This window comes from Nakamurella sp., from assembly GCF_044224575.1.
In the GTDB taxonomy this organism is placed as follows: domain Bacteria; phylum Actinomycetota; class Actinomycetes; order Mycobacteriales; family Nakamurellaceae; genus Nakamurella.
The window spans coordinates 1-44,155 of the sequence record NZ_JBGAKE010000034.1; the positions used below are offsets into that span (position 1 = coordinate 1).

Annotated in this window: 40 protein-coding genes, 1 tRNA gene, 1 other RNA gene and 1 pseudogene; 18 read left to right on the forward strand and 25 right to left on the reverse strand. The window is 71.2% G+C overall.

Annotation, left to right across the window (positions count from 1 at the left end; translation table 11 throughout):
• Positions 1–337: 337 nt before the first annotated feature.
• The 3 genes from ACILSK_RS24035 to ACILSK_RS24045 all read left to right on the forward strand — a co-directional run bounded on the left by ACILSK_RS24035 (position 338) and on the right by ACILSK_RS24045 (position 2,517).
• Positions 338–580, forward strand: a complete 243-nt coding sequence (locus ACILSK_RS24035) for a hypothetical protein (RefSeq protein ID WP_395729719.1) — start codon at positions 338–340, stop codon at positions 578–580.
• Positions 581–1,041: 461 nt separating this feature from the next.
• Positions 1,042–1,179, forward strand: coding sequence for a response regulator transcription factor (locus ACILSK_RS24040; RefSeq protein WP_395729720.1), 138 nt, complete (start codon positions 1,042–1,044; stop codon positions 1,177–1,179).
• A 126-nt stretch (positions 1,180–1,305) separates the two neighbouring features.
• Positions 1,306–2,517, forward strand: coding sequence for an MFS transporter (locus ACILSK_RS24045; RefSeq protein ID WP_395729721.1), 1,212 nt, complete (start codon positions 1,306–1,308; stop codon positions 2,515–2,517).
• 198 nt (positions 2,518–2,715) lie between these two features.
• Here the strand turns inward: ACILSK_RS24045 and ACILSK_RS24050 are convergent, their stop codons facing one another.
• The gene (locus ACILSK_RS24050) at positions 2,716–3,969 is read right to left on the reverse strand and encodes an MFS transporter (protein WP_395729722.1); all 1,254 of its coding nucleotides are present in this window, start codon (positions 3,967–3,969) and stop codon (positions 2,716–2,718) included.
• A gap of 140 nt (positions 3,970–4,109) precedes the next feature.
• On the opposite strand from ACILSK_RS24050, the gene ACILSK_RS24055 reads away from it, so the two are divergent.
• A complete protein-coding gene (locus tag ACILSK_RS24055; protein WP_395729723.1) occupies positions 4,110–4,337 on the forward strand; it encodes a hypothetical protein in 228 nt (75 codons plus the stop codon).
• Positions 4,338–4,378: 41 nt separating this feature from the next.
• Here ACILSK_RS24055 and ACILSK_RS24060 read toward each other — a convergent pair whose 3' ends face one another.
• The 4 genes from ACILSK_RS24060 to ACILSK_RS24075 all read right to left on the reverse strand — a co-directional run bounded on the left by ACILSK_RS24060 (position 4,379) and on the right by ACILSK_RS24075 (position 7,044).
• Positions 4,379–5,071, reverse strand: a complete 693-nt coding sequence (locus ACILSK_RS24060) for an NUDIX hydrolase N-terminal domain-containing protein (RefSeq protein WP_395729724.1) — start codon at positions 5,069–5,071, stop codon at positions 4,379–4,381.
• A gap of 8 nt (positions 5,072–5,079) precedes the next feature.
• Positions 5,080–5,502: a hypothetical protein gene (locus ACILSK_RS24065; protein ID WP_395729725.1), complete on the reverse strand. Its 423-nt coding sequence runs from the start codon at positions 5,500–5,502 to the stop codon at positions 5,080–5,082.
• A 101-nt stretch (positions 5,503–5,603) separates the two neighbouring features.
• Complete coding sequence (locus tag ACILSK_RS24070; protein WP_395729726.1) at positions 5,604–6,374, reverse strand: SGNH/GDSL hydrolase family protein; 771 nt, start codon at positions 6,372–6,374, stop codon at positions 5,604–5,606.
• A 10-nt stretch (positions 6,375–6,384) separates the two neighbouring features.
• Complete coding sequence (locus ACILSK_RS24075) at positions 6,385–7,044, reverse strand: TetR family transcriptional regulator C-terminal domain-containing protein (protein WP_395729727.1); 660 nt, start codon at positions 7,042–7,044, stop codon at positions 6,385–6,387.
• A gap of 93 nt (positions 7,045–7,137) precedes the next feature.
• Between ACILSK_RS24075 and ACILSK_RS24080 the strand changes: the two are divergent.
• Positions 7,138–8,268 (forward strand): annotated as a pseudogene (locus ACILSK_RS24080) (purine-cytosine permease family protein); the annotation flags it as partial.
• Positions 8,269–8,510: 242 nt separating this feature from the next.
• Here the strand turns inward: ACILSK_RS24080 and ACILSK_RS24085 are convergent.
• The gene (locus ACILSK_RS24085) at positions 8,511–9,437 is read right to left on the reverse strand and encodes an ROK family protein (protein ID WP_395729728.1); all 927 of its coding nucleotides are present in this window, start codon (positions 9,435–9,437) and stop codon (positions 8,511–8,513) included.
• 378 nt (positions 9,438–9,815) lie between these two features.
• Between ACILSK_RS24085 and ACILSK_RS24090 the strand changes: the two genes are divergently transcribed.
• Positions 9,816–10,484, forward strand: a complete 669-nt coding sequence (locus ACILSK_RS24090; RefSeq protein ID WP_395729729.1) for an ANTAR domain-containing response regulator — start codon at positions 9,816–9,818, stop codon at positions 10,482–10,484.
• A gap of 39 nt (positions 10,485–10,523) precedes the next feature.
• Here ACILSK_RS24090 and ACILSK_RS24095 read toward each other — a convergent pair whose 3' ends face one another.
• From ACILSK_RS24095 to ACILSK_RS24105, 3 genes are read right to left on the reverse strand one after another with little or no spacing between them, the layout of a single operon-like run.
• Positions 10,524–11,906: a threonine/serine exporter ThrE family protein gene (locus ACILSK_RS24095; protein WP_395729730.1), complete on the reverse strand. Its 1,383-nt coding sequence runs from the start codon at positions 11,904–11,906 to the stop codon at positions 10,524–10,526.
• Positions 11,899–12,501: a recombination mediator RecR gene (recR, locus tag ACILSK_RS24100; protein ID WP_395729757.1), complete on the reverse strand. Its 603-nt coding sequence runs from the start codon at positions 12,499–12,501 to the stop codon at positions 11,899–11,901. The genes ACILSK_RS24095 and recR overlap by 8 nt, the downstream gene beginning before the upstream one ends.
• 6 nt (positions 12,502–12,507) lie before the next feature.
• On the reverse strand, positions 12,508–13,032 hold the full coding sequence (locus ACILSK_RS24105) for a YbaB/EbfC family nucleoid-associated protein (protein WP_395729731.1): 525 nt from the start codon (positions 13,030–13,032) through the stop codon (positions 12,508–12,510).
• Between the two features lie 218 nt (positions 13,033–13,250).
• On the opposite strand from ACILSK_RS24105, the gene ACILSK_RS24110 reads away from it, so the two are divergent.
• Positions 13,251–14,285 carry an N-acetylmuramoyl-L-alanine amidase gene (locus ACILSK_RS24110; RefSeq protein ID WP_395729732.1) on the forward strand — a complete coding sequence of 345 codons (1,035 nt, stop codon included), beginning with the start codon at positions 13,251–13,253 and terminating at the stop codon, positions 14,283–14,285.
• Between the two features lie 211 nt (positions 14,286–14,496).
• On the opposite strand, the gene ACILSK_RS24115 is transcribed toward ACILSK_RS24110, so the two are convergent.
• The 5 genes from ACILSK_RS24115 to ACILSK_RS24135 form a co-directional block, all read right to left on the reverse strand.
• A complete protein-coding gene (locus ACILSK_RS24115; protein ID WP_395729733.1) occupies positions 14,497–16,071 on the reverse strand; it encodes a carboxylesterase/lipase family protein in 1,575 nt (524 codons plus the stop codon).
• A 205-nt stretch (positions 16,072–16,276) separates the two neighbouring features.
• Positions 16,277–17,110: an alpha/beta hydrolase gene (locus tag ACILSK_RS24120; protein WP_395729734.1), complete on the reverse strand. Its 834-nt coding sequence runs from the start codon at positions 17,108–17,110 to the stop codon at positions 16,277–16,279.
• 34 nt (positions 17,111–17,144) lie between these two features.
• On the reverse strand, positions 17,145–17,969 hold the full coding sequence (locus tag ACILSK_RS24125) for an alpha/beta fold hydrolase (protein ID WP_395729735.1): 825 nt from the start codon (positions 17,967–17,969) through the stop codon (positions 17,145–17,147).
• 141 nt (positions 17,970–18,110) lie between these two features.
• Positions 18,111–20,867, reverse strand: coding sequence for an AAA family ATPase (locus ACILSK_RS24130; RefSeq protein WP_395729736.1), 2,757 nt, complete (start codon positions 20,865–20,867; stop codon positions 18,111–18,113).
• A 115-nt stretch (positions 20,868–20,982) separates the two neighbouring features.
• Entirely contained in the window at positions 20,983–21,303 is a 321-nt protein-coding gene (locus ACILSK_RS24135; RefSeq protein WP_395729737.1) for a putative quinol monooxygenase, read from the reverse strand.
• 351 nt (positions 21,304–21,654) lie between these two features.
• Between ACILSK_RS24135 and ACILSK_RS24140 the strand changes: the two genes are divergently transcribed.
• Entirely contained in the window at positions 21,655–22,125 is a 471-nt protein-coding gene (locus ACILSK_RS24140) for a hypothetical protein (RefSeq protein ID WP_395729738.1), read from the forward strand.
• Between the two features lie 8 nt (positions 22,126–22,133).
• Positions 22,134–23,738, forward strand: coding sequence for a GMC family oxidoreductase (locus ACILSK_RS24145; RefSeq protein ID WP_395729739.1), 1,605 nt, complete (start codon positions 22,134–22,136; stop codon positions 23,736–23,738).
• A gap of 250 nt (positions 23,739–23,988) precedes the next feature.
• Here ACILSK_RS24145 and ACILSK_RS24150 read toward each other — a convergent pair whose 3' ends face one another.
• From ACILSK_RS24150 to ACILSK_RS24180, 7 genes are all read right to left on the reverse strand, one after another.
• Complete coding sequence (locus tag ACILSK_RS24150; protein ID WP_395729740.1) at positions 23,989–24,642, reverse strand: cysteine hydrolase; 654 nt, start codon at positions 24,640–24,642, stop codon at positions 23,989–23,991.
• A gap of 386 nt (positions 24,643–25,028) precedes the next feature.
• Entirely contained in the window at positions 25,029–25,862 is an 834-nt protein-coding gene (locus ACILSK_RS24155) for an IclR family transcriptional regulator (RefSeq protein WP_395729741.1), read from the reverse strand.
• A 75-nt stretch (positions 25,863–25,937) separates the two neighbouring features.
• Positions 25,938–27,035: an ABC transporter ATP-binding protein gene (locus tag ACILSK_RS24160; protein ID WP_395729758.1), complete on the reverse strand. Its 1,098-nt coding sequence runs from the start codon at positions 27,033–27,035 to the stop codon at positions 25,938–25,940.
• A gap of 86 nt (positions 27,036–27,121) precedes the next feature.
• On the reverse strand, positions 27,122–28,168 hold the full coding sequence (locus ACILSK_RS24165) for an ABC transporter ATP-binding protein (protein ID WP_395729742.1): 1,047 nt from the start codon (positions 28,166–28,168) through the stop codon (positions 27,122–27,124).
• Between the two features lie 6 nt (positions 28,169–28,174).
• Positions 28,175–29,110, reverse strand: coding sequence for an ABC transporter permease (locus ACILSK_RS24170; RefSeq protein WP_395729743.1), 936 nt, complete (start codon positions 29,108–29,110; stop codon positions 28,175–28,177).
• Positions 29,110–30,120, reverse strand: a complete 1,011-nt coding sequence (locus ACILSK_RS24175) for an ABC transporter permease (RefSeq protein ID WP_395729744.1) — start codon at positions 30,118–30,120, stop codon at positions 29,110–29,112. The genes ACILSK_RS24170 and ACILSK_RS24175 overlap by 1 nt, the downstream gene beginning before the upstream one ends.
• Before the next feature lie 173 nt (positions 30,121–30,293).
• A complete protein-coding gene (locus tag ACILSK_RS24180) occupies positions 30,294–32,030 on the reverse strand; it encodes an ABC transporter substrate-binding protein (protein ID WP_395729745.1) in 1,737 nt (578 codons plus the stop codon).
• A gap of 486 nt (positions 32,031–32,516) precedes the next feature.
• Between ACILSK_RS24180 and ACILSK_RS24185 the strand changes: the two genes are divergently transcribed.
• From ACILSK_RS24185 to ACILSK_RS24205, 5 genes are all read left to right on the forward strand, one after another.
• Positions 32,517–33,605 carry an LCP family protein gene (locus ACILSK_RS24185; protein WP_395729746.1) on the forward strand — a complete coding sequence of 363 codons (1,089 nt, stop codon included), beginning with the start codon at positions 32,517–32,519 and terminating at the stop codon, positions 33,603–33,605.
• Between the two features lie 126 nt (positions 33,606–33,731).
• On the forward strand, positions 33,732–35,093 hold the full coding sequence (gene glyA, locus ACILSK_RS24190) for a serine hydroxymethyltransferase (RefSeq protein ID WP_395729747.1): 1,362 nt from the start codon (positions 33,732–33,734) through the stop codon (positions 35,091–35,093).
• A gap of 37 nt (positions 35,094–35,130) precedes the next feature.
• Complete coding sequence (locus tag ACILSK_RS24195; RefSeq protein WP_395729748.1) at positions 35,131–35,763, forward strand: MBL fold metallo-hydrolase; 633 nt, start codon at positions 35,131–35,133, stop codon at positions 35,761–35,763.
• A 56-nt stretch (positions 35,764–35,819) separates the two neighbouring features.
• Positions 35,820–36,017: a hypothetical protein gene (locus ACILSK_RS24200; protein ID WP_395729749.1), complete on the forward strand. Its 198-nt coding sequence runs from the start codon at positions 35,820–35,822 to the stop codon at positions 36,015–36,017.
• Between the two features lie 177 nt (positions 36,018–36,194).
• Positions 36,195–37,055 (forward strand): TerD family protein, encoded by an 861-nt coding sequence (locus ACILSK_RS24205; protein ID WP_395729750.1) that lies wholly within the window; start codon positions 36,195–36,197, stop codon positions 37,053–37,055.
• 7 nt (positions 37,056–37,062) lie between these two features.
• Here the strand turns inward: ACILSK_RS24205 and ACILSK_RS24210 are convergent, their stop codons facing one another.
• The 3 genes from ACILSK_RS24210 to ACILSK_RS24220 form a co-directional block, all read right to left on the reverse strand.
• On the reverse strand, positions 37,063–37,341 hold the full coding sequence (locus tag ACILSK_RS24210; protein ID WP_395729751.1) for a hypothetical protein: 279 nt from the start codon (positions 37,339–37,341) through the stop codon (positions 37,063–37,065).
• A 424-nt stretch (positions 37,342–37,765) separates the two neighbouring features.
• Entirely contained in the window at positions 37,766–40,480 is a 2,715-nt protein-coding gene (locus ACILSK_RS24215; protein ID WP_395729752.1) for a DNA polymerase III subunit gamma and tau, read from the reverse strand.
• 121 nt (positions 40,481–40,601) lie between these two features.
• Positions 40,602–41,978 carry a PLP-dependent aminotransferase family protein gene (locus ACILSK_RS24220; RefSeq protein WP_395729753.1) on the reverse strand — a complete coding sequence of 459 codons (1,377 nt, stop codon included), beginning with the start codon at positions 41,976–41,978 and terminating at the stop codon, positions 40,602–40,604.
• Between the two features lie 68 nt (positions 41,979–42,046).
• On the opposite strand from ACILSK_RS24220, the gene ACILSK_RS24225 reads away from it, so the two are divergent.
• Positions 42,047–42,805, forward strand: a complete 759-nt coding sequence (locus ACILSK_RS24225; RefSeq protein ID WP_395729754.1) for a pyridoxamine 5'-phosphate oxidase family protein — start codon at positions 42,047–42,049, stop codon at positions 42,803–42,805.
• Between the two features lie 25 nt (positions 42,806–42,830).
• Here ACILSK_RS24225 and ffs read toward each other — a convergent pair.
• Positions 42,831–42,923, reverse strand: an RNA gene (gene ffs / locus ACILSK_RS24230) — signal recognition particle sRNA small type.
• Between the two features lie 238 nt (positions 42,924–43,161).
• Between ffs and ACILSK_RS24235 the strand changes: the two genes are divergently transcribed.
• The 3 genes from ACILSK_RS24235 to ACILSK_RS24245 all read left to right on the forward strand — a co-directional run bounded on the left by ACILSK_RS24235 (position 43,162) and on the right by ACILSK_RS24245 (position 44,152).
• On the forward strand, positions 43,162–43,350 hold the full coding sequence (locus ACILSK_RS24235) for a hypothetical protein (protein ID WP_395729755.1): 189 nt from the start codon (positions 43,162–43,164) through the stop codon (positions 43,348–43,350).
• A 139-nt stretch (positions 43,351–43,489) separates the two neighbouring features.
• Entirely contained in the window at positions 43,490–43,996 is a 507-nt protein-coding gene (locus tag ACILSK_RS24240) for a DedA family protein (RefSeq protein ID WP_395729756.1), read from the forward strand.
• A gap of 71 nt (positions 43,997–44,067) precedes the next feature.
• Positions 44,068–44,152 (forward strand) — tRNA-Ser (locus tag ACILSK_RS24245).
• Positions 44,153–44,155: the final 3 nt, after the last annotated feature.

Consider the following 44,155-nt stretch of genomic DNA (forward strand, 5'->3'; position numbering starts at 1 on the left):
CCGGTCATCGATCTTGAGAAGACGCAACACTCTCAGTCAGGGTGTGTTGCATCGACCATATGAATCCAGGCGAGTCAGAACGTGCGCGAGCCATGATCAACACGGAATGTGGGGCGGGGCGGAGTCAGTCGGGCTGCCCACCGAGATCGCCGGACACAGCGGGATGCCGGGCCGCGGGGCCCGGACGTGCAGCAGGTGCTGCGGATGGCCGCGGACGACCTGGCCTTCGCGCCGGAGCAGGCGGCCGATCTGCTGGCCTCGGTGACGACCGTGCCCGGATCCGGCGAGGCCGGCGCCGTCGCCGTCGCTCACCGGGGCCCAGGCCACTGCCGGCCGGATGACCGAGGCGACGGAGGCGACCGAGGTGGCTCGATCTGCTTTGGTGACCACCCGGGATCCGGCGACCCGGAACATGCTCTCCCGGCTGTTGGTGCATACGGCCATCAGCACCGGCCGAACCGACGCCGCATTGCAGCTGATCGCCCACTACCTGCCGGAGTCGCACACCGACCCGGACTACGAGCATGCGCTGATCCACCTGCGCCGCTGGATCAGCGTGCTGTCCGGTCGCGAACCGTAGCCGGCCGAGCCCGACCCGGGGCCGATCAGGTCGGGCGCCGCACTGGTCCCGACCGCCGTCCAGCTGTGTTTCCACCACGCTCGCTGCCACCAGGCGCTCACTCAGGGACCCGAGCCCGCGACGGCACTGTCTTGGCGAGAGGCGTGAACGTTCTGCGCCGGACGCTGGGACGACGCGCTGGCCGTGTTCGACGAGGGCGCACAGACGGCCGACGGCACCGGGACGAGCTGGGTGAGCCGGGTGACCGGTGGTCGGCTGACGATTCTGGTGCAACGCGGCCGGCTGGACGAGGCGGACGTCGTGTGGGACGCGTGGCAGGTGGCCGACTGCCGGCACGAGGGCCCGCTGCCCTTTCCCACGCTCGGCGCCATGCTGCTCGCCGAGGCCCGCGGCAACGTCGACCTGGCCGCCCGGCCGGCCCGAGAGTCCTGGGGCACCCCGGTGCCCGACGGCCGGCTGCGATGGGCCCTGCTGGCCGGATCGCCGCCGAGCTGTACCTGTCGCCGCGAACCGTGCAGACGCACATCTCGAACATCCTGCGCAAGTTGGACCTCCATTCGCGGGTCGAGATCGCCGCCGTCGTCGCCCGGCAGCACTGATCCCGTCGCCGGACCGGTTCCCGCTCAGCGGGGCGACCTGAATCACCGGCCGCCGCGCAGGTTGCTTCGCGTAGCTTCGGTTCGGGCGAAGGGGTGGTGCTCATGCCGGGCGGGGAACGCCGAGAGGTGACGCTGCGCGCCATCGCGCCGGCCGCGTTCGTGCCACCCGCGGTCTTTGCGGTCGGGCAGGGCGCGATCGCCCCGGTCATCGTCATTTCCGCGACGGAGCTGGGCGCAAGCCCGGCGATGGCGGCCCTCGTGGTCGCCTCCGCCGGTCTCGGGCAGATCGTCGCGGACATCCCGGCAGGTTCCCTGGTGCACCGGTTCGGCGAGCGGCCGACGATGATCGGCGCGGCCCTGCTGACCGTCCTGGCGCTGGTCGGTTGCATTGTGGCCCACCACATCGCGCTGTTCACCGCGGCGATCTTCGTGACCGGCATGTGCACCGCTGTCTGGCTGCTGGCCCGGCAGGCCTACGTCACCGAGGTCGTGCCGTACCGGTTGCGGGCCCGGGCCATGTCCACGCTCGGTGGGGTGTTCCGGATCGGGCTGTTCGTCGGCCCGTTCATCGGGTCGGCGATGGTGCACTGGGTGGGCCTGTGGGGCGCCTACGCGGTGCACATCGTGGCCGCCCTGATCGCGGCCGGCATCCTGCTGGTGGTCGGCGACCTGGACATCGAGTCCGACGCCCCACCCGGCGCGGCCCAGCCGCGGGCGTCGTTCGGCGCCGTGCTGCGGGAACAGCGGTCCGTGTTCGCCACCCTCGGCGTCGGCGTCCTGACGGTCAGCGCGATCCGCGCCGTCCGGCAGGTCGCGCTGCCCCTGTGGGGGCAGGAACTCGGGCTGTCGGCGTCCGCGATCTCGCTGATCTTCGGCATCTCCGGCGCCGTCGACATGGTGCTGTTCTACCCGGCCGGCAAGGTGATGGACCGGTTCGGCCGGATGTGGGTGGCGATCCCGTCGATGGCCGTGCTCGGCCTGTCCCTCATCCTGCTGCCGCTGGCCGGCGACGCCGCCTGGCTGATGGTGATCGGCGTGATCATGGGCATCGGCAACGGAATGAGCGCCGGCCTGGTGATGACGCTGGGCGCCGACCTCGCCCCACCCGGCCGGCGACCGGTGTTCCTCGGCATCTGGCGGGTGTTCTCGGACGGCGGCAACGCCGCCGGGCCGTTCGTCATCGCCGGGGTGACCGCGGTCGCCACCCTGGGCCTGGGCATCGCGTCGATGGGCGTCGTCGGAGTCCTCGGCGGCGCCTGGCTCGGCTTCTGGATCCCCCGCCGGGTGCCGCCGCCGACGCAGCAGGAGAAGGTCGTCGCCGACGGGCGGCCGGCCTGACCCGCTGACCCCGGCCCGCCCCCGTCCCCTCGCCCCACCCCGCCCCGCCCCGGCGCGTCGACTCGCCACATATGCAGGTTCTGGATCGATTCCGAATATGCGTATGTGGCGAGTCGGCGAGGGTTGGCCGGGTCGGCACGGCGGTCAGCAGGGGCGGGGCGGGGGTGGGAGCGGGTCGGCGAGTGGGCGCGGGCGGCGTCAGGGGCTGACGGTCGAGCTGGGCTCGCCCGCGGCGAGCACTCGCTCCGCCGGCTGCGCGGCCGACGCCTGCGCCCGCCGCAAGGACGGCAGGAACACCAGGGCCACCAGGACCGCGCCGAGCGCGGCGCCGGAAGTGACCCAGTACGCGGTCCGGGCACCGAACTCGTCGATGATCACCCCGGCCAGCGGCGAGGCCAACGCGATGCCGACGGCCACCCCCGAGGTGACCCACGCCATCGACTCGGTCAGCCGGCCCGTCGGGACGACCCGCTCGATGAACGCCATCCCGGAGATCAACACGGGTGAGCAGGCGATCCCGGCGACGAACAAGCCGATCGCGACCTGCCACACCTGCGGCAGGAAGGGCAGCGGGGCGGTGACCACGGCCAGCACGGCGGTCGCGATCACGAACTGGCGCAGCAGCGATGCCCGCAGGGTCAGTGCGCCGAAGATCAGCCCGGCCAGCAGCGAACCGAACGCGTACAGGGCCAGCACGATCCCGGCCGCCTCCGGCACCCCCGACTCCTTGGTGAAGGCGACGGTGGTGACCTCGAAGGAGCCGAACAACGCACCCATCATGACGAACACCGCGGCCACGGCCGCGACGCCCGGCAGCAGGATCGCCGGCTTCCCCTTGCCCGCGGCATGCCGACCCGTCGGCGTCGGCTCGGTCGACCGCTGCGAGAGCAGCAGGACCGACCCGATGATCAGCAGGACCGTGGCCAGCAGCAGTCCGGCGCTCGGATTGATCTGCAGCGCGACGATGGTGGCCAGCGGCGGTCCGATGATGAAGACGGCCTCGTCGATCAGCGACTCCCACGCGAAGGCGGTGCGCAGCAGCGGGCTGCCGTGCAGTTGCGCCGACCAGCGCGCCCGGACCAGCGGGCCCATGATCGGCTGCGAGGCCCCGGCAAGGAACGCCAGCAGGAAGATCGGCCAGGTCAGGGTGGTCCACAGGGTGATCGCGATCATCGCCACCAGGGCGGGCACGTGCACCAGCAACTGGATCGGCACGATCCTGGACTGACCGAACGAGTCGATGAGCCGGCTCACCTGCGGGCCGATGACCGCGTTCGACAGGGCATAGATCGCGGCCACCGTGCCGGCCACCGCGAAGGAGCCGCGTTCGGCCGACAGCAGCAGCACGGCCCCGAGGCCGATCATGGACATCTGCATCCGCGCCAGGAAGCCCGCCGCAGAGAACCGCAGCGCCCCCGGACGCCGCAGCACCTTCGCATACGAGCCGAACACGAAACCTACCCCACACCTTCACGACGACGATCGGCAACCGTTTTTACTGTACCAACCGGTCGGTACAGCATGCTCGGGCGGACACCGCCTGCTCACTCCAGTCCCTGCGACTTCACTCCACGGCGCCAGGGAGTGGATCGGTGTTGGTGGAGTGCAGTACGACGGGTCGGGACGAGTGGCGCCCCGACCGTGACCGCGCCGTTCCGCTGACCCTTCGGGCGGACCTGCTCGATCAGGGCGACACCCGCGACGACATCAAGCGCAGGCTCGGCCGGCGCGAGCTGATCGCCGTCCGGCCTGGTGTCTACGTGCCGTCGGCGGAGCTGGAGTCCCTCGGCGAGCGCGGGAGTACGTCTCCGCGCCGGTGAGCACCACGCGCTCCGAACGGCCACCGACCCGCGCGGACGGGTCAGTCGAACTCGGTGGGCAGCGAACGGTCGCGGTGGTGCGCGACGATCCGCCCGAGTTCGTAGGTGTTGATCCGGCCCGATGACAGCGGCGGCAGTTCGTCCAGGCCGAACCAGCCGACCTCCAGCGTCTCCAACGCATGGGGCGGACCGACCTCGCCGGTGGCCCGGCAGAGAAAGAACAGCTTGTAGATGGCGAACGGCAGCGTCGGCGTGTGCCCGCGGGCGTCGCGGTCCCAGCAGCCGACGAGCTTGACCGCCCGGGCCCCGTAGCCGGTCTCTTCCAGCACCTCGCGCTCGACCGCGGCCGACGGGGTGTCCAGCGGGTCGGCCCATCCCCCGGGCAGCGACCAGAAGCCGTCGAGTCGCTCGCGCATCAGCAGCACGCGTTCCCGGTCGTCGACCAGCGCACCCCGCACGTCGACCTTCGGGGTGGCGTACCCGCGGTCGTCACCGAGCTGCAGCCGCCAGCGGTCGGGCGAACCGCCCCCGGCCACGGTGAGCAGGTCCAGGGCCAGCGCCGTCAGCTTCTGGTAGCGGTCGACGTCGTATTTGTCGCCGGCGTAGTGCAGCCCGCTCTGGGCGATGGCGCTCAGCGCGATCGCGGCGCGCCGGACCGCCTCGGCCGGTTCCGCCACCTGGGCCATTTCGGCCGGCGCGGTGGGTTCCGCCAGCTCGGCCGGGTCAGGCTGCACGGGCGGGCTCAGTTGGTGCGGAAGAAGGCCGAGGCCTTGGGCGAGTACAGGATCGCCAGCACGATCACCCCGAGCAGGATGCTGCCGATGGTCGACCAGCGCGCACCCCCGGGATGGGTGAACAGCAGCCAGAGGGCGGCGGCGATGTTGATGACCGTCACCGCCATCACCACGAAGCGGGCGAACCCGTTGCCGTTGGCCAGCCCGCGGGCGACCAGCAGGTAGACGACGCCGATCACGATCAGCAGGATGCCGACCCAGAGCGCGATCGACGAGCCGGTGGCACCCGCCGCCTCGAGGTCGCCCGTGACGGTCGCATCGTCCCGCGCGAGCACGAACAGCAGCCCGGCGAAGATCGAGAACAGGCCCTCGACGACGACCAGGATCAGCAGCAGTGTGACCAGACCGGGTCGCCGGGTGGGCAGGGTCATGACATCCCAATCCCGCGCGCCGCGGGCGCGCGTGGTGTGAGCCCGTTCGACCGCCGACCGAGCGGGCCGTTGATCATTTTGGTCGGACTATACCGAGCGGCTCAGGCCACGGCCGTGACCACCATGTCGGCGACGGCCGACATGCCGGCCTCGGTCGGATGGAACGAGCCGGCGGTGCGCCGCGGGTTCGGAATGAAGTCGTTGATCCACGGCTCGGCGGACCCGAGCCCGTGGTCGCGGCTGTGCTCGGATGCCGTCACCAGCTCGGCGCCCGACCGCCCGGCCGCGGATCGGTAGGCCTGATCGAGGGCGTCCTGCAGGGCCCGGAACGCGGTCAGCTCGGCCGGCGCGAAGTCGACGACCGATGGTCGGGAAGCGGCCCCCAGCACCGTCAGGTAGTCGACCAGGACGACGCGTGCCCGCGGCGCCCGGACCCGCACCGCCTCCACGATCCGGACCAGGTCGGCCGCCACCGCATCGATCGACTCGGGCGTGGCCGGCGGGATGCCGGGGTACGGCGGGCCGAGCAGGGCACTCATCCGGGCGCTCGGGTCGTGCCGGCGCCAGGCCGTGGCCAGCATCGAGCCGATGTACCGCAGGTCGTTGCCACCCGCGGTGATGGTGACCAGATCGGCGTCCGCCGGCAGGCCGTCGATCTGCGGCGGGAACTGCACGCCCGGTGCGATCGCCTGCGGCGCATCCAGGATCGTGCCGCAGGTCGCGCCGGACACGGAGAGGTCGACGAGCTCGGCGCCCAGGGCCGCCGCCAGGCGGTGCGGGTAGTTGACGGCCGACCGCATCGCCGCCCGATCGGCGATCGGTTCCAGGGTCGGGCCGGCCGCGAACGAACTACCCAGGGCCGCGATCAGCATCCGTCCATCCTCATCCCTCGGCGTCCGCGTCCGGCAGCCGGCCGAGCGGCAGGAGCGCCCCCGCCGGCAGGCCCAGTTCCTGCTCGGCCAGCGCGACGCCCATCAGGTTGACCTGCTCGGGACGCCGGATGGTGCCGGTATTCACGTGGGCGGACAGGCCGTCGAGGACGACCAGGATCTTCATGACGACGACCTCCGGGTCCGCGGTGCTGAACTCGCCGGCCGCGATGCCGTCGGTCAGGAGTGCACCGAGGCGGTCCCGCCAGGCCGCCTCCTGGATGTGCACCCGCTCGGCGAGCAGCGGCCGGTACCGGGCCAGGTGCCGGACGTTGACCCAGAGCCGGCTCATCTCGTCGTAGGAGTCGGACATGGTTCGCGCGAAGAACCGGCCGAGCCGGACCGTCGGCGGGCAGCCGGCGTCGGACGCGGGCATCAGCAGGTCCAACTCCGCCCCGGCCGCGCTGCCGTACGCCTCCGCCACCAGGTCGTCGGCCGACGGGAAGTAATGACTGATCAGCCCCGGTCGGACGGCCAGGTCGTCGGCCACCCGGCGCAACGTCACACACTCCAATCCCTCCGCCAACGCGATGGCCCCGGCGGCCGCGACGATCTCCGCGCGCCGGGTGGCCGGGTCCTTGCGCACTCGTTTGCGATCGAGGGTTGACGTCATGCCGACCATGTTATTGAATACGTGACCAATAAGCAATTGGTCGCACGACCAATAACTTCCGCAGACCCGCCACCCCGTCCCGATGGAGACCCCATGACACTCGTCGAACCGACCCGCCCCCACCCCCGGCCGGAGGACGCAATCACCGGACCGGAGCGGGCCGGCCGCATCGAGACCCACGGCATCGACCACATTCCTGACTCCGAGCGGCACGGCCGGCCGATCGAGTTGTTCTGGGTGTGGGCCGGCGCCAACGTGAACTACCTGAGTTTGGTCGTCGGCGCCGCGCTGGTGCTGATGGGCCTGACCCTGCCCCAGGCACTCGCGGTGATCGTGGTCGGCAACCTGTGCTGGCTGCTGCCCGGATTCCTTTCCGTATCCGGACCCGCCGCCGGCACGCCGAGCGAGGTGATCACCCGCGCGATGTACGGGGTCCGCGGCAACCGGGTGTACACCGCCATCAGCGGCTGGCTCATCTCGGTCTGCTACTTCGCACTGAACCTGGCCGCCGCCTCGGTCGCCGCCTTCGCCCTGCTGGAGCGGGTCGGCATCGAGCAGAACACCCTGGAGACGGTCGTCGTCGTGGTCGTGATCGCCGCGGTCACGTTGGCCATCAGCGTGTTCGGGCACGCCACCATCGTCCGGCTGTACCTGCCGATCACCATCGCCCTGGTCGCCGTGTTCGCCGTGGTCGGCGCGAGCGTGGCGTCGGTCACCGACTTCTCGGCCGCCCCGGCGAGTGAACTGACCGGGATCGGTCTGTGGGCAACGGTCTTCGCCGGAATCACACTGATCGCCTCCGGGCCGATGTCCTACACCAACAGCCCGGATTTCTCCCGCTACCTGCCACGCACCTCCTCGAAGGTGGCGACGGCCGGCTGGACCGCGCTGGGCGGCTTCCTGCCCAGCGTCCTGGTCTGCTCGATCGGCGCCGTCGCCGCCACCGCGGTCGACATGTCCGACCCGCAGGGCGCGCTGCAGCAGATCCTGCCCGGCTGGTTCGCGCCGGTGTTCCTGCTGGCCCTGGTGTTGGGCACCATCTCGGTCAACGCGCTGACCGCCTACTCCGCCGGCCTGGCCCTGCAGGCGATCGGGGTGCGGATCAGCCGGTCCCGCAGCGTGCTGCTGGACGGCGCCGCGTCGGTCGGGCTGACCCTGTACGGGCTGTTGATCTCCAACTTCCTGGACACCGTGAGCAACGTGCTGCAGCTGACCGTGGTGCTGTTGGGCCCGAGCATGGCCGTGTATGCCACCGACATCGTGCTGCGTCGCAACGCCCGCGCTGTGTGTGGACACGGTCTACACCGGGCCGGTCGCGGCGCTGACCGGCGTGGACCTGGCCCTGCCGGGCGGCATGATCGTGGCGGCGGCGGTGTACGCCACGATGAGCCGTATCGGACGCCGGACCGCCATCGCCGGCTGAGGGCGGTCCCCGGTCGGGCCGGTTTCGCCCGCGACGGGGCGATTCAGCGCCGCAGGATCAGCGCGGCGGCGCCCAGCAGCGGCCCGTCGTCGGCCAGTGACGAGCGGGTCACCCGCACCGCCCGGGCGTACGGGTGCAAGGCGGCCCGCAGCACCGACGCCCGGACCCGATCGATGTAGTCGTCCGCGACGTTGACGAAACCCCCGGCGATGGCCACCGCCTGCAGGTCGTAGAGCGTCGTCGCGGTGGCGATCGCCTCGCCGACGGCCGATGCGGAACGTTCGACCGCACGCCCGGCGATCGGCGAGCCGGCCCGGTAGGCGGTGGCCAGCTCCTCGCCGGTGCTGCCGTCCCAACCCTGGGACCGGGCCCAGGCCACCGTGCCGGGCCCGGCGGCGATGGCTTCCAGGGTGCTGGCCACCGGGTCGTCGGCGTCGCGGGTCCGCACCCGGATCTGCCCGATGTGCCCGGCGTTGCCGGTGGTTCCGGTGACCGGGCGGCCGTTCGCGATGAAGCCGCCGCCCACCCCGGTGGACACCACCATGGCCAGGCCGTTGGCACATCCCGCCAGCTCGCCCAGCCAGTGTTCGGCCAGCGCGATGCAGGTGCCGTCCAGCGCCAGCACGACCGGAGCGTCGGGTGCCAGGCCCGCCAGCACCTCGGTGATCACCAGGCCGGCCGCCGTCGGCAGGTTGAGCGGGGAAATCGAACCGGACGGCAGGTCGACGGGTCCGGCCGAGCCAACTCCGATGCCGACCAGCCGTTGGCCGGGCGTCAGCGTCGCCAGCGCCGCCGCGGCCGCCTCCCGGATCGAACCGGCGATCTGCTCGCGAGTCGAGGCCCGCCCGGTCGGCCGGCGGGCGTTGCTGCCCCGCAGGACGACACCGGCCGGCGTCACCAGTGCAGAATCCACCTTGGTGCCGCCGATGTCGACCGCCAGGGCGACCTCGGCCGTGGATTCAGTCGTCACAGATCCTCCGGACACACGCCACCATCCACCGCCGGTCTGGCAACGGAGGCCCTCGATAGTAGGCCGGGCGCGGACCGCCCGGCGCCCGGCGGTGCCGTCCCGCCCGTCCCGACAGGTGACGGATGGCCCCGCCCTTTCCACCCGGTGACAACGGTTCCATCAGGCGACAACAGCCGGAAGTGCACGCGCCCGACGGGCGAAACCGGATGAGAATGGCAACGTTGTCGGATTTCGGCCTTCCCCGTGGTCACCGAACAGGCCCGGGAAGTCCCCCTGCTTGAGTTGCAACGCAGTGCTTGATAAACTACGCACCAGTAGTTCGATCCGAGTTCGGCCGTCGGGGCCTTGCTCGCCGATGCAGCAAAGGGGTGTCAGGCGATGAACGCACTGCGGCCAGGCCGGCCCGGCTCGGGAACGCCCGTCCACCCGGTCGCGAAATCGCCGGCAACCGAGCAACCGGCCCGGACCGCGGTGGTCGTCGACCGCGACGACGCCGTGCGGGCCGCGGTGGCCTCCGCGCTGACCCGCTTCGGGTTCGAGGTCACCGGTCAGTCGGCGGACCCCGCCGAGGCCGGCGCGCTGACCCGGGGGCTGCGTCCGGACATCGTCGTGCTGGCCATCGCGCCCGGCCGGGACGACGAACCGGCGCTGGCCGAGGTCACCGCCGACCGGATCGCCCCGGTGGTGGTGCTGTCCGACGATGTCGGCCCGGAGCAGCTCGCCGCCGTCCGTGACGCCGGCGCCCATGGATTCCTGCCGGCCTTCCCGAGCCGGGCCACCCTGCTGCCCGCCGTCGAGCTGGCCGTCGCCCGGTTCGCCGAGTCTGCCCGATTGGCCGCCGAGGTCGAGGCGGCCCAGCGCCGGTTGGAGACCCGCAAACTCATCGACCGGGCCAAGGGACTGCTGATGACCCACCGCGGCCTGACCGAGCCCGACGCGTTCCGCTGGATCCAGCGCACCGCGATGGATCGACGCAAGAGCTCGGCCGCGGTCGCCGCCCAGGTCATCGCCGAGTTCGATCCGTCCGAGGTGCGGACCGCCTCCTGACGACCCTGCGCTGCGGGACGGTCGCAGCACCGCCGGCGATCAGCGGCGGTTCCGGCGGCGTAGCAGCCGAAGCCGCCAGGTCCGTCGGATGGCACCGGCGTCCCGCGTGATGGACATGCCGACCAGCACACCGACCGCGACGGCGAAGATCGAGATGCCGGTGATGATCAGGTCTTGGACGCCGCCGGTCTCCCCCATCGCCAGGCTGGACACGCCCCGGAAGCCCAACGCCCCGGGCAACAGGAGCCAGAACGCCGGCAGCAGCAGCACCGCCCCGGGCGGGCTCTGCGGGAACTTCGACAGCAGGTGACTGAGCGGCACGATGACCAGCCCGCCGAGCAGGCCGGACAGGGCCGGCGTGAGCAGGAGTGCGCCGGCCGCCTGCGCCGCGTACGACCCGTACAGGGCGATCAGCAGGAAGACCAGCGCACCCGGTGGAGCGCTGGCATAGAGCATGTAGCCGAGACCGACCAGGGCGACCCCGACCCAGGGCGCCCAGGCCCCCGCCTGCACGGCGCCGGTGTGCTCCGGGTAGCCGATCAGGTTCAGGCCCGCGAACACCCCGAACGCCAGCAGCAGCAGCTGGGACATGCCCCAGACCAGCCGGCTGGCCCCGGAGACGATCTGGGCGCCGGCCAGCTCGATCGTGGCGATGGTCAGCGTCGCCCCGGGCAGGAAGGTGATCAGCCCGGGGACGACCAACCGGACCGGGTCGTCACGGACGAACGGCGCGACGACCGTCACCGCGAGCACCGTGACCAGGAACGCGGCGAGCACCGGCAGGGCGACCGAGAGGGTGCCCCACCGGCCGGCCAGCAGCCGCAGCAGAGCGACGAACAGGCCGAGCCCGGCGTAGAACGGCAGGCCGACCAGGTCGGGGTTGAGCAACAGGCCGAAGCCGACGGCCAGCACCATCTGGCCCACCACCGACACCCAGGCCGGGAACCTCGGCTCGGCGGTCAGGATCCGGTCCAGGCGCTCCAGCCCGGCGGTCGGGCTGATCGTTCCCGTCCTGAGCAGCTCCACCAGGTCGTTGACCTGGCCGATCTGATCGAGCCGCAGGTCCCGGTTCGGCACGGTCACCAGGTCGACCTCGGACCGGCTCGATCGCAGCAGGATGCCGGTCGGCATGACCATCGCCTGCAGATCCACCTGGTAGACGGCGGCCACGTCCTGCAGGGTCTGGGTGGCGGTGGCGGCCGAGTCGGCGCTGTTGAGCAGCGCCACCCCCAGTGCGCGCAGCAGTTCGAGCAGATCGGGCGGGGTGGGCAGTGGTTCGGGGCTGATCCGCTGCATCGGCTGGGTGTCGTCGGGTTCCAGTGCGCGCAGGGTGACCCGCAGCTGGTCCCGCCAGTGGTAGATGCCGCCCGACCCGGTCGAGGTCGCCTCCGACGGGCGGCCCGGGTCGATCGGGTCAGGCATCGACCGAACGGCGGCCGGCGAACGCCCGTCCGAGGGTCACCTCGTCGGCGTACTCCAGGTCACCACCCACCGGCAGCCCGCTGGCCAGCCGAGTCACCGTCAGGCCCGGGAACGGCTGCAACAACCGGGTCAGGTAGGTGGCGGTCGCCTCGCCCTCCAGGTTCGGGTCGGTGGCCAGGATGACCTCGCGCACGCCGGGCGCGGCGATCCGGGTGAGCAACGGGGCGATCCGCAGCTGATCCGGTCCGATGCCGTCGATCGGCGAGATGGCGCCGCCGAGGACGTGGTACTTGCCCCGGAACTCCCGGGTCCGTTCGATCGCGGCGACGTCCTTGGGTTCCTCGACGACGCAGATCACCGCATCCTCGCGCGCCGGGTCGGCACAGATCCGGCAGGTCTCGTCGGCGGCGACGTTGCCGCAGACGGCACAGAACCGCACCTCGTCCTTGACCCGTTGGAGGGCCGCCTGCAGCCGGGTCAGGTCCGCCGGATCGGCGGTCAGCAGATGGAACGCGATGCGTTGCGCCGACTTCGGGCCGATGCCCGGCAGCCGCCCGAGCTCGTCGATCAGGTCCTGGACCGGACCCTCGTACACGGCCACTCAGGCTCCGCCCTGGCCGCCGAGCTGCGGCGGGGTGGCCGGCGGGGTGCGATCGTCGCCCGCCGGACCGTCCATCTCCACGGTGAGCACCTCCAGCTCGGCGATCTCGACCTCGTCCTCGTCGTCCTCGTCGTCCTCGTCGTCGAGGTACTCGTCCTCCTCGTCCGCCGGCCCGAAGGTGGGCAGGGACAGACCCAGCGCGGACAGATCCAGCGACCCGGTCAGGCCGCTCGCCGCGGCCCCCATCGTGTCGTTGGCGATCTCCTGGGCGGCCCGGCGGGCGTCGTGGATCGCGGCGACGATCAGGTCCTCGAGTGTCTCGACGTCGGCCGGGTCCACCACCGACGGGTCGATGGACAGGGAGAGCAGGTCACCACCGCCGTTGAGGACCGCGCTGACCAGACCGCCGCCGGCCGTGCCGGTGACCTCCCGCTCGGTCAACGATTCCTGGGCCCGTTCCATCTCGGCCTGCATCTGCTGGGCCTGCAGCAAGATCTGGGAGAAGTCCGGCATTCCGGGCAGCATGTATCTCTCCGTTCCGGCGGGCCGCGCGCGTCCCGCCCGTCACCGGCCACAGTAGTTGCCCGGATCGGGCTGGCCCGCCGGACCGGGCGAGGGGCATCCGAATCGGGGGACGAGGGGACAGCCGGACGGCGGCTCGCACAGATCGGATCGAGCCCGCTTCCGCGGCAACGCCGCCCGCCTACCGGGGCCTCACGCCCTCCGATGGCACAGTAGGCGGCATGAGTCACCAGGCCCTGCGCCCGCGCCGCGGACGGTTCGGCATGCTCGCCGCGACCGGCCTCGCCGTGCTGCTCGCCGCTTGCGCCGCGCCGGTCCAGCAGGCCGATCCGCCGAGCACCAGCTTCTCGGCGACCGTCAGCGCCACCCCGTCCGGCAACCCGATCACCGTTCCGGGGCTGAGCACCCCGTCGAGCGAGTCGCCGACGCCGAGCCCGTCACCGGAACCGGAGACGCCCGCCGAGGAGCCGACGCCCGAGCCGGCGGGCAGCGCCGTCGACGCCCCGGCCGACGATTACACGGCGCCGGCCGATCAGCCGCAGCCGGAGCCGCAGGAGCCGGCGCAGACGGAGGACCGGGCGATCGCCCCACCGCAGCCGGCGAGCGGCGGGGGGCGCATCGTCGTCATCGACCCCGGCCACAACGGGGCCAACGGCGCCAACCCGGCCATCATCAACGCGTTGGTGGACGCGGGCTTCGGGCAGACCAAGCCGTGCAACACCACCGGCACCTCCACCAACGCCGGGTACACCGAGCACGAGTTCAACTGGGGAGTGGCCACCAAGCTGCAGTCGATCCTGTCGGCGCGCGGGTACGACGTGCGGATGACGCGGAACAGCGACGACGGGATCGGCCCGTGCGTGAACAAGCGGGCGGCATTCGGCAACGACGCGAACGCGGCCGCCGTCATCTCCATCCACGGCGACGGGGACGACGCCGGCGCGCGGGGCTTCTACGTCATGACGGCCGAGCAGGACCCGGCCGGCGCCGCCATGGCCGCCCAATCGGACGCGCTGGCCGGAGACGTGCGGGACGCGTTGGTGAACGGCGGCCTGTCCCCGTCCAACCATCTCGGCTCGGGCGGGCTCTGGAAGCGCAACGACCTGGCCGGCCTGAACCTGTCCCTGCGCCCCACGGTGATGATCGAGATGGGCAACATGCGCAATTCGTCGGACGCCGCCCTGATGAGCTCGTCCGCGGGCCAGCAGCAGATGGCCCAGGGGCTGGCCGACGGCGTGAGCGCCTACCTCGGCTGACACTCCTCACTGCTCCGACCCGCCCGCCCCGCCCTGCCCGGCCCCTCCCCGCCCCGCCCGACCCCGCGCGGATCAACGTCGCCGGCGCGGCTGAACTCACCTCGTTTGTGATCGGTGTGACAGGAGTCGCCTCTTTCATCCGCGCGGTGGCACACCCGGCGGACAGGCGACGGACCGACCGATCGGCAGCAACCGTTGGCCCGACAGACCGTCAGCGGAACGAGAGCACCGTCGGTCCCCACGCCGCGCGGAGCTCGGCGTCGAGGTCGCCGACGACCACGTCCCGCCGGTCGATGACCAGCGTCGACCGGCCGCGGGTGTCGTAGGCCGGCCAGCGTTCCGCGCCGGGTGCGTCCGGGGCGCCACCGGCGACGAATCCGCGCCAGCGCTGCTGCATGCGGGCCGACAGGGCCCGACCGGTCCGCAGCCCGCCGAGTTTGAACATCGGATCGCGCGGGCCGGAGACCAGGTTGCCCCACAGGTAGGGCAATTCCGTGGCGTGGGTGGCGCCGATCCGCAGGACCCGCAGCATAGGCGTCGCCCAGTCGAATCGGTACAGGTAGGTCGGCGCCACCGCCGAGTGCGCCTGCGCCAGCCAGACCGCCGGCATCCGGAACCCGATATCCCGGGCGACGGCCAGTCCGCGGCCCTTGGCCCGCACGTCGCCGTAGGCCGACAGCACGAGGTCCTCGGCGGGCATGGCGATCTCGGGCTGCTCGCGGCCGAGCCGGCCGAACATGCCCCGGATCGCGTCCGGCGCGACCGGCATGATCGGTGCGGACATGCGGGCGAACAGTGACGCCTCGTCCTTGTTGGTGCCGATCAGCAGGGGCACCGGGTGCTGCCGGCCGGCCTGGAACGCGTCCAGCGGATGCTCCGGCACCAGGTCGCCGTCGACGATCGGGAAGAACGCCAGGACGCCCGGCGTCGCGGTCGGGATCTCGTTGTAGGTACCCGACGATGCGCGCTGCACCTGGTCGATCGGCAGCGCCTGGAGCGCGGCCAAGAGACCGCGCGCCGGGGCCGGGCCTGCATTCACACCCAGCCGACGCACAAACACTTCGGTGACGGTCCTTGATCGGTCCCGGTCGAACACGCTCGTTGCCGGGGAACTCTGGGCAATGGCCCGCTGGAACAGGCCCGCGGCGGAGGGCACCGTCAGCAACGTGGTGACCAGGCCACCGCCGGCCGACTCGCCGGCGACCGTGACCCGTCCGGGGTCGCCACCGAAGGCCGCGATGTTGTCCTGCACCCACCGCAGGGCGAGCAACACGTCCCGCACCGCGAGATTCCCGTCGGCTCCGGGGGCGATCGAGGTCAGGTCGAGAAAGCCCAGCGCACCGATCCGGTAGTTGATGGTCACGACGACCAGACCACCGTCGGCGACGAGATCGGTGGCGTCGTACAGCGGTTGACTGCCGGACCCCAGCAGGTACGCACCCCCGTGCACCCACACCATGACCGGGCAGTCATCGCCCGGCCGCACGGCCGACGCCGACCAGACGTTGAGGAACAGGCAGTCCTCGTTCTGCACGGCATCCGGTCCGAGGTCGATGACCGGGTTCGCCGGCTGGGGCGCGACCGGACCGTAGCGCGTGCCGTCGGCCGGCTCGGTCCAGGGTTCGGGCGGAACCGGGGCCTGCCACCGCCGCGAACCGGTCGGCGGCGCCGCGTACCGGATGCCCCTGAACACGCGCACCCGACCGTCGTCGGTGCCGCGCACCGGGCCTCCCGTCGTGCCCACCGCTGCCTGCTCCATGATCCGCTCCCCTCCGTCGTCGATCATGAAGCATCGGCGGGCGGATGAGTCGTTCCCCGGCATCCGGTCACCCATCGGTGGGCCGGCGCCGGACGCGGCCCCAGGCGTCGGGCTGATCAACTCGGCGTCGTGCGCCTACCCTCGTCGTGCACAGGAACCGCCACCCGCCCCGTTCGATGAGCACCGTCGGCCCGCCGATAGGCGTCAGTTCGACCATCGACCCGCCGGCCGCTCAGCTGCTTTGCGTCCAGGGACGGTCCGTGCGGGCGTGCGCCAGCCCCCACTCCAGCGCGTGGTCCGCGACGGCCTCCCAGCCCGGTGCGGCACAGGTCCAGTGGTCCCGACCGGCGAACTCGAAGTACTCGGTCAGCGCCGGCGACTTGTGGTAGTGCTTGGCGTTCGACTTGTTGACCGACGGCGGCATGATGTGGTCCTGCTCGCCGCCGATGAACAGCAAGGGAGCGCGGTCGGCCGAGTAGTCGACCCAGGTGTCCTGGTGGCCCGGTTTGAAGTTCGCGAACAGCCCGTATTCCCACACCCAGAAGCCGGGCGCGGCGATGGCGTACCGGTCCCAGACCTTCTTCGACTCCTCCTCGGTGAGTGTGTTGGTGAACGCGTAGTGGAACTCCTCCGGGGTGAAGCCGACGGCCCGGTGGCGGTTCGCCGGATTTTTCAGCGCCGGGAACAGGGAGCGGGCCTGGGAGATCGGGTTCACCCGGACCCCCTCGGTCGGTGCCGAGTCGATGACGACCCCGGCGGACCCGAGTCCGCGGGCCAGCAGCAGCTGGGTGAGCGTCCCGCCGAACGAGTGACCCATGATCAACGGTGGGGTGTCCACACTCTCGATCACCGCCGTCAGGTGGTCCACAGTGTCCGCAACGGTGAGATCGGCGATGATCTCCGGGTTCTCCCGCAGGCCCTCGACCTCGATCTCGAAGCCGGGATAGCCGGGGGTCAGCACGGACAGTCCCTTGGCCTGATAGTGCGCCACCCATCCTTCCCAGCTGCGTGGTGTCATCCACAGCCCGTGGACGAGGACCACGGTGTCGGGCTTGGCGTCGGTCATGTCGACATCCTTCCGGTGGAGGGGACTATGGAAGTCAGGAATCGATGAAGGCGAGCAGGTCGGCGTGCAGTCGGTCACGGTCGGTGTCGGGCAGGGCGTGCGGGGAGTCGGCGTAGACCTTCAGCTCCGCACCGGCGATCAGCTCGGCCGATCGCTTCCCGCCGACTTCGAAGGGGACGATCTGATCGTCGTCGCCGTGGATGACGAGCGTGGGTACGTCGATCCTGGCCAGATCCGGCCGGAAGTCGGTCGCCGAGAAAGCCGCGATGCACTCGTAGGCACCCCGGTGCCCGCAGGCCATGCTCTGCAGCCAGAACGCATCCCGGAATCCGCGGTCCACGTCGTTGTTTCGGTTGTGCCCGAAGAACGGCCCGTCGGCTAGATCCCGGTACAGCTGGGAGCGATCGGCCAGTTCGGCGGCCCGGATCTGGTCGAAGACCTCGAGCGGCAGTCCCTTCGGGTTGTCGTCGGAGCGCAGCATCAGCGGCGGCACGGCGGCGACGAGGACCAACTTGGCCACCCGGGCGCTGCCGTGCCGGCCCAGGTAGCGGACGATCTCGCCGCCCCCGGTGGAATGCCCGACCAGGGTCAGCTCCCGCAGGTCGAGGGCCTCGATCAGGGTGGCGAGATCGTCTGCGTAGGTGTCCATCTCGTTGCCATGCCAGGTCTGGCTGGACCGCCCGTGTCCCCGTCGGTCGTGGGCGATGACGCGGTGCCCGCGCGCGGCCAGGAACAGCGCGGCGGCCTCCCAGGCGTCCGAGTTCAGCGGCCAGCCATGGCTGAGCAGCACCGGCGATCCCTCGGTTCCCCAATCCTTGTAGAAGATCTCGGCGCCATCGTCGGCGGTCACAGTGGGCATGACGTCCTCCCCGGATTTCGACTGCCCTGATCGTGCACCGGCCGCACCGGCGGCGGACCACGTGAATCACGTAGTCGGCCGGACGTCGGTCCGCGATCGGAACACACCGGCGGGTTCCGGTGGGCGATCGATGCGGACCGCTCAGAGCTTGCCGGCCGGTGCGCCCGGATCCCGGTGGTCGAGCCGGTCCGCCAGTTGCCGCCGGGACGAGATGCCCAGCTTGCCGAAAACCTTCCGCAGGTGGTAGTCGACGGTGTTCGGGCTGATGAACAGGGCTCCGGCGATTTCCGCGTTCGTGTGACCGGCGGCCGCCCGGCGCGCGATGGTCAATTCCTGCGCGGTCAGGGCGAGCGGATCGCGCTCCTGCGCGGCGACATTCCTGGCTCCGGTCGCCTCGATCTCGGCGCGCACCCGGCCGACGAATATCTCGCCGCCGCCTCGTTCGAACAGCTCGAGCGCCGAGGTGAGCTGGTGCCGGGCGTCGCCTCGCCGTCGGGTCCGGCGCAGCCACTCCCCGTAGAGCAGATGGGCGCGGGCGAGATCGATCAGTGCGCCGGTGTCCGTCAGGGCCGTGATCGCCGCCCGGAAGTGAGCCTCCGCCTCGTCATTCGGGGCGACCAGGGCACGACTGCGCAGGGTCACACCGCGGTACCAGGGCGATCCGTTGACGGCCGCCCGCCGGCCCATCTCCGTCACCCAGCGGGCCGCCTCTTCCTCGTGCCCGCCGCGCACAGCGGCCTCCACGAAATCGCTGTACTGCAGCGGGGTCACCTGGAGGAAAGGATCGGCGATCTGCGGCTGCAGCAGCCGGTACGCGTCCCGGTAGTGCCCCTCGGCCAGGTCCCGCACGGCCAGGGCCCAGGTCGCGACGGCGGTCACCCCGCCGAAACCGCCCGCTCCGGCCCCCTCGCCGATCTGCCGAACCACCTCCCGCGGCCCACCGGTCCACGCGATCACGGCCGGGTTGACCACTTGCTCGCTGTCGTAGCCCATCGCCCGGCGCACGCCGCGCACCTCGTCGACGCACTCGACCGCTCGCCGCACGGTGCCGCCGGTCAGCTGGGTCAGCGAGATCAGCCACAGCACCGTGTCGAACGACTGGAGCGCGCCGGCATTCCGCGCGGCGTTCGCGCAGCGGTCGAGAGCGGCATCCCGGCCGGCGATGTCGGCCAGAAACGTGGTCAATGCGGTGATCGCCGTGCCGAGCTGCATCATCTCCCGCTCCGGGAGCCGATCAATCTGGGCCATCGCCGCGCGGGCCAAGGGGACGGCGCGGTCGTAGGGCAGGCGGATCAGTGCACTCAGACCCCGCAGGATGACCGACGTGGGCCCGTCCGTCATCTCGGCTCCGGCGGCCAACCGCTCGCCCAACTCGGCGGTCGTCACCCCGACCATGAGACGGTCGGCCACCACGCAGGACTCGAACGCCATCAACAGGGTCCGCTGCTCGCGCAGCGGGTCGTGGCCGTGGAAACCGTCGGCCGCCTGCATGAGCAGCGCCGTGCCGTTGACGAGCGTCTCCGGGTCTGCGACGAACAGAGCGATCCCGTAGCGGACGACGATGACCCGGGCGCGCTGGACCACGTCGAGGGCGTTGTCGTCGAGCCGGCCGACGAGGCCGGCGGCGACCTGCACGGCGCCGACCATCAGGGCCGCCTCGGCCGCCCCGATGAGTCGTTCGGCGCGCCGGGCTCCGGCCGGCGTCAGGTCGGCGGCCCGGGTGAGCACGCTGGCTCGGGAGGCGAACCCGCCCCGCCGCGCCGCCAGATCCGCGGCGTGCTCCAGCCGGTCGGCGACCTCCGGATCGGTGCCCAGGGTGGCATGCGCCGCGTGCCAGGCCTCGATCTCGGCCAATCCCAATCCGACGGCCGCGGCGGCCAACGCCCGGTGCACCCGGCGCCGGTCCACCCCGGACGCGGCGTTGTACACGGCCGAGCGCACCAACGGGTGACGGAACCGGACGGTCTCGGCCAATTCGACCAAGCCCGCGGATTCGGCCCGGTCACCGGCGTCCGGATCGATCCCCAGGCGATCTGCGGCGGCCCCGATGAGGTCCAGGCCGGCCGCCGCATCGGATGCCGCCAGCAACAGCCACGCCTGCGCAGGCCCGTCCACCTCACCGACCCGGCGCAGGTAATGCTGCTCCAGGCGACGACCGACCGGGACCGGCCGTCCATCGAGACCCCGGCCGGAGAGCTCCCGGGCCGACACCTCGACGGCGAGATCGACCAACGCCAAGGGGTTCCCACTCAGTGCGTCGACGATCGCGGCAGCCGCCACCGGATCGATCGGCCCCGCCGCCGACAGTTGCAGCAATCGCACCGCCGCATCCATCGGTAGTCCCGGCAAGGTCAGTTCCGGGACGCCGACCAGGCGCTGCGCGAGGCCCGTGTCGACACGCCCGGCGAACAGCAGAGCGATGCGCTCGGCCTCGATCCTGCGGGCAACAAGGCCAAGGGCATCGAGGCTTTCGGCGTCCAAGTGTTGGGCTTCATCGATCACGCAGACCACCGGCGCCACCGCGGCGGTCGCCGTCAGCAGCCCGAGCAGGCCCAGACCGACCAGAAATCGATCCGGCGGCGGGCCATCGGCCCGGCCGGTGGCCACGGCGAGGGCAAGCCGCTGCCGGTCCGGCAACGCCGCCAGCCGCTCCTGCAGAGGGATGGTCAAGCGCTGGATGGCCGCGAACGGGATCGTCGACTCCGCCTCGAAGCCAACTACTTTCAACGTGGTCATGCCGGGCGGATCGGCCGCCAGGGTGCTCACCAGGGCCGTCTTGCCGATGCCTGGGTCACCACTGACCAGCAGCGCGGCACCGCGGCCGTTTCGGGCCCGCCCCAGCATCGACACCAACCGGCGGGTCTCCGCATCACGACCCAGCAGGGAGTCGATCGGCATCGGTCGACGGTAGCGGAACCGTCCGGGGAACACCATGCCGGGCTGTGCGTCGCCTGTGCGCCTCCGCGTTGCTCCCGGTCCGGGAGGCTCTCGCGTGCCCGGCCCCGTCAGCGGGCTACTTGACCTCCATCTCCCCCAGCTCCGACCACTCGGTGCCGGGCACCACGAAGTTGACGATCTTCGGGGTCGCCTGTAGATACTGCGGGAGGTCCGCCTGAGCCTGCTTGAAGTGCGGTGCGCTCACGTGCGCCTCGGCCGCATCGTCCAGGAACGCCTCGATGAGCACGAACTCGTTCGGGTCGTCGACGCTGCGCGACCAGTCGAAGAACAGGTTGCCCGGTTCGGCCCGCGTCGCCTCGGTGAAGTCCTTGGTCAGATCCAGCCACTTGTCGGCATTCTCGGGCTTCACTTGCCACTTGGCGCAGATGAAGATCATGCGTGACGCCTTTCGGTCGGTTCCTCGTCGAATCGAGCTCTCCCGGGGTCGCCCCCGCACCCGCGCGCCACTGCGCGGGCGGCGGAAGCCGACCGGCGCCGACCCTACGACAGCTGCGCTACCTGCGCGACCGGTCGTTCTCAGCGTGCGAGAACCGGTCTGGAATTTGCCCGATCCGGGCACCACAGTGGCATTCCTGCCGACCGGCGGCCATCCCGTCGACTCGTCGTCCTCCGATCGCTGCGCGATCGAGTGCCGGCGAGCAGACTGGGCCGCGGCACCGTCACACACCACCGCAGGAACCGGGCGGCAGCTGGGTTCTCGCGGGTACCACGACGAAGTGGAGAGGGCATGACTTCAACCCAGGACACCGACCGCGCCAGGCAGGTCCTGATCCGGACATTGCAGGCGGCCTACCCGCACGCGAACGTTCCGCGGGGGCCGTACGAGCGCACGGCGGACAAGCTGATCGCCGACGCGGCCGGCAACCCCTTCAACCAGACGACCCTGGCCCAGGGACTGGCCGACCTGGACGCGCTGGCCGACGGCGACTTCGTCAGTCTCAGCAACGCCGACGGCTACACGCTGCTCAAGCGGATCGAGAACACCCCGTTCTTCGGGTACGTGCGCCGGTTCGCCACCGTGAACCTGTACGACGACCCGGAGACCTGGGCGGCCCTGGGGTATCAGGGCTCCTCATTCGACCAGGGTGGCTACCTGACCCGCGGGTTCAACGACCTGGACTGGCTCCCCGAGCCGCGGATCACCGAATACGACGGCCCGGTGAAGTTCGTGCCCATCAAGACCAAGACCGGAGCGTGAGCTGACACATGGCGACCACCAAGGGCAGCGGCGGCGAGCACGCCGGCGCGACCTTCTCGCAGGACGACGACTCGGTCGTCGTCGTGATCGGCTCGGGCGCGGGCGGCGGCACGACCGTGCACGACCTCACCAAGGCGGGCGTCAACGTCGTCTGTCTCGAAGCCGGCGCGTACTTCACCATCGACGACTGGGTGAACAACGAGTGGGAGGCGTTCAGCCAGATGGCCTGGCTGGACGTGCGCACCACGTCCGGCAGCTGGCGGATGCCCAAGGACTTCCCGAACCTGCCCGCCTGGGTCGTCAAGGCCGTCGGCGGCACCACCACCCACTGGTCGGGCGCGACCCCGCGGTTCCACGACCATGAGTGGAAGGCCCGCACCCACTACGGGCGGATCGACGGGGCCAACCTGCTGGACTGGCCGGTCGACGGCGCGGAGATGGCCCGCTACTACACGACCGCCGAGGATCGGATCGGGTCCACGCACACCAACGGCCGGGCTCCCCTGCCGGCCAACAACAACTACTTCGTGTTCGCCAACGGCGCCGAAAAGGTGGGCTACCACTTCTACGCCACCGGCCCGTACGGCACCAACGCCGAGCCGTACGACGGCCGGCCCTCATCGATCCAGGACGGCTTCAACTTCCAGGGCGACAAGTCGGGCGCCAAGTGGAGCACCCTGGTCAGCGAGATCCCCAAGGCCCTCAAGACCGGCAAGCTCGACCTGCGGCCGAACTCGCACGTCGTGCAGATCACCCACGACGCGTCCGGCAAGGCCGACTCGGTGCTCTACCTGGACGCCGCCGGCAACCTGCAACGGCAGAAGGCGCGCGTGGTCGTCGTCGCCGGCAACTCGATCGAGACGCCGCGGCTGCTGCTGCAGTCGGCCAGCCCGCAGTTCCCGGACGGCCTGGCCAACTCCTCCGGCCAGGTCGGCAAGAACTACATGCGGCACATGACCGGTTCGGTGTACGCGCAGTTCGACCGGCCGGTACACATGTACCGCGGCGAGACGATGGCCGGGCTGGTCGCCGACGAGTCCCGGCACGATCCGGACCGTGGGTTCGCCGGCGGCTTCTACATGGAGACCCTGTCGCTGGGCGTGCCGTTCCTGGCCAGCTTCGTCGAGCCCGGCCTCTGGGGGCCGGAGTTCACCCACATCATGGACGGCTACGCCAACACCGCCGGGATGTGGATCGTCGGCGAGGACATGCCCCAGGAAACGAACCGGGTCACCCTGAACCACGCGGTCAAGGACCAGCACGGGCTGCCGGTGCCGAACGTGCACTTCGACGACCACCCGAACGACACGGCGATGCGCAACTACGGCTACCAGCAGGGTCAGGCCATCTACGAATCGGTCGGTGCCCTGTCCTCGCACCGCACGCCGCCGTACCCGGCCACCCACAACCTGGGGACCTCGCGGATGTCGGAGCGTCCCGAGGACGGCGTGACCAACACGTTCGGGCGGGCCCACGACGTGCCCAACCTGTTCGTCGCCGACGGCTCGGTGTTCACCACCGGTGCCGCCGCCAACCCGACACTGACCATCGTCGCGCTGGCCATCCGGCAGGCCGAACACATCGTGTCCTCACTCAAGGCCCAACAGCTGTAGCCACCACCCACCCTGACCGCGCGGATCAACTACCGCGGCGCGGCCGAACTGGTCGACTTCCGTCCCATCAGTCACATTCGCCGTCAGTTGATCCGCGCGGCTCTCGTTCAGCGAGCCGCCGTCCGAGACGACGAAAGCCGCACCTCCCGCTGGTCGCGGGCGGTGCGGCTCTTGTCGTCGAAAGCGGCCGGCCCGGGTGGGACCATCCGGCTGTGCAACGCGGCCGAATCCTCCTCGCGGGGGAGACCGCTCAGTACCCGCGGCTGGTGTCGGCCGGGCCGGCGCCTCCGCCGAGCGCGTCGGCGAACGCGCCACCGCTGACCGGGCGGGAGAACATCGGGTAATCCTTGGCGATCGCGTTGTCGTGTTCGTCCTGCGAGGTGGCCGCGAGACAGTCGGTCAGCGTGTACACCTGGTACCCGCGCTCGTAGCCGGAGCGCATCGTCGACTCGACGCAGCAGTTGGTCAGGAAGCCGGCGAGGGCGATGGTGTCGATGCCCTTCGACCGCAGGATGAAGTCCAGGTTCGTCGATGCGAACGCGTCCAGGCCGCGCTTTCCCTCGATGACGATGTCGCCATCGACGGGACTCACCTCGTCGACGAACGCGGCGCCCCAGCTGTCCTTGACGAACGAGTTGGATTCGACGACGCCGGCCAGGATGCCGTACGGGGTGGACGAGATCTCCGCGTACCCGGCGGCGAAGCTGATCGGTGAATGAATCACGGTCGCGCCGGCCGCGCGGGCGGCGTCGACGACGTCGGCGGTGTTCTTCATCATCCCGGTCGATTCCATGACGTCCTTGACGGCGCCGTGCAGCGTGCCTCCCTCGGTGGTGAAGTCGTTCTGGTACTCGATGAGCACCACCGCGGTGCGCTTCGGGTCGATGGCGGGGGTGTCGGACATCGCTGTCTCCGTTTCGTGGCACGGTCGTCCCGGCGCCGGCGGTCCTGGCGCGGCGGTAGGTCCGACCGTAGTCCCCGCCTCGAGATCCCACCAACCGCTCAGTGCGGGTTGACGTTTCGCGAACCTGCGACGACAGCGCGGCCGGCCGAGCCCGCACGTTCGGGCCATGGGCCGTCAGCGGGGCACCCTCGACCGGATGGGGGGACCCCGATGACCGACGGTGGATACCCGCGCGGATGAACTCGTTGACAGCTGTCACACCAGCCACAATCGGGGCCGGTTCATCCGCGCAGGCGTTGTTGATCCGCGCGGAAAGGGGGCGCGGGAAGGGTGGCGCGGGACGACGAGGGGGCGGTGGAGAGGAGCGTGCGCCGGGCGGGACGGGGTCAGATCCGCGGCTGCGAATAGGCGCGCAGGCACCGGCTGACCCGTGCGGCACTTCGCCGAACGGCTTCCTCGCAGGCCGGTGCGCTGCGGCGCATCCGTGCGGCCGACCCGGACAGGGCCACCGACCCGACGATCATGCCATTGCCGCCGCGGACACCCGCGGCCACGCAGATCAGATCGGGCATGAATTCTTCGTACTCCCAGGCCACCCCGGTGCGGTTGACCGTGGCCAGGTCGTTCTCCAGATCGGTCCGCCGGGTCATGGTGGCCGGCGTCAGCGAGCGCATCGGATGGTCGTTGAGGTACTGGTCCCGCTGCTCGGGCAGCATGCCGGCCAGCAGCACCTTGCCGAAGGCGGTGGCGTGGGTGGCCTCGTGCAGGCCGACATCCAGGGGCACCACCCGGGGACACTCCGGCGAGTCCTCGACGTGGGCGACGACCACCTCGCTGCCCCGGTACTGGGCGAAGTAGGCGGCCGCACCCACCTGCCGGTGCAGCATGCCGACCTCGGTCCGGACCTCGGGGCTGAGCCCGAACTGCCGATCGACCGACTGGCTCAGGATCCGCAGTTTGATACCGAGGGCGAACCGGCGCTCCTCCCTGAGGTGCACCAGGTAGTCCGCGCCGACCAGGATGTGCGCCAGCCGGTAGGCGGTGGACAGCGGGATGCCGACGCCGACGGCGATCTCCCGCGCGGAGGCACCTTCCCGTTCGGCGACGAACTCGACGATCGACAGGGCCTTGGTCAAGGTCACCGCACCGTTGCCCAGTTCCGATCCGGACGACCGGCGAGGCGGGGACGATGCGGCGGCATTGACGTCGGCGGCGACCATGCCGCCATGGTGCCCGGGAGCTGATCGAACCGCCAACCGGGCCGCAGCCGACCGCCGGCGGCGCGCCCGAAGGAGTCAGATGACCGTTTCCGACACCCGGTGGGGGGTGATCTGCCCGGCGTCGATCTGCGCCGCGTAGTGGCAGGCCACCCGGTGCCCGGGTGCGAACTCGGTCAGCACCGGCCGATCGGTATCGCACAGCGTCGGCTGCCGCCAGGGGCAGCGGGTGTGGAACCGGCAGCCCGTCGGCGGGTTGGCCGGGGACGGCAGGTCGCCGGTGAGCAGGATGCGTTCGCGGCTGTCTTCCACGACCGGGTCCGGCACCGGCACCGCGGACAGCAGGGCGCGAGTGTAGGGGTGCAGCGGCTGCTCGTACAGCTCCCCGGAGCGGGCCTCCTCGACCAGCGCGCCCAGGTACATGACGCCGACCCGGTCGGAGATGTGCCGGACGACGGCCAGGTCGTGCGCGATCACCAGGTAGGTCAGGCCCAGGTCGGCCTGCAGGTCCTCGAGCACGTTGATCACCTGGGCCTGCACCGAGACGTCCAGCGCGGACACCGGTTCGTCGGCGACGATCAGCTCGGGTTCGACGGCGAGCGCGCGGGCGATGCCGATGCGTTGCCGTTGGCCGCCGGAGAATTCGTGCGGGAACTTGCGCAGCGCGGAGGTCGGCAGGCCGACCGCCGACAAGAGGTCGCGGAGCCGCTGGCCGCCCGTCGTGGCGATGCCGTGCGCGCGCATGCCCTCCTCCAGGATCGACTGCACCGACTGGCGCGGGTCGAGCGAGGACAGCGGGTCCTGAAACACCATCTGCATCCGGTGCCGGATCTGGCGCAGCGGTTCGGGTTTGAGGTCGGCCACATCGACCCCGTCGAACAGCACGGACCCGGCGGTCGGCTCCACCAGGCGCAGGATGGCGCGGCCCAACGTGGTCTTGCCGCACCCCGATTCGCCGACCAGGCCGTAGGTCTCGCCGCGCTTGACGGCCAGTGACACACCGTCGACGGCGTAGACGTGGCCGACCACCTTGTCGATCAGCACTCCCTTGCGGATCGGGAAGTGCACCTTGATGTCGTTGACCTCCAGCAGGATCTCGGCGTCCTTGGTGGCGGCGGACAGCTCGGCAGCGGGCCGGTCGGGCAGTGGTTCGGACTCGTGCGCGCCGCGTTCCATCCGATCGGTGGCGGCCTCGGCGGCCGCCTGCGCCGTCGCCTCGTCCGGGTTGACGACGATCGGGTCCTCCCAGGCCGGTCCGGTCGTCATGACGGCCCCTTGGTCAGGTCGAGCCCGCCGGCAGTCCCACCCGCAGTCCCGCCGGCCGCGGCCGGGACGACCGGGTTGTGGCAGCGCTGCAGATGGTCGGGGGCCGCCTGCGGAGCGGGCTCCAGCAGCGGGGTGACCTGCCGGCACGGTTCGATCTCGCGCGAGCACCGCGGCGCGAACGCGCACCCGCCGACCCACGAGATGTTGTCCGCGACCGAACCCACGATCGGCGTCAGCCGCTCCCCCGGCCCGGCGTCCAGCCGCGGGATCGATTCCAGCAACCCGTGCGTGTAGGGATGTCGAGGCGCGGCGAACAACTCATGCCGGTCGGCCCGTTCGACGACGCGGCCCGCGTAGAGCACGTTGACCTCGTCGCACAGCCCGGCGACCACGCCCAGGTCGTGCGTGATCATGATCAGGGCGGTGCCGTGCTCGACCACCAGCGTCTTGAGCAGGGACAGGATCTGGGCCTGGATGGTCACGTCCAGCGCCGTGGTCGGCTCGTCCGCGATGAGCAGCCGCGGCCGGCAGGCCAGGGCCATCGCGATCAGCGCCCGCTGCCGCATGCCACCCGAGAGTTGGTGCGGATACTCCTTGAGCCGCCGGCCCGGATCGGGGATGCCGACCGAGTCCAGCAGGTCGCGGGCCTCGCCCATGGCCGCCGACCGCTTCATCCCGCGGTGCCGCTCCAGCACCTCGGTCACCTGAATGCCGATGGGCACCACCGGATTCAGCGACGACAGCGGGTCCTGGAAGATCATCGCCAGGTCGCGGCCACGACGGTCCCGCATGTCGTTCAGGGGCAGCGCCAGCAGATCGGTGCCCTCGAACTCGACGGTGCCGGTCACCGTGTTCCCGCGGCGCGGCAGCAGGCGCATGATCGCCAGCGAGGTCACCGACTTGCCGCAGCCGGACTCACCGACCAGGCCGACGGTCTGCCCCGGGGCGACGGAGAAGGTGATCCCGTCGACGGCGGTCATCGGCGCGACGCCGCGCCGGTTGAAGGTGACGGTCAGGTCGGAGACGTTCAGCAATGCGTCCATGGGCACCTACCGCCGGCTCTTCGGGTCGATGGCCTCGCGCAGGGATTCGCCCAGCAGGGTGAAGCCCAGGCAGACCACGATGATGGCGATGGCCGGCCAGAACGCCAGCCCCGGGTGCGAATCAATGACGTTCTGCGCCTCGCCGAGCATTTGCCCCCATTCGGATTCGGACACGTCCTGCGAGCCCAGGCCCAGGAACGACAGCGCGGCCGCGTCGATGATCGAGGTCGCGATGACCAGGGTGGCCTGCACGATCACCGGGGACAGCGAGTTGGGCACCATGTGCCGGAAGACGATGGACCCACGCTTGACCCCGAGCGCTCGGGCCGCCAGCACGTGGTCGGACTCGCGCTGGGCCAGCATCTGCCCGCGCAACAGCCGGGCGAACACCGGGATCTGCACCACCGCCACCGCGATGATCACGCTGGTCAGGCTGGGGTTGGCGAACAGCACGGCGATCGAGATGGCCAGCAGCAGGCTGGGAATCGAGAGCATGACGTCGACGATGCGCATGATCACGGTGTCCACCCAGCCCCCGAAGGCGCCGGCGGTGATGCCCAGGATGAGCCCGCCGATCAGCCCGATCGTGGTGGCCAGCACACCGACCAGCAAGGTCTGCCGGCTGCCGACCAGCATGCGGGAGAACAGGTCCCGACCCAGCGTGTCCCCGCCGAGCGGGAAACCCTCCTGCGGCGGGGCGATCTGGTTGCGGGCCCGCGAGGTCTGCCCGATCAGCACCTGCGCGCCCGGGTCGTGCGGCGCGAACAGCGGGCCGAAGATGGCCAACAGCAGGAACAACCCGACGATCACCGCGCCGACCCAGAACAGCGGCGAGACCCGCAGCCGCTGCCAGGCCGACCCCCACAGGGACAGGCCCTTGTCGTCGCTGGTGACCAGCGAGTCGATCCGCTGCTCCCGCGCCCGGCGGTAGGTGGTGACCATCAGCGCGTCCGGATTCTCGGGTCGACCAGCGCGTAGGCCAGGTCGACGAGGGTGTTGATGATGACGAACACCGCGGCCGCGGCGATGATGACCACCTGCATGACCGGGTAGTCCTTCTTGGTGAAGCCGATGGCCAGCGCCTCGCCCAGACCCGGGTAGGCGAAGACCTTCTCGGTGAGCACGGCGCCGACCAGCAGCGCCCCGGTCTGCAACCCGGTCACGGTGATCACCGGCAGCATCGCGTTGCGCAGCACGTGCCGGCTGCGGATGGTGCTGTTGGTCAGTCCCTTCGCCTCCGCGGTGCGCACGAAGTCCTCACCCTGGACCTCCAGCACCGAGGCCCGGGTGATCCGGAAGATGACCGCGAATGGAATGGTGGCCAGCGCGATCCACGGCAGAATCAGGTGCCTGACCGAGTCCCAGGATGCGTCCCATTCCCGGGTGAGCACCCCGTCCAGGATGAACAGGCCGGTGACCCGGGTGGCGCCGATGCCGGCGGTCTGTCGTCCGGACGGGGGTAGCAGACCCAGCCGGACGGCGAAGACGAACTTGAGCAGGAAGGCCAGGAAGAACACCGGGACGGCGATGCCGATCAGCGAGGTGATGATGAGCCCGGTGTCCAGGAAACCGCCCTTGCGTCGCGCCGCGTAGTAGCCCAACGGGATGCCGAACAGCAGGGCCAGCACGATGGCGCCGACGGCCAGCTCGATGGTGGCGCCGAACCGGGTGAAGAACACGTCCATCACATCGGTGCCGGGCGCGACCCCGGTGGACTGGCCGAAGTCGCCGGTCAGCACCCGGCCCAGATACTTGAAGTACTGCACGATGACCGGCTGGTCCAGGCCCAGCACCTTCTCCAGCTGGGCCCGTGACTCGGCGGTGGCCCGTTCACCGAGCAGGGCGCTGACCGGTCCACCGGGCAGGCTGCGCAGCCAGAAGAACAACAGGATCGACAGCACGAACATCACCAGCACCAGTTGGAGCAGGCGGCGAACCGTGTACCTCAGCATCGACACCTCCCGACCGACGGCCGCATGGCACCGCCCCGTTCAGAGTTGCTGGGCCCCCACTCGGACCCCCATCTGATGTTGATCATGGCGTTCTCTGCGCGCCGGTCGGCGTGTCGCCGGCGTGTCGCGCAGAGATCGCCATGATCAACTCGGGGGCGCGAGGGTTAAGCCGGTCAGCCGGTCTTGTAGACCGTGCTGAACCGCTCGTCGGTCAACGGACTGGCCACCAGCCCCTCCACGTCGGCGGCCACGACGATCGCCGGCGGCGAGTGGGAAATCGGCACCGCAGGCAGGTAGGTGCTCATCAGATCCTGGTTGATCTTCACGTACGCCGCGTCGCGCTGAGTCGGATCCGGGATCGCGTCGGCGTCCCGCAGCGCCTGTGACAGCTCGGCACCCCACGGCTGGGTGGCAATGTTGAACCGGTTGTCGGAATCGGTGAAGAAGGTGCCGATGAAGTTGTCCGGGGTGTTGTAGTCCCCGGTCCAGCCGAGCAGGTACAGATCGGCGTCATGCGCCTCCACACCGTCCAGGTATCCACCGGTCCACGGCTTGGAGGTTTCGTTGACGGTGATGCCGACCGCCTCGAGATCGGCCTTGAACGCGGCGAACACGCTCTTGGGGTCGGGCATGTAGGGGCGCGAGACCTCGGTCGGCCACCAGAAGTTGACGGTCAGGTTGGATTGGCCGGCCTCGGCCAGCAGGTCCTTGGCCTTCTGCGGATCGTACGGGTACTTGGTGACGTCGTCGGTCCAGCCGTCCACCGTGTCCGGGTACAGGATATCGGCGACCTGGGCGCCATCCGGCAGCTGCGATTTCACGAACTGATCCCGGTTGAGCGCGTACGCGATGGCCTGGCGCACCTTCAGATCGGCCAGCGCGGGGTTGGTGCCGAAGGTCATCCCCAGGTACAGGACGTTGAAGGCCGGACGCACCTCGACGTTGAATCCCCCCGAGGTCAGGCCATCCCAGTCCGCCGGGCTCGGGAAGTCGTAGCCGTCAATGGTGCCGGCCTGCAGCTCCTGCTTACGCGCGGTCTCGTCCGGGATGATCTTGAAGATCAGCGTCTTGTTCTTGGCCTTCTCCCCGTAGTAGTCGTCGTTGCGGACGAGGGTCACCGTGTTGTTGGCCTTGTCGTAGGCCTGGAACTTGTACGGGCCGGCTCCGGTCGGGTGGTCGGTGGCGTAGGCCGGGTAGACGAACGAATCACCTTGGGCGACCACGTTGTTCGCGTCGTACTGCTTGAGCGCGGTGGGCGACTGAATGGAATAGGACGGCAGGCCGAGCACGCCCGGGAACTTCGAGGTCGCGGTGGTCAGGGTGATGACGGCCTTGTTGCCGTCGGCCTGACAGCTGGCGTAGACAGAGGGCACCGGCGCGCCCGAAGCATCTACCTCATCCTTGAAGCCACCCATCACCGTCGACCAGTACTGGGCCTGGGTCGCACCGGCGCCGGTCTGTGTGTACATCCGGTCGAGATTGAAACAGACGGCCTCGGCATCGACCGGCGTGCCGTCCTGGAACGTCACGCCGTCGCGGATGGTGAACGTCCAGGTCTTGCCGTCGGTGCTCGACTCCCAGGCCGTGGCCAGCGCCGGCTCCGGGTCGGCGGTGCCCGGCTTGAACCGGATCAGGCCTTCGTTGATCTGCCGGGCGACCCGGAAGGTCTCCCCATCCGTGGCATACAGCGGGTCGAACATGCTGGGGGCACCGGCCGCGCCGAACACGAACTGCCCATCGGGGTTGGCCGGCGTCCCACCACTTCCCTCGCCCGCGGACGCCGATGCCGACCCGCCACCGGTCGCCTCGCCGGTCGTGGTCGTCGAACCCCGGTCGGAACTTGCGCAGGCAGTCAGGCCCAGCACCAGGACACCGGCCAGACCGGCTCCCCACCACAATTGACGTTTCACGCTCGCGTTCCTCCAGTTGCTGCTCGGCGATCGGCGATGGCCATGACGGCCCGCGGGCGGCCTCGAAGGGACCGGATGACCGGCCACCTCAACGAGACGTTGCACACCGCGTGTGGCGAACCGTAAACCCCAGTTCACCTGAGGCACCAGTCCGTCATCGCATCGTTATCCACCGACAGTGGCACTCAAACCGGCAACATTGCTCATATCACCCAGATCGGCCGCAAGAGTTGCGCGGCCCCGACATCGGTTCAGGTCGACTCCCGAGCAGTGGCTGGCGATATGCACCCGGCTCACCCGGCAGCGGGCCAGGCGCACCGGAGTGGGGCCCACTGGCGCCCCACAAGTCGGCAAGGCGGAAAAACGCCGGCTGGAATCGCTACAGCACGTAGTCGAGGACCCACGCCGCCACGCGCCATTCGACACCCAGAACCCCTGATTGTCGATCGCTACTCACCTTCAGTAGCTCATCGCTAGACTGATCGGGTGACGCCTGACGTTGACGACCTCCCGGAGACGGCGCCGCCCGAGTCGCCGACCCGCCCCCGGTACCGCGCGCTTCGCGTCGCCGGCCGGGTGCTGGCGCTCGTGGTGGCGGCCGCCGTGGTGCTCGCGTCCGGGGTCGCCTGGTGGGCGGTCGATCGGGTCGACTCGTCGATCGCGCAACGGTCCGTCGATGCGTTGGCGCCGGACGACCCGAACATCCGCACCGCGCCGGCGGCCGGCGGCGACACGGCGACCGCGGAGAACATCCTGATCCTCGGCCTGGACACCCGACCGGCCGACCAGGTGGCGCCCGGCGAAGGCACGTCGCAGTCCGACGTCATGATGATCGCCCACGTCTCGGCGGACCGACAACGCGTCGACCTGGTTTCGATCCCCCGCGATCTGCTCATCCCGGCCCCGACCTGCAAGGCCTGGGACTACTCGACGAACTCGCTGTCCGACCGCGACTTCGACAACCCCTACTCGCAGTGGAAGATCACCAACGCGTTCGCGGTCGGTGGTCCGGCGTGCACCGTCAAGGCCGTACAGGCCCTGACCGGGCTGCGCATCGACCGGTTGGTCGTCGTGCAGTTCACCGGCTTCGCCTCCGTGGTGGACGCGATGGGCGGCCTGACCATGACGTTCGACGGGCCGGTGGTCGACCACGGCCGGACGATCATCGCGAGCGGCGGCACCCAGCTGATCGACGGTGACCAGGCGCTGGCCCTGGCCCGGGCGCGGCGGGTGGCCGGTGATCCGACCGGGGATCTCGGGCGGATCGGCCGCCAGCAGCAGTTGCTGGCCGCGATGCTGGCGCAGGTCAGCAGCGGCGGGCTGATCACCGATCCGGCGCGGCTCGACCGGGTCCTGCAGACCGTCATCGACAACTCGGCCACCGACAACGTCACCGTCGCCGACCTGATGGACCTGGCCCTGTCGGTGAAGGGCAACGAATCGAGCGCCATCCACGACTACACGCTGCCCACGGTGCCGGACACCGACACCGACGGCCTGCTGGCCGCGGCCACGATGCCGGCCTACCTGGAGGCATTGGTCGCCGATCGGCCGCTGCCCGGAGCTGCCGGATGACGGGCTCGGCCATTACCGATTCTTGAGACTCCCGGTCCAGCCGATACGGTGGTGATCCGGGAAAGGCGGGTCCGCCCGCCCGGACAGGCGCCCGCCCACCGGGCGCGACTGGTAGGGAGAATCAGCATGACGACGACCGACCTGGGATCGACCGCGGCAGCCTCGATCACCCCCGCGGACGCGCCCGCCCACCCGTGGCCGGGGCTGAACGCACCGCTGGAGATCGCCGACCCCGAGGTGGCCGAGTACGTGGCCAAGGAGGTGCGGCGGCAGCAGGAGACGTTGGAGATGATCGCCTCCGAGAACTTCGCCCCGGTGGCCGCCATGCAGGCGCAGGGCAGCGTGCTGACCAACAAGTACGCGGAGGGCTATCCGGGCCGCCGCTATTACGGCGGGTGCGAGAACGTCGACGTGATCGAGAAGCTGGCCATCGAGCGGGTGAAGGCCCTGTTCGGGGCCGGCTACGCGAACGTGCAGCCGCACTCCGGGGCGAGCGCGAACGCCGCCGCCATGCAGGCACTGATCAAGCCGGGCGACACGATCCTGGGCCTGTCCCTGGCGCACGGCGGGCACCTGACCCACGGCATGCGGATCAACTTCTCCGGGTTGCTGTACAACGTGGCCGCCTATGAGGTGTCCAAAGAGGACTACCGCATCGACATGGACGAGGTCGGCAAGCTGGCCCGTCAGCACCGGCCGAAGCTGATCATCGCCGGCTGGTCGGCCTACCCGCGGCAGCTGGACTTCGAGCGGTTCCGCATGATCGCCGACGAGGTCGACGCGCTGCTCATGGTCGACATGGCGCATTTCGCCGGGCTGGTCGCCACCGGGCTGCACCCCAACCCGGTGCCCTACGCCCACGTCACGACCACCACCACGCACAAGACCCTGGGCGGGCCGCGGGGCGGAGTCATCCTGTCCAACGACCCGGCGATCGCCAAGAAGATCAACTCGGCGGTCTTCCCCGGCCAGCAGGGCGGGCCCCTGGAGCACGTCATCGCGGCCAAGGCGGTGGCCTTCAAGATGGCCGCCGACCCCTCCTTCACCGAACGGGCCGAGCGGACCCTGCTGGGCGCGCGGCTGCTGGCCGAGCGGCTGATCGAGTCCGACGTCGCCGACGCCGGCGTGAAGGTGCTGACCGGCGGCACCGACGTGCACCTGGTGCTGGTCGACCTGCGCGACTCCGACCTCGACGGGCAGGCCGCCGAGGATCGGCTGCACTCGATCGGCATCACCGTCAACCGCAACGCGGTGCCGTTCGACCCGCGCCCGCCGATGGTCACCTCGGGATTGCGGATCGGCACCCCGGCCCTGGCCACCCGCGGCTTCGGGGCGAGCGACTTCGTCGAGGTCGCGGACATCATCGCCGCCGCGCTCACCGCGCCGGTCGGCGATCTCGACCCGGCGGTGCAGGCCGCCCTGCACGCCCGGGTGACCGCGCTGGCCAACGCGCACCCGCTGTACCCGGGCCTCGGGGTGGTGGCGTGAGGCGCGTGGCGGGCCGAGCGACCCACCACGACCCGGCATGACGTCCGCCCGAGTCGAACGCATCGTCACCTCGGGCACGTTCAGCCTGGACGGCGGCACCTGGGACGTGGACAACAACGTCTGGCTGGTCGGTGATGACGACGAGCTGATCGTCATCGACCCGGCGCACAGCGCGGACGCGATCCTGAGCCGGCTGAACAGCCGCCGGGTGGTGGCCATCGTGTGCACCCACGGACACAACGACCACATCGGTCAGGCGCCGACGCTGGCCGAGTGGACCGGCGCCCCGGTGCTGATGCACCCGGCGGACGCACCGCTGTGGGGGATGACGCACCAGGGCCGGCAGCCGGACGCGGACCTGTTGGACGGCCAGATGATCGCCGTCGCCGGGATGGACCTGCAGGTCCTGCACACGCCCGGGCATTCGCCGGGGTCGGTCTGTCTGTACCTCCCGGCCCTGGGCTGCGTGTTCACCGGCGACACGCTGTTCCAGGGCGGTCCGGGGGCGACCGGGCGGTCGTTCTCCGACTTCCCGACGATCATCGACTCGATCAAGCACCGGCTGCTCACGCTGCCGCCGGACACGGTCGTACACACCGGGCACGGCGACGACACCACCATCGGCGCCGAGGCGCCCCACCTGGACGACTGGGTGCTGCGGGGAAACTGAACCCGCAGGCCCCACCAGTGCTGTCGTGCTGCAATGGGCCGGCCCTGGCGTACGCGGTGCGCGCCTCGAGCCAGCTGCTGGTGGCCGTGCCGGCCCAGGACCCGGATGTTCTGGGGGTGGGGGCGCCGATCAACGAGGTCCTCACCATCGGTGACGTGCGCTGCCTGTCAACAACGGCGCCGTGCCTGCGGGGAAGGATCCGGATCCTGCGGAGGTCAGGGTCCAGCAGTGCCAACGAACCGGACCCGGGCTGACCGTGGTGATGCTGCCGACCGGGCAACCCGCACCCGCGCAGGTCGCCTCCGCCGTCGACGGCATCTGGCGCAGCATTGCCGGGTAGACCGGTCGACCGGACCGCGGCGGCCGTCGGTTCGTCGGCGACTGGGCCGGGGCCACCGCGGCTTCCGCGGGGACCAGGCACCATGGTCGGCATGCCATCGATGGTCAAGGGCTCGAACCTGCCGGTGTCCGCGTCTGCCGTCCGGTGCGTGGTGCGCTGGTCCGGCGGGCCCGGTGTCCCTGACGTCGACGCCTCGGCGTTGGTGCTGGACGAGCGGGGAAAGGTCCGCAGCGACCAGGACCTCGTCTTCTACAACCAGCCGACGCACCCGTCCGGGAAGGTGCGGCACCTGGGTAAGCAGTCCGGGTCCGGCGGCTTCACCGACACGGTCACGGTGGACCTGGCCGGGCTGGACCCGCGGGTGGACCGGGTCGTGCTCGCGGCGTCCGCCGACGGCGGGCCCTTCGGGCGGGTGCCTGGTCTGGCGCTCACCGTGGCCGCCCCGGACGGGGCCGAGATCGCGCAGTTCGTCATCACCGACGCGGCCACCGAGACCGCGTTCGTCTTCGGCGAGCTCTACCGCCGGGCCGGAGCCTGGAAGTTCCGGGCCGTCGGCCAGGGTTACGCCAACGGATTGGGCGGCCTGGCCACGGATTTCGGCATCAGTGTGGACGAACCCGGCCCGGCCGATCCCGCGGCGCGGACCGGGCCGACGGGGCCGACAGACGGGTTGCCGGCGGCCACCGGGTCGCCGGGTGGGGCGGCACCGCGGCCGGACGTCCCGGCCCGGCCGGTGCCACCGGTCCGCGAGGACCGGGGACCGGTGGCCGCACCGACACCCCCCGCCGCCGCCCGCCCCGACGGGGGGCTGACCCCGACCCGCCTGCCGTCCGGCCCGCCCGCCACGCCCTTCGTCCCGGCCCCGCCGACCAGGTTGCCCAGCGGACCGCCGGCCCCGTTCACGCCACTCGCGCCGACGCGGCTGCCCGGCGGGGCGCCGCCCCGCGGCTGATCCTCGGCTACACCGGTCGGGTGGCCGCAGCGACCCGAGCCTGCTCGGCCCCGACCTGCGACGGCACCGGATCCTCGATCACGGCGAGCATGTCGAGCGCCGGGGGTCGCGGTGCGGGCCGGCGTCGCCGACCGATCCGGCTGTGCACCGCCCCGGCCAGCAGGGCCGGGTGGAGCAGGCCGGCCGGCGACCCGATCAGGTGGGTCAGCCGCTGGACGGCGAGGTGGGCGCGTTCACTGCCGTGCACCGCCTGCCGGTTCAGTTCCCGGACCCACGCGCTGGTCATCCGCTGCGCCGCGTTCTGCCGTCCGGACGAGGTGGGTTGGCGCAGGTCGGCAACCGGGCGACAAGCCGGCGCATCAGTCGCCGGGTTCGACGTCCAGAATACCGTGATGTCTGCTATCGGCGATTCGGAGGTGATCTGGTGGTCCTGCACCGCGAACTGGGCAGCCGGGATCCCGGCACGGCCCGCGGGCGCGGTGGCGTCGACGTGCCGCCGATCACCGCATCCCCGCGACGCAAGCACCATCCAGTGCGGTTTTCGATCGGCAGCGCCAACCCGGACCGGTCTCCGGACGATGAGAATGCCGCCCAGCCCGCAGATCGACCGTCACCGCATAACCGAGGGGTCCATCGGCCGGGCGCGACGACACCGAGGGAGGCCAACCAGGCGGAGAGCAGGCGGCCGGAGGAGCGCCACCTGCTCGGGGTCACGCCGGTCCGGACCACCCGGCCGAGCGGTCGCGGTGGACGCCCGGTAGATCGATCACGCGTTGCCGGACGACACCGAACAGTCGTCCGGGATGTCGTCGCACGCACCGGGAGCCACCCCTGTTCGCTGAGCACAGCGAGCCTGGTGGTCTCGGCGGGCAAATCGTCGAGCAGTGGGAGCAGGTCCTCCGCTGCTCGGAGTCCGCGGAGCAGGTAGCTGCGGCTGCCGACCTTGCGGGACGCCGGGGCGGGCGAGGGTGTCCGCAGGCCAGGCGGCTCCGCACGGCGTATGGACGGCCGTTGCGGCGGTCGCGGCCAGCGACCCGCCGACGATCGCGACCGTCGGCGCCGAACCGTCTTCCATCCATGATCGGCTCTCCGGTCGGCATCACAGCCGGACCCGCGACGTCCGTCCTATCGGCGATTCGGAGGTGATCGTGCTTGAGGGCGGCACCGCAGCTTGAGGGATCGGCGTTGACCGCCGTCACCCGGACGGGTCGCCCAACGCGGCCAGCGCGAGCGCACCTGACGGGATCGCGCGGTGCGGTCGCGGTGGACGCCGTCATCACCGTAGTCGTCCGGGATGTCGTCTTCTCGGCCGGTCGGGCGGGGGCGAGCCGTCCCAGGGATCGCGGGCCGGGGCGGGCGCGGACGGCCGTTGCGCCGTGGTCGCGGCCCGGGCGGCACCGACCGGCTCGGCATCCAGCAGCCAGATCGTGCTTGAGTTGCAGCCGGCGTTCGCCGGTTTCGAGCACGCGCCGGGCCAACGCACCCGACGGCATCGCCAGCCGCAGGACGCCGTTTTCCAGGCCGACGACGGTGGCCGATTCCAGCAGGATCTGCGTGGTCCGGCGTTTGACCTGCACCTTGGCCAACACCTCCGGCCAGAGCCGCCGCACGTCGGCGACGTCGATCCCGGTCGCCGGGGTGGGGCTGGCCGAGCCGCTCCCCGAGGATGCCGGCTCGGGAGCGGATGCGGCCGCCGGACGGCCATCGGATCGGGGCGGCGGGGAGGCACCGGACACCGGCGGACGTTCCGGCGGGCCCTGCGCCGGGCGCCGGTCCTCCGAGGACGGGTTCACGGGCCGCTCGTCGGACGGTCGACGGGCGCCGGATGCGGCCGGGCGTTCGGGTGGCCGGCGCCGTTCCGGCTCGGCCGGGCGGGCCGCCGGTGCCCTGTCCGCCGGTCGATCGCCGTCCGGAGCCTCGCCCGACGCCGCCGGCCGACCGCCCGAACCGGACCGGGTCGAGCGCAGGGTCGGCGGGGCCGGCAGTCCGAGATCCGGACCGGCGGGCGCGGCCCGACGTTCGCGGGCGCGCTGACGCTCGGCCGCCGCGGGAGCGGCCGGCCGTCCCTCTGCGCCCCCGCCGGCGGCCGGACGAGGAACCTCCGTCGACCCCGATCCGGCCGGCTCCGGGGCCGGTGGCGGCGAGGCGGCCGGGCGAAGGGGTGGCGTCGCCGGGATCGGCGTGGCACCCGGTGACACGGCGGGTTGCAGCACGGGCGACGCCGGCGCGGGCAGCGGGGCGGCTGCCGCCGTGTGCTCGGCGGCGATCTCCATCCGCCGCTCCATGCGCTCCAGCCGCTGCAGCAGCGCACCGTCGCCGTCCGCCGCGGCCGGCAGCAGCATCCGCGCGCACAGCAGTTCGAGCACGAGCCGGGGCGAGGTCGTCCCGCGCATGTCCACCAGACCGGAGTGCAGCACCTCCGCCATCCGGGTCGCGGTCGCCGCCCCGAGCCGATCGGCCTGGGCCGTCATCGCCTCCAACTGATCCTCGGGGGCGTCGATCAGACCCTTGGCCGCGGCCCCGGGCACCGCGGACAGGACGACCAGGTCACGCAGCCGCTGCAACAGATCGGTGGCGAACCGGCGCGGGTCGTGACCGGCCTCGATGACCCGATCGACCGCCCCGAACACCGACGCGCCGTCGCCGGCGGCCAGCGCGTCGACCACTTCGTCGAGCAGGGCGGCGTCGGTGACGCCGAGCAGGGCGACGGCGCTGCGATAGGTCACCCCCTCCGGCCCCGCGCCGGCCAGCAGCTGGTCCAGCATCGACAGGGTGTCCCGCGCGGACCCACCGCCCGCTCGAATGACCAGCGGCAGCACGGCCGGCTCGACGGTGGCGCCCTCCTGCACACACAAGCGCTCCAGCATGGTCCGCAGCGTGCTCGGCGCGATCAACCGGAACGGGTAGTGGTGCGTGCGCGACCGGATGGTGGTGAGCACCTTGTCCGGCTCGGTGGTGGCAAAGATGAAGACCAGATGCTCGGGCGGTTCCTCGACGATCTTGAGCAGGGCGTTGAAGCCCTGCGGCGTGACCATGTGGGCCTCGTCGATGATGAACACCCGATAGCGGGACTCGGCAGGCATGTAGAAGGCCCGATCCCGCAGGTCCCGGGTGTCGTCGACGCCACCGTGACTGGCCGCGTCCAACTCGACCACGTCCAGCGAACCGGGCCCCTCCGGCGCCAGCGCGATGCACGACGGGCACTCGCCGCACGGCTCCGGCGTCGGCCCGTGCACGCAGTTCAGCGAGCGGGCCAGGATCCGCGCCGACGAGGTCTTCCCGCATCCGCGGGGGCCGGAGAACAGGTAGGCGTGATTGACCCGGCCGGCGGCCAGCGCGGTGCGCAACGGGTCGGTGACATGCTCCTGCCCGACCACCTCGGCGAAGGTCGCCGGACGGTACTTCCGATACAGAGCCAGGGCCACGCAAGCGAGGCTACGGCAGGTGTCCGACACCGCCGTCCCGGCGCACCCCCGTCACGCCCGGCCCACCGGACCGGGTCGGGGCCCGTCCGGCGCCGGCCGAGGGCGGCGCCCGATCCGGCCGTCACAGCAGGGCCGACAACACCTTCAGTCCGGTCGTCAGGTCGCCAGCGGTCGGCCCGGCGTAGCCGATCACCAGCCCCTGCCGCCCGGCCGGATGCAGGTGGTGACGGGCCAATCCGTCCAGCTCGACGCCCTGCTCCGCAGCGGCCGCGATCAGTGCCCGCTCGTCGTCGACCTCCGCGACCACGTGCGCGCCGGCGGCGTCTCCGAGCGGCGTGCGACCGGCGCCGCGGACCGCCGCCACGACCTCGGCCCGGCGGGCCGACAGCTCGCGCCGCAGCCGGCGAAGATGCCGGCCCAGGTCACCGTTCGCGGCGAGGGCGGTGATCACCCGCTGCCCGGCGGCGGCCGGCCGGGAGCCGGTGGCCCGGCGATGCCGCACCAGGTCGGCCCGCACCGCCGGCGGCGCGACCAGCCAGCCGCACCCCAGGCCCGGCGTCAGCATCTTCGATGCCGTACCCAGATGTGTGACCACATCCGGCGCGAGGGCGGCGAGCAGTGGAAGCGGGGCCACGTCGTAGCGAAGCTCGCCGTCGTAGTCGTCCTCGATGACGAGCATCCCGTCCCGCCGGGCCCGTTCGACCAGCTCGACCCGCCGCGCGGCCGTCAGCCGAGCGCCCATCGGGTACTGGTGAGCGGGGGTGACGACCACGGCCGCCATCCCGGCCGGGATGGCGTCGACCACCAGACCGTCGGCGTCGACCGGCACGCCGACCAGGTGGTGTCCGGCGGAGCGCAGCGCGGCCGCGCCGCCGGCGTAGCCCGGGTCCTCCACGGCGATCGAGGAACCGGCCGGAAGAAGGGCGGCGAGCTCCGCCAGCGCGGCGGTGCTGCCGGCCGTCGCCAGCACCCGGGAAGGATCAACGGGCAGGCCCCGGTGGCGCAACAGGTGCTCAACGACGACGGCCCGGAACGCGGGCAGCCCTTCAAGGTCGGCCGACCGTTCGATCGGCGCGTCGGCCGCGACCCGCCAGGCGCGTCGCCACATGGGCCGGTCGATGGCGTCCAGGCAGGGCAGGCCCGCCCTCAGGGTGATGGCCCGGGTGTCCGCACCACCGGCTCGGCCGTCCACCGCCGGCGCCGTAAGGGTGGCCCGAAACGGCGGCTGCGGGCCGTTCGGCAGCGCCCCCGGCACCCCCACGACGAACGTGCCGCTGCCGGGCCGAGCGGCCAGCCAACCCTCGGCCAGGAGTTGGTCGTAGGCGGTGGCGCACACGGTGCGGCTCACCCCCAACTCGGCGGCGAGCGACCGGGTGGACGGCAGCCGATCTCCGGGCCGGAGCGAGCCCGCCATCGCGGCGCCGCGAATGCCGTCGGCCAGCTGGACCCCCAATGGTCGGCCGGCGGACCGGTCGATCGTCAGCGGCGGCAGATCCACAAGTGGCCCTCGAAAACGGTGGGTAATTGGCCCTCGCATCATGCCACTTCCTCGGCCAGGCTGGCCCCATGAGCCAGCCGCGCCGACCGACTCGACCCACCTCCGTGGACGCCTCCTCCGCGGTCTCGACCCCGCTGTCGCCGACGCCGCTGTCGCCGACGCCGCGCAGCACCATCCGGCGCGGGGCCGCGCGGGCCCGCGCCCAGCGGTCCGAGCTCTACGCGGTACTGGACGAGGCCCGGATCTGCCACCTCGGAGTCGTCCGCGACGGCGCCCCGGTCGTCCTGCCCACCGCGTTCGGTCGCTGCGGCGACACGCTCTATCTCCACGGGTCGACCGGTGCCGCGTCGCTCCGGACGGCGGCCGCGGGTGAGCCGATCAGCGTGGCCGTCACCCTGCTGGACGGGGTGGTGCATGCGCGGTCGGTGTTCCACTTCTCGATGAACTATCGCAGCGCGGTGGTGCACGGGGTGGCCCGGCAGGTCACCGATCCGACCGAGCGGCTGGTCGGCCTACGGTCGATCGTCGAGCAGGTCGCGCCGGGCGGATGGGCGCACGCGCGCGGTCCGAATCGCAAAGAGCTGGCCGCAACGAAGGTGCTGGCCCTTGATCTGGCCGAGGCCAGCCTGAAGGTGCGCTCGGGCCCGCCGATCGACGACGAGCACGACCTTCGTGACGACGAGACCCGTGGCCGGTGGGCCGGGGTCGTCCCCCTGCACACCATGCCGGGGGCGGCCGAGCCATGCCCGCATGTCCCGGCCGGGTCGGCGGTCCCCGTCCACGTTCGACACGTTGCCGCGGCGGCGGCGGCCCATCAGGACAGTTGAGCCACTACGGACGCGGGCGGGGAAAAGAAGGGGACCCCCGCACCCGCCAGAGCTCACGGACCCTTGCTGCCTTCCGGCCCTGGGGGGGTTGATGAGATGGACGCCGCGGGGGTCCGGAGAACAGTCTAATAGCTCGACCCGACTGCTCGCGCCAGCTCCACCGGGGCCGCCCGAGGCAGGCTACGGCGGGGCGATCCGCCGCCCGGCCGGGTTGCGTCGGTCAGGGCGTGGACCGGTGTCTCGAAGACCACATCGACCACGGCTTCCTTTGGTCTGACCAAAGGAATAGAATCGATTCAGATGGAAGGCAACGAAGCGAGGTCCATCACCCACACCCTCTCGCACCGGAGATGACGATGACCATCCACATCCTGCAGACCTGGCACCGGCACCACGTCGAGCGCGTCGCCCACCGCTCGTTAGAGCAGGAAATCGCGAGCTACCGCACCGAGGCCGACCGCCTGGACATGGAAGCCCTGCTCGCTCGCTACAGCGACGCCGAGACCGCCGAGATCCGCGAGATCCTGGCCGCCCACGCCGCCTGACGGCCATTCCGAATCGCGGCTGAGGTTAGCCTGCACTTGGGGAACCCCGTAGCCTGGTCGGGGCACACGGACCGGGCGAACGGGGAGTGGACAGCAGTGGCGATCGACTCACTCCGGTCCCGAACCGGCCGGTGAGCAGATGCCTACCTGGTTCGAGGGAATGCCCTTCGGGATCGCCGTCGCGGCCCTGTTCCTGATCGTCCTGCTCCGGGCGCAAGCCACCTACTGGATCGGCCGCGGCGTGATCGCCGGCGCCCTGCACACCCGGTTCGCCGCCCGCCTCAACGGTCCCCGGACGACCCGCGCGATCGCGCTGTTGAACCGCTACGGCGCCCCGGTCGTCACCGTTTCCTTCCTGACCGTCGGATTCCAGACCGTCGCCAACGCGGCGGCCGGGCTGATCCGCATGCCGTGGGTGCGCTACACGATCGCCATGCTGATCGGCTGCGCGATATGGGCGCTCATCTACGCCACCATCGGCTTCGCCGCGCTGGATGCCGCGATGGCGCTGGCCGCCCACTCCCCCTGGCTGCTGATCGGCGCCATCGTGCTACTTGTCGCGGTCGTCGGTGTGGTGGTCATCACCCACCGGCGCCGCCGGTCGGCGGCCCCACCCGACCGGCCGGAGGACGCCCGGGCGCGATGACAGCCACCGTCGCCTGAATTGTCCGATTCTGTCCCTGGGCGTCGGACCGATACACTCTCCCGGCGACACCAGGAGGATTCGCCTAGTGGCCTATGGCGCACGCTTGGAAAGCGTGTTGGGTTAACGCCCTCGGGGGTTCGAATCCCCCATCCTCCGCCC

Coding starts and splice junctions, on each gene's coding strand:
- ACILSK_RS24155 (WP_395729741.1), bottom strand. CDS start 25,862: ATGGTCGCCGCCGACGTCAATGCCGCCGCATCGTCCCCGCCTCGCCGG.
- ACILSK_RS24195 (WP_395729748.1), top strand. CDS start 35,131: ATGACGTCCGCCCGAGTCGAACGCATCGTCACCTCGGGCACGTTCAGC.
- ACILSK_RS24235 (WP_395729755.1), top strand. CDS start 43,162: ATGACCATCCACATCCTGCAGACCTGGCACCGGCACCACGTCGAGCGC.
- ACILSK_RS24205 (WP_395729750.1), top strand. CDS start 36,195: ATGCCATCGATGGTCAAGGGCTCGAACCTGCCGGTGTCCGCGTCTGCC.
- ACILSK_RS24090 (WP_395729729.1), top strand. CDS start 9,816: ATGAACGCACTGCGGCCAGGCCGGCCCGGCTCGGGAACGCCCGTCCAC.
- ACILSK_RS24240 (WP_395729756.1), top strand. CDS start 43,490: ATGCCTACCTGGTTCGAGGGAATGCCCTTCGGGATCGCCGTCGCGGCC.
- ACILSK_RS24040 (WP_395729720.1), top strand. CDS start 1,042: ATGGGCCCTGCTGGCCGGATCGCCGCCGAGCTGTACCTGTCGCCGCGA.
- ACILSK_RS24170 (WP_395729743.1), bottom strand. CDS start 29,110: ATGGTCACCACCTACCGCCGGGCGCGGGAGCAGCGGATCGACTCGCTG.
- ACILSK_RS24160 (WP_395729758.1), bottom strand. CDS start 27,035: ATGGAACGCGGCGCGCACGAGTCCGAACCACTGCCCGACCGGCCCGCT.
- ACILSK_RS24135 (WP_395729737.1), bottom strand. CDS start 21,303: ATGATCTTCATCTGCGCCAAGTGGCAAGTGAAGCCCGAGAATGCCGAC.
- ACILSK_RS24120 (WP_395729734.1), bottom strand. CDS start 17,110: ATGACCGACGCCAAGCCCGACACCGTGGTCCTCGTCCACGGGCTGTGG.
- ACILSK_RS24065 (WP_395729725.1), bottom strand. CDS start 5,502: ATGACCCTGCCCACCCGGCGACCCGGTCTGGTCACACTGCTGCTGATC.
- ACILSK_RS24130 (WP_395729736.1), bottom strand. CDS start 20,867: ATGCCGATCGACTCCCTGCTGGGTCGTGATGCGGAGACCCGCCGGTTG.
- ACILSK_RS24145 (WP_395729739.1), top strand. CDS start 22,134: ATGGCGACCACCAAGGGCAGCGGCGGCGAGCACGCCGGCGCGACCTTC.
- ACILSK_RS24225 (WP_395729754.1), top strand. CDS start 42,047: ATGAGCCAGCCGCGCCGACCGACTCGACCCACCTCCGTGGACGCCTCC.
- ACILSK_RS24125 (WP_395729735.1), bottom strand. CDS start 17,969: ATGCCCACTGTGACCGCCGACGATGGCGCCGAGATCTTCTACAAGGAT.
- ACILSK_RS24075 (WP_395729727.1), bottom strand. CDS start 7,044: ATGACGTCAACCCTCGATCGCAAACGAGTGCGCAAGGACCCGGCCACC.
- ACILSK_RS24105 (WP_395729731.1), bottom strand. CDS start 13,032: ATGCTGCCCGGAATGCCGGACTTCTCCCAGATCTTGCTGCAGGCCCAG.
- glyA (WP_395729747.1), top strand. CDS start 33,732: ATGACGACGACCGACCTGGGATCGACCGCGGCAGCCTCGATCACCCCC.
- ACILSK_RS24095 (WP_395729730.1), bottom strand. CDS start 11,906: ATGCCTGACCCGATCGACCCGGGCCGCCCGTCGGAGGCGACCTCGACC.
- ACILSK_RS24070 (WP_395729726.1), bottom strand. CDS start 6,374: ATGCTGATCGCGGCCCTGGGTAGTTCGTTCGCGGCCGGCCCGACCCTG.
- ACILSK_RS24210 (WP_395729751.1), bottom strand. CDS start 37,341: ATGACCAGCGCGTGGGTCCGGGAACTGAACCGGCAGGCGGTGCACGGC.
- ACILSK_RS24175 (WP_395729744.1), bottom strand. CDS start 30,120: ATGCTGAGGTACACGGTTCGCCGCCTGCTCCAACTGGTGCTGGTGATG.
- ACILSK_RS24165 (WP_395729742.1), bottom strand. CDS start 28,168: ATGGACGCATTGCTGAACGTCTCCGACCTGACCGTCACCTTCAACCGG.
- ACILSK_RS24150 (WP_395729740.1), bottom strand. CDS start 24,642: ATGTCCGACACCCCCGCCATCGACCCGAAGCGCACCGCGGTGGTGCTC.
- ACILSK_RS24140 (WP_395729738.1), top strand. CDS start 21,655: ATGACTTCAACCCAGGACACCGACCGCGCCAGGCAGGTCCTGATCCGG.
- ACILSK_RS24035 (WP_395729719.1), top strand. CDS start 338: ATGACCGAGGCGACGGAGGCGACCGAGGTGGCTCGATCTGCTTTGGTG.
- ACILSK_RS24115 (WP_395729733.1), bottom strand. CDS start 16,071: ATGATCGACGACGGAGGGGAGCGGATCATGGAGCAGGCAGCGGTGGGC.
- ACILSK_RS24110 (WP_395729732.1), top strand. CDS start 13,251: ATGAGTCACCAGGCCCTGCGCCCGCGCCGCGGACGGTTCGGCATGCTC.